This is a genomic window from Methylobacterium aerolatum (assembly GCF_022179085.1).
In the GTDB taxonomy this organism is placed as follows: domain Bacteria; phylum Pseudomonadota; class Alphaproteobacteria; order Rhizobiales; family Beijerinckiaceae; genus Methylobacterium; species Methylobacterium aerolatum.
The window spans coordinates 109553-154739 of record NZ_BPQE01000031.1 but is presented as its reverse complement, the minus strand read 5'-3'; the positions used below and the strand labels follow the sequence as shown (position 1 = coordinate 154739).

Below are 45187 nucleotides of genomic sequence, written 5' to 3'. Positions count from 1 at the left end.
AGTGACGAGGGGCGGATGTGAGTTGGCGATGACCGAACTCGCTCTCACGAACCGCGTGAACACCCTCGCCGTCATTGCGAGCACAGCGAAGCAATCCAGCAGCGCCACGATTTGAGAAGTTCCGCCGCCCTGGATTGCTTCGCTCCGGTCGCAATGACGGTGAGGGTAGCGGCAGGGCGGCAGCCTGACTCAGCTGTCCCAAGCGAGGGCCATGACGAAATCCCGCCACGGAAAACCGTGCGGGCGGGCCGATGTCGCGATGAAGCCGAACTGTGACGGGGTGGCTGAGGTGGGGCGTCTTGCGTGTTCGAAGTCGTGCCGTTGTCGGCCGCTTCCATGCCCCTGGGGCCACTGCCATCACGTTGTTCGTTGTAAGGCCGCTAGGTCCCGGGCCGAACGTGACCCGTTTCCGTCGAGGCGGCTACCTGCTGGGGTGGAGTCATCCCTGTCTCCTTGACTTCATCAAGTAGACTTCAGCGATCGACCGCACTATCGGAGGCTGGGCGGGCGATCTGTGCCTGCATTCGCGAAGCACAATTGGAGACTGCGCCCGCTTCCGTGGGTCGTCAATCGGAAAGTTTAGCCAAGCTCCGTTTTTTTAGCGCGCGCGGCGGCGGAAAGGCGCATCGCTTCAACGAATCAATGCCTTAGCGCATGGTCCACAAGTGGATAAAGATCGCCGGCGCAGCAATTGATTAGCCCTCGATCCTTTGGCTCGCCATCGCCCATGCGCCCTCGCCTGGATCGAGGCACGGGTTGCCCGGCCGGACACGTCGCGCGTCGGGGAAGGGTGGATCGCGGAAGCCGTCGGAGCGCCAGTGCAGACGCGCACTCACTTCGTTCACGGGTGTCTGCACTGGCGAATTGTATTTGCATCAATTTTTCCGGTCCCGGCTGACGCCTCCGACGAAATCGATGCACTAGCGCTGGCTCACCTCCGTCGCGGGGGCGCCGGCGATGCGATCACGGATGTTCATGAACCATGTGGGCGCCGGCGCCCGCCCGTCGCCGACCACGACGGTGGCGGTCATGCCCGCCACCAGGGGCACGTTCTCCGGGACCTGCTCGATCTGGATCCGCACGGGCACGCGCTGGGCCAGTCGGACCCAGGTATAGACCGGGTTCACGTCGGGCAGGCCCTGGGTGCTGGGGGCGGCGTTCGGCGTCGAGATGCCGAGGGTGATGCTGGAGACCCGTCCCTTCAGGTGCGGGCCGTAACCCATCAGGGCAACGTCGGCACTGTCGCCCACGTGGATGTTCTGCATCTTCGTTTCCTCGAAGTAGCCGTCGATCCAGTAGGAATCCGTGTCGACCACGCTGATGTTCGAGGTGCCGCTGCGGGCGTAGTCGCCCACCCGCATCAGCAGGTTGGTGACCCGCCCGTTCACCGTCGAACGGACCTCGGTGCGCGATAGGTTGATCTTCGCCTGCCGCAGCTGCGCCTGCGCGGAATCCAAGGCGGCCTCGGCGATCTTGGCGTTGCCCGCGTAGATCTGCTTCTCCTCCACCGAGGTCGAGACGGTGGACAGGGCCTCGCGCCGGGCCGCCTGGGTGCTTTTCACCGAGAGGTCGGCCTGCCGGTTCTTCACCTCGGCATCGGCGGAGGCGACGGCCACCTCGAAGTCGACCGGATCGATCACGTAGAGGATGTCGCCCTTTTTCACGTTCTGGTTGTCAGTGACCTTCACCTCGACGATCTGGCCGGAGACCTGGGGCGCGATGGTCGCGACCTGCACGCGCACACGGCCGTCCCGGGTCCAGGGGGCCTCGACGTAGAACTGCCAGACGAAGGCCGCCGCGGCGAAGGAGGCGAGGAGGATGAGCCCCGTCGCCACGAGTCGAACGACCTTCGCGGTCCGCCCCCGCGCCGTCGTCGGGGTGATGGTCGTCCGGGCAGGCTGGACCGGGGGCGGATCGTCCCGGCGCGGGCGGTCCGCCGGCGGGGCGGGCTCCGTCACGGCGGCCTTCTTGGGATCGTCCTCGTCGGCGGTGGTCTGGCTCATTGGGTCAGGGCGATCAGCAGGGCGAGGACACAGACGTAGATCCCGGCCTCGGCCAGGGGCGCGTTGGCGACGTAACGGCTGAGCCGCACCCGTGCGAACACGAGGCGCAGCACCATGAAGATCGCCAGGGCGATCAAGGCGTAGCCGACGAAGCTCGACACGAGCACCCCGCCGAAGTGCAGATCCTTGTGCATGGTCCTCTCGTTGGCGTGACGGTCGGGATGGCGCCGCGGTGAAAGCGAAGCCGGCCCGGCCGGGGACGGGTCAGAACGGTGCGACCTGCAGCCGTCTCAGGAAGGGGCGATGGTGGGCGATGGTGCGGGCGGTGCTGACGAGGTCGCTCACCGCCCGGGCCGCCAGGAGGCGCGTGCCGCGGGTCTCCCCGCTCCCGGCTGCCGCCGCCAGGATCCCCCGGGCCGCCGCCTCCATGGCCTTGTCGTCGCCCCGGGCGAGGGCGTCGCGGGCGGCCGGAACCGCCTCCCGCATCGCCGCGAGGCGCCACAGCATCCGGAGCTCCGCATGCGCCCGGGCGGCGGCGGCTTCAAGCCGCGCCAGGGCGAAGGCGTGGGTGAGATTCGCCCGCCGGACCGCCCCGCTGCCGGAACTGTAGCCCGCGAATTGGAACAGGCGGTCGGCGTTCAGGCTGGTCCGCGTGGTGGCGTCGCCGCCCTCGCCGACGAGGGCCGAGGCCAGCGCGCGCCTGGCGGAATCGAGGGCGAAGACCCGCTTCATCGCGGGCGAGACCGGCAGCACGATCCGCACCACGAGGCAGAGCATCACCGCCGCCACGATGACGAGGAAGCCGTTCAGCAGAAAGGTCTCCGCATCGTAGCTCTGAGGGTTGGAGGGCGAGAGGAGCACGGGGAAGAACACGATCAGGATGAAGCCGATCGTGAAGGTCTTCTGGTTGAGCGACAGGAGGCACCCGGCGAAGATCACGGGCGCAAGGGCGATGGCCAGCATCGGGAAGCCCTGCACGCCGTTGAGGGCCGTGAACCGCACGATCCCCGCCAGGGTCGCGGCGATGGTCATTCCGATCAGCACGCCGGTGGAGAACTTTTTCGGGTCGGGCGTGGTCGATGACAGGGCGGCCGTCGCGGCCACCTGGACCAGGGCGAAGGACGCCTGCGGCAGGCCCAGGGCGATGAAGGCGGCGGCGGTGACCGCGAAGCCGATGGCCACCCGCAGGGCGCCGCGCAGGGCCAAGGGGAAGTCCCGGTGCGTGGGCAGGGTCGTGTCGCGCAGGGGGGCGTGCCCGTCCGCCAGCGCCCGCAAACCGTCATGGGCGAAGGTGGCCGCGCAGGCGAAGTCGAGGGCGCGCTGAAGCACCACGATCTCGTCGAGGGGGCGGGAGGGGTCGCGCATCGCCTCGTCGACCAGGCGGCGCAGGCGCTCGTCGTCGGCGTCGAGGGCGGTGTCGTCGGGCGCGGCGGCGATCCGGCGGCAGGTCGCCAGGGCCTCCGTCACGGCGGGGGAGGGGGCCTCCAGATGCGCCGCCGCGGCGGCCACGGTGCGGATCGCGGCGGCCATCGCGTAGAGGGCGGCGATGCACGAACGGGCGCCCGCCGCGCGGAAAGGGCCGTCGTCGAGCTCGCCCGCGATGGCGTTGGCGTCGGCACGCATCGGCGCGATGGTCCGGATGAGGGCAGCGGTGCGCGTCGGGCCGAGGTCGCCGTCCCGGAGGGTGTCGAGGGCGTAGCCCCGCGTGGCGTCCCAGGCGGAGGTCATGGTGGGCAGGAGCGAGCGCCATGTGCTCGGGGAGGCCAGCGCGTCGTTGATGAAGGTGATCGCGACGATGCCGACCACGATGGCCGCCACGCGCCCCGTCGCGGCGGTGAAGGCGTCCTGCGGCATGTCGATCTGGGCCAGCGCGATGATCGCCACGGTGTAGCCCGAGAGCATCGCCCCGTAGGCCCGGGTGTCCTGCAGATATTGGGCGACGAAGACGCAGAGGCCGAGCCACACCGTGAACGCCGTGAGCAGCAGCACGCGGTCCTGCCCGAACAGGGCGACGAACACGATGGAGACGGCGGCTCCGACGAGCGTGCCGAGGAGACGGTAGAACGCCTTGGACAGGGCCTGCCCACGCTTCGGCTGGGCCAGGATCGCCACGCAGGTCGCCGCCGAGGAGGCGCTGTCGAGCTGCAGCCAGAAGCTGACGCCGAGGGCCAGGACCATCGCCAGCCAGATACGCAGGGCGAAGGCCCAGGCGTGGGGCTTCGGCACCCAGCCGTCGATCCGGTCCACGAGGCGATCGAGGCGTGAGGATGCCGCCGCCGGGGAGGCGGAGTCAGCCACGGCCGGGCGCCTCGGCCGGGCCGGAACGATGCGCGCCACCAAGGCAGCGCGTTGCATGGGGGCGCCGCGCACCAGCGAGGCACCGCGCGCTAGAAGGGCACCGCGCGTCCATCCTCTCTCCGTCGCAAGCTGAGCGGAAGCTCAGTCAGAACGCACGGCGGCGGCGGCAGTTCATTGCGGGGGAAGGGACCGGCTCAGGCCTTGTCGTTTCCCTTCAGGCGCTTGTTGCACTGGCTCCAGTATTGCGGCCACTTCGGCCCCTGGGCGGCCTTCTGCTCCTTCGTCAGGGCCTTCCATTCGGCCCCGCAGGTCTTCTGCCGCGCCCGGGCGGCACTTTGCCCCGCGGAGAGGGGCTTTGCCGGGGTCGCCGCGGCGGCGGAGGATGCCGGTGCGTCGTCCTTGGCGACGGCCGCCGTCCCGGCGGCGAGGGATAGGGCCAGAAGGGCAGCCCCGAGGGATTTGTGAAACATGGTCCAGTCGATCTCCGAACAGCGCGCGACCGCGCGCGTCGCCATCAGGTCATGAGACTGGAGTCCTGTCCACGGACAGGGAGCCGAGCTTCCGCCTCATCCACTCACGAAAACGTGACAGGCTCGGGAGGGGCGCCTTGAGCGTTTCGGGGAAATCGTCTTCACTGCGTCCGCGTTCACGGTCGACAAGCCGTCCCGCCGGCGACGGGTTCGAGGAGCAACGAGTGATGGCAGCGGTCACCGGGCGGCCGATCGACGTCTATACCTGGAGCACGCCGAACGGGTGGAAGATCCCGATCATGATGGAGGAGTGCGGGCTCCCCTACGCGATCCAGTCGGTCAACATCGGCAAGAACGAGCAGTTCGCCCCGGACTTCCTGAAGGTCTCGCCGAACAACAAGATCCCGGCCATCGTGGACCATGAGGGCCCCGGCGGTGCGCCGATCTCCGTGTTCGAATCCGGCGCCATCCTCCAGTATCTCGGCCGCAAGACCGGCCGGTTCTATCCGTCCGACGAGCGGGCTCGGGTGGCGGTGGACGAGTGGCTGTTCTGGCAGGTCGGCGGGTTCGGGCCGATGCTCGGCCAGACCCACCATTTCACGATCTACGCGCCCGAAAAGGTGCCCTACGCCATCGACCGCTTCACCACGGAGGCCAAGCGCCTCTACGGCGTCCTGGACCGACGCCTCGACGGGCGGGACTACCTCGCCGACGACTTCTCCATCGCCGATATCGCGGTGGTCACCTGGGCGAAGCTGCACTTCAAGCAGGGCGTCGAGATCGCCACGCTGCCGAATGTCAGCCGCTGGCTTGACCGCGTGCTGGCCCGGCCCGGCGTCCAGCGGGGCCTCGCCGCGATCTAGAGCCTGTGACGGCCCCGCCCCCGTCATCGCGAACGGAGGCGGCCGTCCCGGCCGCGTCGCAACGGCCGGGCGAAGGGGTGATGAGGGTCAGTTCTTGTTCGCGGCCTGCTGGTTCACGGCCGGGACACGGGTCCAGGTCTGCGAGCCGCAGAGGATCTTGAGCAGGCAGCCGGACACGCTGAGTTCCGCCTCGCTCTCGCGCTCCATGCTCACGTCGTAGGTCTTGCCTTCCTCGACGTTGTAGATCGTGCCGGAGAACTTGCCATCGTCGGGCCGCAGACCCTCGATGAGCTGGAGGCCGATGACCGGGCGAGCCCGCTTCTTCGGATCGGGGTTCTTCACGTCGGTACGCGGGGTGCCCGATTCCGTCGTGGGGACCTTCAGCCACACGACCTTGCCGCAGACGAGGTTCGCGTTCGTCCCGCACTTGTCGATCTGGATCTTGGCGCGGCCGTCGCCGGTGAGCCACGTGCCCGAGGGGTCCTTCGGGGTTTCGGCCTGGGCGGCGGCGAGGCCGCCGAGCAGGAAGGCGGGGCTGAGGGCGAGGCGCAGGATCGGCGTCATGGACAGCTCCGGATAGTGGGTGGCCCCGGCGGATTGGCCGGCGACCGATGCGGCGATGAGGCCCCCGCATTCAGGCGAATTTTCGGCCGTGTTGCGGCAACGCCACGGATCCCCGGATTCCTGCGGCGGCCGTCCCGGCCTCGTGGCGGGTTGAGGCGCAGGGACGGCAAGGCTATAAGCCCGCCGCCTATCGGGTTTCGCGCCGGCACCGATGCCGCGCGAGCCACCGCGGGCCGCGGAGCGATGCGGACATGGTTCGTGCGCCCGAGCTCACGACCGAGCCTTCTTCGACAGAAAGACCGACGGATCATGGCCACCGAGCGCACCTTCTCGATCCTCAAGCCCGATGCCACGCGCCGCAACGTCACCGGCGCGGTGAATGCCCTGATCGAGGGCGCCGGCCTGCGCATCGTGGGCCAGCGCCGCATCCGCATGACCAAGGCCCAGGCAGAAAAATTCTACGAGGTCCACAAGGAGCGCCCGTTCTACGGCGAGCTCGTGGAGTTCATGACCTCCGGCCCGGTGGTCGTGCAGGTGCTGGAGGGCGAGAACGCCGTCGCCAAGTACCGTGAGGTGATGGGCGCCACGAACCCGGCCCAGGCCGCCGAGGGCACCATCCGCAAGCAGTTCGCCGAGTCCGTCGGCGAGAACACCGTCCACGGCTCCGACAGCCAGGAGAACGCGAAGATCGAGATCGCGCAGTTCTTCCAGGACTCGGACATCGCCGCCTGAGGCGACGGTGGCCGGCGGGGCACAATGCCCCGCCGCCATGCCGGGGCGAGCGCCGCCCCGGCATGAAGACCGACAGGTGTGTCCGCCCCGTCCTTGACGCGGTGGACGCCTCGGGAGTCCAAGAGCGGGGTCAGTCCTTCGCGCTTCGGAACACCGCCACGATGTCGACCCGCCGCCTTTCCCTCTTGACCGCCGGCCTCCTCGCGCTCGGCGCCACCGCCGCCCTGGCGAGCGGTTCCTCGGCCCCCTTCGAGCAGTACCAGCCCGATCCCGCCCTGCGGACGGCGAGCAAGGCCAACCTCGAAGGCCGCGTGCGCCACGCCTGCGCCGTCGTCCAGGCCCGCATGACCAGCGCCCCCGAAGCGTCCCTGGAGCGCCCCTGCGGCTGCTACGCCAAGCAGACCCTGCGCACCCTCGACGAGTCCGAGATCGAGGCCTACCGCACCACCGGCTATTTCAACGACAGCGCCCGCGCCAAGGCCCTCTCGGCCCTCGACGCCTGCAAGCTGCAGCGCCCCGTCTGATCTCACCGCGCTCATCCCGGGGCCGCTCAGCGGAGCCCGGGACCCTGATACGCCGCCGGCGTCTGGATCTTGCGGCGTCGGCGGTTCCGGGTTCCGGGGTCGCCTTCGGCGCCCCGGAACGACAGCGATCCGCTTACAGGCTGAACAGAGCCCCATCGGCCGGCACCCGGTCGATGACGACCCGGTCGCCTTCGAGCCGCGCCTGCCCCCCCGCGATGAGCGCGAGCGCCGCCGGGTAGAGGCGGCGCTCCTGCACGATCACCCGGGCGGCGAGGCTGTCGGGATCGTCGCCCTCATGCACGGGCACGGCGGCCTGGGCGACGATGGGGCCTGCATCGAGTTCCGGCACCACGAAATGCACGGTGCAACCGTGCAGCCGCACGCCGGCCGCGAGCGCCTGAGCGTGGGTGTGGGTGCCCTTGAACAGCGGGAGCAGCGAGGGATGGATGTTGATCATCCGCCCCGCCCACCCCTCGACGAAACCGGGCGTCAGGATCCGCATGAATCCGGCGAGCACCACGAGATCGACCTGCGCCTCGCGCAACGCCGCATCGATGGCCGCGTCGAAGGTGGCGCGGTCGGGGAAGGCGCGGTGGTCGATGGCGCGGGTCGCCACGCCCATCGCGTCGGCGCGGGCCAGCCCCTCCGCCTGCGGATCGTTGGCAAGCACCAGAACGATTTCGGCCGGATAGGCCGGATCGCGGGCGGCCTCGGCCAGGGCGACCATGTTCGAGCCGCGCCCCGAGATCAGGACCGCGACGCGGACCTTGCCCGAGCCCGCCATCAGAGGGACAGGGTGCCCGTGAAGGTCACCGGCTCGGCGCCGCGGGCGGTGATGCGCCCGAGGCGGACCGGCGCCTCACCGGCCTCGGTGAGAGCGCGCGCGACGGCGTCCTCGGAGCCGGCGGCGGCGACGACGGCCATGCCGATCCCGCAATTGAAGGTCCGCAGCATCTCCGCCTGCGCCACGCCGCCCTCTCGGGCGAGCCAGCCGAAGACCGGCGGCGGCGTCAAGGCGTCGAGGTCCACCTCGATGCCGACGTCGTCGGGCAGGACGCGGGGCAGGTTGTCGGGGAAGCCGCCGCCGGTGATGTGGGCGAGCGCCTTGATCCCGTCCGTGGCGCGCAAGGCCGCCAGCAGGGGCTTCACGTAGATCCGGGTCGGCTCCAGAAGCGCCTCGCCGAGGCTGCGGGCGCCGTCGAAGGGCGCGGGCGCGTCCCAGGCGAGGCCGGTGCGGGCGACGATGCGCCGGACCAGGGAGAAGCCGTTGGAATGCACGCCCGAGGAGGGCAGGCCCAACACCACGTCGCCCGCGGCGATGCCGGGCTTCGGCAGCAGCGCCCCTCGCTCGGCGGCACCGACGGAGAAGCCGGCGAGGTCGTAATCCGACCCGTCGTAGAGGCCGGGCATCTCGGCGGTCTCGCCGCCGATCAGCGCGCAGCCCGCCTGACGACAGCCCTCGGCGATGCCGCGCACGATGTCGGCGCCGACGCCGGGCACAAGCTTGCCGGTGGCATAGTAGTCGAGGAAGAACAGCGGCTCGGCGCCCTGCACCACGAGGTCGTTCACGCACATCGCCACGAGGTCGATGCCGATCGTGTCGTGACGGCCCGTCTCGATGGCGATCTTGACCTTTGTGCCGACCCCGTCGTTGGCCGCGACCAGGATCGGATCCTTGAAGCCCGCCGCCTTCAGGTCGAACAGGCCGCCGAAGCCGCCGATCTCGGCATCGGCGCCCGGCCGCCGCGTCGAGCGCACCAGGGGCTTGATGGTCTCGACCATGGCATTGCCGGCATCGATATCGACGCCCGCCTGCGCATAGGTGAGGCCGGTGGGCCCTTTGTCGTCCGCCGTCATGCCAGCGTGTTCCCGCGTTGATTGCGGTTTCGCTCTAGCGGGTTGGGAAGGCGAGCGCGAGTCGGGACTGCCGTGCCGCCCCGCCTGCCGGTGCGCAGCGAGGATGGCGGGCGCGGAAGGCCCCCCGTCCCTTGACCTGCGACCGCCGACCCCCAACCCTGGTGGCCCATGCCCAACGACACCCCGCCGCGACAGCTCACCTTCGATCTGCCCTTCGATCCCCGCTACGGCCGGGAGGACTTCCTCGTGGGCGATGCCAACGAGGCGGCCTACGGCCTGATCGAGGCGTGGCCGCACTGGCCGGACCGCGTGCTGCTGCTCACCGGGCCTGCGGGGAGCGGCAAGAGCCATCTCGCGGCGATCTGGGCGGAGCGCGCCCACGCTTGGACCGTCCCCGCCTCGGGCGTCACGCACGAGCGGGTGCAGCACCTCGTCTCCAACGGGGCGCTGGTGATCGAGGATGTCGATCGGCCGGAGGGGCGGGACGAGGCGGCCCTGTTCCATCTCCTCAACCTCGTGCGGGAGCGCGGCTCGCCGGTGCTGTTCACGAGCGGGCGGCCCATCGATGCGCTGGGGCTCGCCACCCCCGATCTGCGCTCGCGCCTGCGCCTCGCGCCGGGCGTCGCCATTGACGCGCCGGACGACGCCCTGCTGCGGGCGGTGCTCGTGAAACTATTCGTGGACCGGCAACTCATCGTCGATCTGGGCGTCATCGAAGCGGTGGCCCTGCGCATCGACCGGTCCCTGGGCCGGGCACGGGACGTGGTGGCCGAGCTCGACCGGGATGCCCTCGGGCGGGGCCGCCGCATCAGCCGCCCCCTGGCGCTCGCGGTCCTGCGACGGATGGGCCTCGACGGCGAGGCGGGAGCCGACGACGAGGCAGGCTGAATGGCCCGCTGTCATCGAACTGTCGTGACGGCGGCGCCGGTGCGGTGGTAAGGGGCGCGGCTCGTCCGGCGACATGGGATGGAACTCGCACATGGAATCGACGCCAAAATCCCTCGACCGCAAGGATGACGGGGATGCGGCGACCGGCTCGGGTGCCTCGCCGACCCAGCCCAGCAGCGCCCGCAGGCCGGCCGCCGCGCCCAAGGCGGCCCGCGCCGCCGACACCAGGGCCGAGGGACCGAAGTCTGCGACCACCTCCGCCGGGGCGGGGGCGAAGGCCGCACCCAGAACCGTCGCCAAGGCCGTCGCGAAGGCCGCACCGAAATCCGCGGCGAAGCCCGCCGCCGATCCGGGCGACGAATGGCCCGCCGCCTCCGAGCCCGCCGCTCCGACCGCACCGGCCGCCGGGCCGGCCCACGACCCCGTCATTGAGGCGGGCCGCGCCCTGCGCCATGCGCCCGAGCGCTTCGTGAACCGCGAGCTGTCCTGGCTCCAGTTCAACCGGCGCGTGCTGGAAGAGGCGTCGAACACCAATCACCCGCTGCTGGAGCAGCTGCGCTTCCTCTCGATCTCGGCCAACAACCTCGACGAGTTCTTCATGGTCCGCGTCGCGGGCCTGCACGATCAGGTCCGGGCGGGGATCACCGTGCCCTCGCAGGACGGCCTGAGCCCGTCGGAGCAACTTGCCAGGATCGCCGCCGAGGTCGCGAGCCTCGCGGCGGACCAGCAGGCGCGCTGGCGCGAGTTACGCGCGGAACTGCACGCCAACGACATCGACCTCGTGGAGCCCGCCGACGTGTCGGGCGACGAGGCGACGTGGCTCGAAGACTACTTCCTCACCTACGTCTTTCCCGTCCTCACGCCGCTCGCCATCGATCCGGCCCACCCGTTCCCCTTCATCCCGAACCTCGGCACGACCCTCGCGCTGATGCTGGTGCGTCCCCGGGACGGGCGGGTGCTGCGGGCGCTCATCCGCATGCCCGGCCTCCTCGACCGGTTCGTGCGCCTGCCCGCCGGCGAGAGCGGGACCAAGGCCCGCTTCATCGCCATTGAGCAGGTGATCGTGATGTTCACGGCCCGCCTGTTCCCCGGCTACCTCGTGAAGGGCCAGGGTGCCTTCCGCGTGGTGCGCGATTCCGATCTCGAGATCGAGGAGGAGGCCGAGGACCTCGTCCTGCATTTCGAATCGGCCCTGAAGCAGCGACGCCGGGGCGTCGTGATCCGCATCGAGGTCGAGGCGGGCATGTCGGAGGAGCTACGCAACTTCGTCGTCGACGAGTTGGAGATCTCCTCCGACGCGGTGTTCCTCGTGGAAGGGATGCTCGCCCTCAACGAACTGTCGCAGATCGTCGGGATCGACCGGCCGGACCTGAAGTTCAAGCCCTACGCGCCGCGCTTCCCCGAGCGCATCCGCGAGAGCGGGGGCGACGTCTTCGCGGCGATCCGGCAGAAGGATTTCATCGTCCACCACCCCTACGAGTCCTTCGACTCGGTGGTGCAGTTCCTCGCGCAGGCCGCCCGGGATCCGAACGTCGTCGCCATCAAGCAGACGCTCTACCGCACCTCCTCGAACTCGCCGATCGTCGCCGCGCTGGCCGAGGCGGCGGAACTCGGTAAGTCGGTGACGGCCCTCGTGGAGTTGAAGGCCCGCTTCGACGAGGAGGCCAACATCCGCTGGGCGCGCAACCTGGAGAAGGCGGGCGCGCAGGTGGTGTTCGGCTTCGTGGAACTGAAGACCCACGCCAAGCTGTCGATGGTGGTGCGCCGGGAGGGCGACCGCCTCGTCACCTACTGCCACGTCGGCACCGGCAACTACCATCCGATCACCGCCCGCATCTACACGGACCTGTCGTTCTTCACGGCCGACCCGGCTGTGGCGCGCGACGTGAGCCGCATCTTCAACTTCATCACCGGCTATGCCGAGCCGGCCGAACTGGAGCGGATGGCGGTCTCGCCGCTAACGCTGAAGAACCGCCTCCTGGAGCACATCGAGGCGGAGGTCGCCCACGCCAAGGCCGGGCGGCCGGCCGCGATCTGGATCAAGTGCAACTCGCTGGTCGATGCGCAGATCATCGACGCGCTCTACGACGCGTCGCAGGCGGGGGTGCAGATCGATTGCGTGGTGCGCGGCATCTGCTGCCTGCGGCCGGGCATCCCCGGCCTGTCGGAGATGATCCGCGTGAAGTCGATCGTCGGGCGGTTCCTGGAGCACGGGCGCATCTACGCCTTCGGCAACGGCGTCGGGCTGCCCCATCCCAAGGCGATCGTCTATATCTCCTCCGCCGACCTCATGAGCCGGAACCTCGACAGGCGCGTCGAGGCCCTGCTGCCGATCACCAACCCCACGGTCCATCAACAGGTCCTTGACCAGATCATGCTGGCGAACCTCCTCGACAACCGGCAGAGTTGGCGCGTCCTGGCGTCCGGCGGATGCGAACGCATCCAGCCCGCCGACGGGGAGGAACCGTTCAACGCGCACAAGTACTTCATGACGAATCCCAGCCTGTCGGGCCGGGGCAAGTCGTCCAAGAAGTCGAGCCCCCGGGCGCTCAGCCGCCGCGCCCAGCGGGGATGACGGTGGAATGCCGCGCGGGCGCGATCCGGTGCGCATCCGGGCGGCTGGACCGCGAGGGGGAACCATCGTCCGCCATCGGTGATCGGTGGACGACGACCCCGATGCCGCCCCACGGCGCCGGCTCGATCGGGCGCCGCGACGGGCGGCCCCTTGACGCGAACGTGTAGGACCGAACGCTTGGCCAGCCCCAGCGCCCTCTCGCTCCCTGCCGACCGGGTGGTCCCGTCGGCCGATGCGCCGCATCCGCCGGTCGCCATCATCGATATCGGCTCGAATTCCGTGCGCCTCGTGGCCTATGACGGCCTCACCCGGGCGCCCACCCCCCTCTACAACGAGAAGGTGCTCTGCGGCCTCGGCCGGAACGTCTTCACCACGGGCCGCCTGAACGACGAGGCGGTGACCCGCGCCCTCATGGCCCTGCGCCGCTTTCGCATCCTGTGCGCGACCATGCGGGTGTCGCAGGTCTTCGTGCTGGCCACGGCCGCCGCCCGGGACGCGCAGAACGGGCCGGACTTCCTCCACGCCGCCGAGGAGGCCTGCGGGCAGGAGATCCAGCTCCTGTCGGGGCGGCGGGAGGCGGAACTCTCGGCGCTCGGCGTCGTGTCAGGGTTCTTCGCGCCGGACGGCGTGGTCGGCGACATGGGCGGCGGCTCCCTGGAGCTCGTGGACGTGCGGGGGGCCGTCGTCGGCCAGGGCGTGACCATGCCCCTCGGCGGGCTCACGCTCCAAGACCTCTCCGGCGGGTCGCTGAAGAAGGCCGCCAAGATCGTGCGCGAGCAGATGCGCAAGGCCGAGCCGCAACTGGAGACCCTGAAAGGCCGGACCTTCTACGCGGTCGGCGGCACATGGCGGGCCATCGCGCGGCTGCATCAGGCGGCCCGCGGCTATCCGGTCCACGTGATGCACGGATACACCGTCGATCCCACGGACGAGTTGAGCTTCCTGCAGATCGTGGAGCAGACCGACGCGGCCTTGCTGCAGGACGTGGAGATGGTGTCCGAGGCCCGGCGCCCGCTGCTCGCCTACGGCGCCTTGGTCCTGGAGGAGATCATCCGGGCCGGCCGCCCCCGCGCGGTGGCGATCTCGGCCTCGGGGGTGCGGGAGGGACTGCTGTTCGAGCAGCTCGACCGGGACAGCCGCCTCGCAGACCCGCTCCTCGCCTCGGCGGCGGAGTTCAACCGGCTGCGCGCCCGCGCGCCGGGCCATGGCACCGAGTTGATCGCCTGGACGGACCGCTTCATCGCGGACCTCGACGCCCCCGAGACCACGGACGAGCGCCGCCTGCGCCACGCCGCCTGCCTGCTGGCGGATGTCGGCTGGCGGGCGCATCCGGACTACCGGGGCGAGCAGTCGATCGCCGTGATCCAGAACGCCGCCTTCGTGGGCGTCGATCATCCGGGCCGGGCCTATCTCAGCCTCGCGGTGTCCCTGCGCCACAACGGCGTGGCGCCGGAGAAGGCCAACGCCGTCCTGCGAAGCCTTGCCGGGCCGAGGCTGTTCGAGCGCGCCCGCCTCCTCGGCGCGCTGCTGCGCGTCGCCTTCCCGATGTCGGCGGGCATGGACGGCGCCTTGCCCCGCGCGCCGATCTCCGTCGAGGACAACAAGGTGACCCTGCGCCTGCCGCCGGAATGGACCGAGTTGAACGGCGACCGCCTGCTCAATCGCGTCCGGGGCCTCGGCCGGGTGATCGGCCTGGACGGGCGGATCCTGGTGGGGTGAGGGCACTTTCTGCGCCCTTCCTCGAAGCCCTGCGGCGCGTGTGCCGTTCGGAACGGGAGAACCCCGATCCTCGCCCTCGGAGCGGCAAAGCCCGACCCTTATCCTGAGAGTCCGGCCGAAAGGGTTGTCGCGCCCTCCGTTTTTGCGAGTGGAGCGAAGACGAGGAGGGCTTCAAGGGCGGCCGGGACTTTCCCGGCCGGGCTCCGAGATGCGGTAAAGCCGCCCCGCTCGCACCTCAGGTGAAAGAAGCGGGCCGGATGGCACCGGCCGCAGACGCGTCCCGCTCGGCCCCCTATGCAGACCGACCTGCTATTCCCCGGCCGCCGGCTCGCGGAAATACGGCTCCACGGCGCCCTTCAGCTTCACCGTCATCGGGTTGCCGGCCCGGTCGAGGGTCTTGCCGGCCGAGAGCCGTACCCAGCCCTCGCTGACGCAATATTCCTCGACATTGGTCTTCTCGACGCCCTTGAACCGGACGCCGACGCCCCGTTCCAGGGCCTTCTCGTCGTAGAAGGGGCTGTTGGGGTTCGCCGCGAGGCGGTCGGGGGGCGTGTCGCTCATCGCCTCGGTCCAAGGTCGGTGGTGGCCGCCGCGCGGGATGCGGGCGCGGCCACGCCGTTACGGGATTCCCCGGGACGGCGCAACGCGGCCAGCAGGTCCGCGATCCTTCCGCCCTGGAGCAGGGGGACGAGGCGGCTCACCTCAGCGTGCGGCCGGTCCCACCATGCCGTGGCGAGGAGGGCCTCGACCTCCTCCGGGGCGAAGCGGTGCCGGACGACGCGGGCCGGATTGCCGGCCACGACGGCGTAGGCGGGCACGTCCTTGGTGACGACGGCCCGGGCCGCCACCACCGCACCGTGGCCGAGGGTTACCCCGGCGAGGATCATGCAGCCCGATCCCAGCCAGACGTCGTGCCCGATCACCACGTCCCCCCGCGAAGCGTGATAGTCCGCAGGGGCATCCGCGTCCGGGAAATGGCAGCGCATGGCGGCGAAGGGATAGGTCGAAGCCCAATCGAGCCGGTGATCGCCCCCGAGGAGGATCTCCACCTTGTCCGCGATGGAACAATAACGGCCGATCGTCAGCCTCCGGCCGCTTTCGGGGAAGCGGACCTTCGGCCTTCCGTAGGAATAGGCACCGATGGAGAAACCGTGCTTCCGCGCGAGAGCCGCGAGGTGGAGACGGGTCTCGTTGTGTGGGTTGCGCCCTCTGCGCAGGCGTTGCAACAGAGCCCTCAAGACGCATCTCCGTCCGGCCGACGGACAATGCGCTGAGCTGGACGAGCAGGAGCCCGATCGATGGCCGACAACATGTCCGATGATCTCAAGGCCGGGGCGCTCATCTATCATCGGCTGCCGCAGCCCGGAAAGCTCGAGATCCAGGCGACGAAGCCCCTCGGCAACCAGCGCGACCTCGCGCTCGCCTACTCGCCCGGCGTCGCCGCCGCCTGCATGGCGATCCACGACGACCCGCAGGAGGCCGCCAACCTCACCATCCGCCAGAACCTCGTGGCGGTGCTGTCCAACGGCACGGCCGTGCTCGGCCTCGGCGACATCGGCCCCCTGGCTTCGAAGCCGGTGATGGAAGGCAAGGCGGTCCTGTTCAAGAAGTTCGCCGGCATCGACGTGTTCGACATCGAAGTCGACCAGAAGGACGTGACCAAGCTCGTCGACGTGGTCTGCGCCCTCGAGCCGACCTTCGGCGGCATCAACCTGGAGGACATTAAGGCGCCGGAGTGCTTCGAGGTCGAGGAGCAGTGCCGGGCGCGGATGAACATCCCGGTCTTCCACGACGACCAGCACGGCACGGCGATCATCGTCGCGGCGGCGGTGCTGAACGGGCTGGAGCTCGCGGGCAAAAGCCTGGAGAGCGTGCGGATCGTGACCTCAGGCGCCGGCGCGGCGGCGCTCGCCTGCCTCAACCTCCTCGTGTCGCTGGGCGCCCGGGTCGAGAACATCACGGTCACGGACATCAAGGGCGTGGTCTACAAGGGCCGCCCGGAGCTGATGGACCGCTGGAAGGACGTCTACGCGCAGGAGACCGAGAAGCGGACCCTTGCCGAGGTGATCCCCGGAGCCGACGTGTTCATCGGCCTCTCCGCCGGTGGGGTGCTCAAGCCGGAATTCCTGCGCGAGATGGCGCCGAAGCCGCTCATCATGGCGCTCGCCAACCCCTACCCGGAGATCATGCCCGACCTCGCGGAGAAGGAGCGGCCGGACGCGATGATCTGCACCGGCCGGTCCGACTTCCCGAACCAGGTCAACAATGTCCTCTGCTTCCCCTACATCTTCCGCGGCGCGCTGGATGTCGGCGCCCACAAGATCAACGAGGAGATGAAGAAGGCCGCCGTGAAGGCTATCGCGGGCCTCGCCCACGAGACCACCTCGGACGTCGTCGCCCGCGCCTATGGCGGCGAGGCACGGCCCTTCGGCCCGAAATCCCTGATCCCGAGCCCCTTCGACCCCCGCCTGATCCTGCGCATCGCCCCCGCCGTGGCCCAGGCGGCGATGGATTCCGGGGTTGCCGGACGCCCGCTGGAGGACATCGCCGCCTATACCGAGAGCCTGGACCGGTTCGTCCACCGCTCCGGCCTCATCATGAAGCCGCTGTTCTCCAAGGCGAAGGAAAACCCGAAGCGGGTGATCTACGCCGAGGGCGAGGATGAGCGGACGCTGCGCGCGGTGCAGGCCATCCTCGAGGACAAGGTCGCCAAGCCGATCCTCGTCGGTCGCCCGCGGGTGGTCGAGACCCGGATGAAGCGCTTCGGCCTGTCCTTCCACCTCGGCCGGGACGTCGAACTGATCGACCCCGAGGACGATCCCCGCTACCGCTCCTACGTCCAGACCTATCTCGAGGTCGCGGGCCGCAAGGGCATCACCCCGGATGCCGCGCGTACCCTGGTGCGCACCAACAGCACCATCATCGGCGCCATCGCCGTGCGGCGGGGCGAGGCGGACGCCCTGATCTGCGGCCTCGAAGGCCGGTTCGAGACCCGCCTGCGGATCATCCGCGACGTGATCGGCCTTCAGCCGGGCATCAAGCAGCTCGCGGCGATGAGCCTGATCATCACCAACGAGGGTCCCTACTTCCTAACCGACACCCATGTCCGCCAGAACCCGACCGCCGAGGAGATCGCGGAGATCGCCCAGGCGAGCGCGAGCCACGTCGCCCGCTTCGGCATCACGCCCAAGATCGCGCTGCTCAGCCACTCGGATTTCGGGCAGTCGGACTCCGCCTCGGCCATGAAGATGCGCGAGGCCCTGGCGATCATCGAGGAGCGCGATCCGAGCCTTCAGGTCGATGGCGAGATGCAGGCCGATTCGGCCCTCAAGGAGATGGTCCGCGACCGGGTCCTGCCCGGCTCGCGCCTGAAAGGCGCGGCCAACCTGCTCGTGTTCCCGAACCTGGACGCGGCCAACATCGCCTTCCAGTTCGCGAAGGTGCTGGCCGACGCGCTGCCCGTCGGGCCCCTGCTGATCGGCCCGGCCAAGCCCGCCCACATCCTCACCCCCTCGGTGACGGCGCGCGGCATCGTCAACGTCACGGCGGCGGCGGTGGTCGAGGCGCAATCGGTCGACAGCACCCCGCATGAGGGCGGTGAGGCCGGGGCGGCCATGTCCTCGGAGTAGGACACAACCCCCTCCGCCGCCCTCGCGGGCGGCGGAGGGGGGCGATCCGGAAGTCTCGACGGCCGCTGACGTGCATCGATCCGGACGGAGGCGTCAGCCGAGACCGGAAAAATCGAAGCAAAAACAATTCACGAGTGCAGGCCCGCATGAACGAGGCGAGGGCTTCCCTGCACTAAGGACGCCGCGCCGCGTTCGCCTCGAAGTCCCGCACGGCACCGCGCACCAGGGCGACGAGCCGCTCCGGGGAGCATGGGCGATCGAGGACGAGGCTCGTGAGGATGTCGGTCCGGCGGCGGCGCTGCTTGGCCGTCCGGGCATGGTTCGACAGCCTGAGGAAGAACGGGCTGCCGGACCGGCGAAGGTAGAGGGTATCGCGGCGCTCGTTCCACGCCTCAGCCTCGAACCCCTCGGTGGCGAGGAGGCGCGCGGCGAGGGCGAAGGCCGCCGCCAAGGGTGGCGCGAGGCTCATCGGAGGCCCTCACGCCGGATCGCATCCCGCCCCCGCCACGCGGCCCAGGCCCCGGCCACCGATCCGCCGTAGCGCTCGAAGCCCGCGCGGCGGAAGGCGAGGGCGGCGAGGGCGGCCTTCGGCAGGTTGACGAGGAGCGTCGGCAGGCTCGGATCGGGAAGGCCGTATTTCCGGCTGACATGCGCCCGCGACCACGCGAGATGCCACCGGGAGCGGAAGACCCGCCCCCGCTCGGGCGCCGAAGACCGCCCGCGCCCGTGCAGGGCCACCGCCCCGTGGACATGGATGAGCGCCCGGCCGGTGTCGGCGATCCGGCGGCACAGGTCGTCGTCCTCGTAGAAGAGGAAGATCGCCTCGTCGAACCCGCCGAGGGCGAGGAAGAGGCCGCGCTCCACCATGAGGCAGGCGCCCGAGAGGAAGGGCGCGCAGGCGTCGCCCTCCGGCAGGTCGCGCCGTCCCGGCGGGTTTGTCAGGTAGGCCGCGAGGAGCGAGCGGGGCTGATAGAAGAACCGCCCGTCCGGCTCCACGATCCGGGGAGAGTAGAGCCCCGCATCCGGCCAGTCCCGGACCGCCCGCAGGAGGGCCGCGGCGGCGCCCGGCTGCAACGCGACGTCGGGGTTGACGATCAGGACGTGGCGGGCGCCCTCGGCGGCCCGGATGCCGATGTTGTTGGCCCTTCCGTAGCCCTCGTTGCGGACGTTGCGCACCACGCGCGCGCCCGCCGCCTCGGCCACCGCGACGGAGGCGTCGCGGCTCGCATTGTCCACGACGATGGCCGGCACGCCCTCGCGCGCCAGGGCCGCGAGGCAGGAGGGGAGGGCGTCGGCGCTGTCATGGGCGACGACGATGGCCGTGAGGTCGCTCATACCCTCTACCGTCCTCGCGCGCGCAGCGGAACGACCCGGGGATGCGCCCCGCCGGGAGTCGTCCCGCTGACCCCGGTCGCCTCACCGCGTTCGCGGTGACGGCGACGGCCTCAGGCCTTCTTCTCCGGCAGGTTAAGGCGGATGTGCAATTCGCGGAGCTGCTTGGCCGTCGCCTCGGAGGGCGCGCCCATCATCAGATCCTCGGCCCGCTGGTTCATCGGGAAGAGGACGACCTCGCGGATGTTCGGCTCGTTGCACAGGAGCATGACGATGCGGTCCACTCCCGGCGCGATGCCGCCGTGGGGCGGGGCGCCGAGGCGGAGCGCGTTGAGCATGCCGCCGAACTTCGCCTCCAGCACGTCCTTGCCGTAGCCGGCGATGGCGAAGGCCTTCTCCATCACGTCGGGGCGGTGGTTCCGGATCGCTCCCGAGGACAGCTCCACGCCGTTGCAGACGATGTCGTACTGGAACGCCTTGAGATCGAGGATACGCTTGGTCAGCGGGCCCGTCTCCCCATCGGCGGCCAACGCGGCCTCGTCGAAGGCCAGGAATTCGTCGCGCTCGATGTTGGGCATGGAGAAGGGGTTGTGGGAGAAGTCGACCTTCTTCTCCTCCTCGTTCCACTCGTACATCGGGAAGTCGGTGATCCAGCAGAAGGCGTACTGATCCTTGTCGGACAGGTTCAGCTCGTCGCCGATGCGGATGCGCGCCTTGCCTGCGAGCCCGGCGGCCTTCGCCTCGGTGCCGGCGGAGAAGAACACCGCGTCGCCCGCCTTCACCTTGGCCTTCTCGGCGATGGTCGCCTGGACGGCGGCGGGGATGAACTTGGCGATCGGCCCCTTGCCGGTGAGCTGGCCGCCCTCGTCCTCGAACACCACGTAGCCGAGGCCCGGCGCACCCTCGGAGCGCGCCCAGTCGTTGAGCTTGTCGAAGAAGGAGCGCGGCTGCCCGGCCGCGCCGGGCGCGGGGATGGCACGGACGACGCCGCCCGCCTTGATCGCGCCCTTGAACGCCTTGAACTCCACCTCGTCGCGGGCGAACTCTTCGGTCACGTCGGCGATGAGGAGGGGGTTGCGCAGGTCGGGCTTGTCGACGCCGTACTTCAGCATCGCGTCGGCGTAGGTGATGCGCGGGAACTCCTTGGTGACGCGCTTGCCCTCGGCGAACTCATCGAACACGCCGCGCAGCACCGGCTCCACCGCCTGGAACACGTCCTCCTGCGTGACGAAGCTCATCTCGATGTCGAGCTGGTAGAACTCGCCCGGCGAGCGGTCGGCCCGGGCGTCCTCGTCGCGGAAGCAGGGGGCGATCTGGAAGTAGCGGTCGAAGCCCGCGATCATCGTCAGCTGCTTGAACTGCTGCGGGGCCTGCGGCAGCGCGTAGAACTTGCCGGGATGGACCCGGGACGGAACGAGGTAGTCGCGCGCGCCTTCCGGGCTCGACGCCGTGAGGATGGGGGTCTGGAATTCGAAGAAGCCGCCCTCGCGCATCCGGCGGCGGAGCGAATCGATGATCGCGCCGCGCTTCATGATGTTGGCGTGCAGCTTCTCCCGGCGCAGGTCGAGGAAGCGGTACTTGAGGCGGGTCTCCTCAGGGTACTCGAGGTCGCCGAACACCGGCAGGGGCAGTTCACCGGCCGGGCCGAGCACTTCGATCTCGTCGATGTAGACCTCGACCGCGCCGGTCGGCAGCTCGGCGTTCTCCGTGCCCGCGGGCCTCGTGCGCACCCGCCCGTCGATGCGGACGACCCATTCCGACCGCACGGCCTCCGCCGCCGCGAAGGCCTTCGAGTCCGAATCCACCACGCACTGGGTCACGCCGTAATGGTCGCGCAGGTCCACGAACAGGACGCCGCCATGGTCGCGGACGCGGTGGCACCAGCCGGAGAGACGGACGGTCTGCCCGACTTCGGACGGGCGCAATGCCCCGCATGTGTGGGTACGGTAACGGTGCATGACGGCTTCTTTTCGGGGGGTAGGCGGGCACCATTCACGCGGGGTCTCCCAAGTCAAGGGCGACGTCGCCGACACCGGGCCCGGCCGCCGTGACCGGGGGAAGGGGCGCCCCGCCCAAGGGAGCCGCGTGGGATCCGGCAAATCGCGGTGAAGCATGGGGACCGTGCCCGCCGACCCTCCCCATCGCGCGAAGTCTTGCGTATAGGCGGGAGATGGACCTGATCACCACCACCGCCGACCTGCGCGACGTTTGCGACCGCCTGGCCCGGCAGCCGTTCGTCACCGTCGATACCGAATTCATGCGGGAGACGACTTACTATCCGAAGTTGTGCCTCATCCAGATGGCCTCGCCGGACGGCAGCGGCGTGCTGGTGGATCCCCTGTCGTCCGAGATCGACCTCCAGCCCTTCGTCGATCTCATGGGCGACGAGCGCGTGGTGAAGGTGTTCCATTCCGCGCGGCAGGACCTCGAGATCGTCTGGATGCTGGGCAAGACCCTGCCGCATCCCTTCTTCGACACCCAGGTGGCCGCGATGGTCTGCGGCTTCGGCGACTCGGTCTCCTACGAGCAACTGGTCAACGACCTCGCGAAGGCGAAGATCGACAAGTCCTCGCGCTTCACGGACTGGTCCCGCCGCCCCCTGTCGGAGGCGCAGCTCGCCTACGCCCTGTCGGACGTGACCCACCTCGTGAAGATCTACGAGGCGCTGGTGGGCGAGTTGCTCCGCACCGACCGCGGCGCGTGGCTTGACGAGGAGATGGCGGTCCTCACCTCACCGGAAACCTACCAGGCCGACCCGCGGCAGGCGTGGCGGCGGCTCGCCGGCCGGATGCGCAAACCGCGCGAGATCGCCGTGCTGATGGAGGTGGCGGCGTGGCGCGAGCGCGAGGCGCAGACGCGGAACGTCCCGCGCGGCCGCATCCTTAAGGACGAGGCCGTGATCGACGTGGCCTCGTCGGCCCCGCGCTCCATCGAGGCCCTGGGACGGTTGAGGAGCATCCCCTCGGGTTTCGAGCGGTCGCGCACGGGGGCGGACATCCTGGCGGCGGTGGAACGCGGGCTCGCCAGTGACGTCTCGGCCATCGCCATGCCCGAACGGAGCCGCCGGTCCGGCGGCAACGGCGCGCTGGTCGAGTTGCTGAAGGTGCTGCTCAAGGCGGTGTGCGAGAACGAGGGCGTCGCGCCCAAGATCATCGCCACGATCGACGACCTGGAGGCCGTGGCCGACGACGACACGGCCGACGTGCCCCTGCTCCAGGGCTGGCGCCGCGCCCTGTTCGGCGAGAAGGCGCTGGCCCTCAAGCACGGCCGTCTGGCCCTGTCCGCCACGGCCGGCCGGATCGTTGTCCACGAGATGTCTGCACCAACGGACCCGATCGAAACCTGAAACCGCGCCGCGCCGGGTGACAAGCGCCCGCGCCGGGGATAAGCGGCAATGACGTTGCCACTTTCTCCCGGCCGATCCGGAGCGCATGTCCGAGTTCGAGGACCACCCGCACACGATCACAGGTCGCGGCCTCGTCTCCGCCGAAGGGTGCGAAGCCGTGCGCGTGCGGTACCGGTTCGTCCTGGAACAGGGCCCGCAGGGGCGATTCGCCCATGGCACTCTCATCGGTCGCCACGCGGGACTCAGGCCGATCTGGATGGAGCCGGACGCGGTCCTCCGCCTAAAGACCGGACGAACGCTCCCGATTTCGCTGACCGACCTCGTCGACGACGTCGCAGAGTTCGAAACGGTCGGCCCGATTCCCCCTCTCTGAATTTTCCTGCCGGGCCACTAGCGCCGATTCTCGCCGAATGACCTCGCGCGGATGGGATTCGGCGCGCCGGAAGCGCGGGCGCAACCCTGGGGATTGCCGAATTCTCCCGTCCGGCACGGGCGAAAACTGCGGCGAGAGGGCGCAATTTATTGCCGAGCTTTCCCGGTTTCCCGGTTCGGCAGGCGCGGCCCCGGTGCCCGGCCTGTTGCAATGCAAAAGACGGGATCGGACGCGGATCAGGCCGTCCGTGCAACCAGTCCTTTCGCCAACCCCATGAAAAGTCAGCGCTCGTCGAGGTTGCGGTCGGCCCGTCGCGGAAGATGGCGAGAAGAAAGAACCAAGCTTTTTGGCGCGATGCACCATCGGCCGGTGCAAAGCAAAAGCCAGAAAATGCTTCAGTGATGACAAAGCGTAACCGCGCCGCGGCGGCTGTTGTGCCAAAAACTGCGTGTTGACGGCGCTCAAAAATCTCTTAAGGTCCGTCCCAGCTTCGGTTTCGAGGAGACCTCCTAAGGGGATGGGAGGTCTCTGGCCGGTGATCGAAAGATCTCCGTCACCCAAACTGCCCGCTATCGAGGCTCTATCCCTGTAGCGAAAGTGTCAGGTCGAAGATCAAAGGATATCGCTACTGGCGTGTCCGGTGACTTTTAATGACTTGTCGGAGGAATTCCATGAGAGCGGTACATCTCCTCGCCCTTGGCGCGGGCGTTGCAGCCGTCGCTGCACCGGCGCTCGCCAACGAGAGCGTCCTGAAGGGTATTGCCAACCCTGCCGAGCAGGTGCTGCAGACGGTCGACTACGCCAACACGCGCTTCTCGAAGCTCGACCAGATCAACAAGGACAACGTGAAGAACCTCCAGGTGGCCTGGACGTTCTCGACCGGCGTCCTGCGCGGCCACGAGGGCGCCCCGCTCGTCGTCGGCAACGTGATGTACGTGCACACGCCGTTCCCGAACATCGTGTACGCCCTCGACCTCGACCACGACGCCAAGATCCTGTGGAAGTACGAGCCCAAGCAGGACCCGTCCGTGATCCCGGTCATGTGCTGTGACACGGTCAACCGTGGTCTCGCCTACGCCGACGGCACGATCCTCCTGCACCAGGCCGACACCACCGTCGTCTCGCTCGACGCGAAGACCGGCAAGGTGAACTGGTCGGTCAAGAACGGCGACCCGGCCAAGGGTGCGACCAACACCGCGACCGTTCTCCCGGTCAAGGACAAGGTCATCGTCGGCATCTCCGGCGGCGAGTTCGGCGTGCAGTGCCACGTCACCGCCTACGACCTGAAGACCGGCAAGCTCGTGTGGCGCGGCTACTCGGAAGGCCCGGACGACCAGATGCTGGTCGACCCGGAGAAGACCACCGAGCTCGGCAAGCCCGTCGGCAAGGACTCCTCGCTGAAGACCTGGGAAGGCGATCAGTGGAAGACCGGCGGCGGCTGCACCTGGGGCTGGTACTCGTACGACCCCAAGCTGAACCTCGTGTACTACGGCTCGGGCAACCCCTCGACCTGGAACCCGAAGCAGCGCCCGGGCGACAACAAGTACTCCATGACCATCTGGGCGCGTAACGCCGACACCGGCGTGGCCAAGTGGGTCTACCAGATGACGCCCCACGACGAGTGGGACTTCGACGGCATCAACGAGATGATCCTCACGGATCAGAAGATCGACGGCAAGGAGCAGCCGCTCCTGACCCACTTCGACCGTAACGGCTTCGGCTACACGCTGAACCGTGAGACCGGCGCCCTCCTGGTCGCCGAGAAGTTCGACCCGGTGGTGAACTGGGCGACCAAGGTCGACATGGACAAGGGCTCCAAGACCTACGGCCGTCCGCTCGTCGTCGCCAAGTACTCGACCGAGCAGAACGGTGAGGACGTGAACTCCAAGGGCATCTGCCCGGCGGCCCTCGGCACCAAGGACCAGCAGCCTGCTGCCTTCTCGCCGAAGACCAACCTGTTCTACGTTCCCACCAACCACGTCTGCATGGACTACGAGCCGTTCCGGGTGACCTACACCCCGGGCCAGCCCTACGTCGGTGCGACCCTCTCGATGTACCCGGCCCCGAACTCGCACGGCGGCATGGGTAACTTCATCGCCTGGGACGGCGTGAACGGGAAGATCAAGTGGTCGAACCCGGAGCAGTTCTCGGTGTGGTCGGGTGCTCTCGCCACCGCCGGTGACGTGGTGTTCTACGGAACGCTGGAAGGCTACATCAAGGCTGTCGACGACAAGACCGGCAAGGAGCTCTGGAAGTTCAAGACTCCGTCGGGCATCATCGGCAACGTGATGACCTACCAGAACAAGGGTAAGCAGTACGTGGGCGTCCTCTCGGGCGTCGGCGGCTGGGCTGGCATCGGCCTCGCGGCCGGCCTGACCGACCCGAACGCCGGCCTCGGCGCGGTGGGTGGCTACGCGGCTCTGTCGCAGTACACCAACCTCGGCGGTCAGCTGACGGTCTTCGCCCTGCCGAACTAATCGGCCGCAGTCTGGAAGACATAAGGGGTGTCGGCGCGGGCTTCCGCGCCGGCACCTTTATGATATGAACGCTTTCAAGGGGTCTCTGCCCGAAGGGAGACGGAAAGACCCTAATCAAGGGAGACGAGCACGTTGCTTCACCTCAGCGCCATCATCACGCGGCCTGTTCTGGCCGCCCTCGCCCTAGCGACCGTGTCCGCGGTCGCCGTACATGCTGAGGATGCCAAGTCCGATCCCGCTCTCGCCAATTCCATCAACAAGGACGACAAGACCGCCGAGAGCGAGCCGGACCTCCTGAAGAAGAACGCCGCCGTCAAGGTCGAGGACGGCAAGTATCTGGATTCCGAAGGTCATCCGACCTTCCACATCACGGACAACGGCAAGAAGCTCGACTGGTACAGCTACTCCGGCTACCGCCGTTATCACGCCGAGTGCCACGTCTGCCACGGCCCGGACGGCATGGGCTCCACCTACGCGCCGGCCCTGAAGGATTCGCTGAAGCACCTCTCCTACGAGGAGTTCGTCGGCATCCTTGCGGGCGGCAAGCAGGATGTCAGCGCCTCCGAGCAGAAGGTCATGCCGGCCTTCGGTGATAACAAGAACGTCATGTGCTACTCGGACGACCTCTACGTCTACCTGAAGGCCCGCGCCTCCGGCGCCATCGGCCGCATTCGCCCGAGCGAAAAGGAAGACAAGCCCGAGACGGCGAAGAAGGCCGAGAAGGAGTGCATGGGCAGCTAATGGCCCACGCCTTCACGCAAGCGCACAAGTTCGCGGTCCTCTGCGCCCTGTCGATGACGGTGGCGCAGGGGGCTGCCGCGCAGCATTTGCCGGATACCGTCACGACAGACGTCCTGCGCGTCTGCGGCGATCCCGGCAACATGCCGTTCTCCGAGCGCAAGGAGGACGGCTTCGAAAACAAGATCGCGGCGATCATCGCCGACGAACTCAAGGTCAAGGTCCGCTATTACTGGCTGACGCAGGGTCCCGGCTTCGTGCGGAACACCCTCGGCACCGGCCTGTGCGACCTCGTGATCGGGCAAGCCTTCGGCAGCGACCTCGTCCAGACCACCAACCCGTATTACCGGTCCACCTACACCATCGTGACCCGTGCCGGCGAACTGGACGGTATCGCCGCCCTCGACGATCCCCGCCTCAAGGGCAAGAAGGTCGGCGTCATCGCCGGAACGCCGCCGGTCAACCGGATGGGGGAGGTCGGCCTTGTCTCCTCGATGAAGGCCTACGCGCCCTACGCCCTCGATCCGTCGCGGAAATATCAGACCGTGTCGGCGGAGGTGATCGCCGATCTGGCGTCGAAGGACATCGACGCGGCCGTGCTCTGGGGGCCGGCGGCGGGCTGGCTCGCCAAGCAGAGCGGCACGCCCATGGTCGTCACGCCCCTGCTCAAAGAGCCGGAGCGCCCGCCCATGGCGTATCGCATCGCGATGGGCGTGCGGCTCGGCGAGAACGACTGGAAGCGCTCGCTCAACAACGTCCTGCGCAAGCGCCGCGCCGACATCGAGAAGGTCTTGCGCGACTTCGACGTCCCGCTGCTCGATGAGGACGACAACAAGTTGGCGACGCCGGGCGAGCAATAGCCAGCCCGGCCTCGGTTTACCTCTTCTCGACCGCTTTCGTCATCGCGAGCGACAGCAAGGCAATCCAGGGCGGTGGGCCCTTCCAGACTGGATCGCCTCGCTCCGCCCGCAATGACGGAGATACGTGGGACGCGCGGTTCAGCGCCCCTGCCACCGAGGCGGGCGCTTGGCGAGGAAGGCTTCCATGCCCTCGCGGAAATCCTCGCTCATGTAGCATTGCAGGATGAGGTCGTCCCCCGGATGGGACTCGCCCTCCACGGCGGGATCCTCCGAGAGGCGGCGCAGGCCTTCCTTCGTGGCCTGCATCGTCAGCGGCGCATGGCCCGCCAGCAGGGTGGCCAGGGCATCGACCCGGGCCGTGAGCGCGGCGAGATCCTCGACGACCTCGCCGACGAGCCCGATGGCGAGGGCCTCCTCCGCCCCGAGGAGGCGGGCGGTGAAGATCATGTCCTTCACCCGCGCGGGTCCCACGAGGTTGGAGAGCCGCTTGAGGTTGCCGAGGCTGAGGCAGTTGCCCAGGGTCCGGGCGATGGGAAATCCGAAGCGCGCATCCTGGGTGGCGATGCGCAGGTCGCAGGCCGCCGCGATGGCCGCGCCGCCGCCGGTGCAGGCTCCGGCGATGGCCGCAACGGTCGGCACCCGCACGCGCTCCAGCGTGCCGAGCACCTTGTCCATGAACCGCTCGTAGCCCAGCGCGTCCTCCGGCGTCTGGAAGCTGCGGAACTGCGCGATGTCGGTGCCCGCCGCGAAGGCCTTTTCGCCCGCCCCGGTGATGACGAGCACCTTGACCGAGGGGTCCGCGGCGATGGCCTCGCAACTGGCGATAAGGCCCTGGTACATTGCGAAGGTGAGCGCGTTGCGGGCCTGCGGGCGGTTCAGGACGATGCGGGCGATGCCGCCCTCGTCCGTGCTGAACAGCAACTCGTCGGCCGCGGCAGCGGTCGGGGTCTGAGCGTCCATCGGGGCCTCCGCCAGAGCATCCTCAGCCGGGCCGGAGACCGGGTCGGCCGAGACGATGCGACAATCACACAAGGCTGGCGCGTCGCCCGCGATCCGAAGATCGAGGACGGCACGCGGGGTCGCGATCAGGGATCAGGCGAGGGTCTCGCGCACGATGCCCCGGGCGATCAGGTCGTCGATCGCGGCGGCATCGTATCCGGCCTCGGCGAGAATCGCACGGGAATGCTCTCCGAGGAGCGGCGCCGCGCCGTGAACCCGTCCCGGGGTCGCCGAGAACTTCACGGGCAAGCCCAGCGTCTTCATCCGGCCCACGCGGGTGTGCTCGACCTCCACCACCATCTCCCGCGCCAGAGTCTGCGGATCGGCGTGCATGGCGGCGACGTCGAGGACGGGGCCGGCCGGCACGCCCTCGGCCTCCAGGCGCGCCAGCCACTCCGACGAGCCGCGTGTGGTGAAGGCGGGGGCGAGGGTCGCGGCCAGCTCCTCGCGGTGGCTCATGCGGTCGCGGTTGGTGGCGAAGCGCGGATCCTCCGCGAGGTGCTCCATTCCGAGCGCCGTCAGCAGTTTGGTCCAGTTCTTCTGGTTCGCCGCGCCGATGGTGATCCAGCCGTCGGCGGTGGCGAACGCCTCGTAGGGGGCGTTGAGAGGGTGGGCCGAGCCCATCGGGCCGGGGGCGACGCCGGTCGCCATGGCGATGGCCGATTGCCAGTAGGTGTGGGTGATCCCCGCCTCGAACAGCGAGGTGTCCACCACCTGTCCCTCGCCGGTCTTCAGGCGGCGGGTGTAGGCGGCGAGCACGCCCATGGCGGCTAGGATACCGGCGGTGATGTCGGTCACCGGGGGGCCGCACTTCATCGGCGGGCGGCCGGGTCCTTCCCCTGTCACCGACATCAGCCCGCTCATGCCCTGGGCGACCAGATCGAACCCCGCCCGGTCGGCATAGGGGCCGGAGCGGCCGAAGCCCGAGAGCGAGCAATAGACGAGGTGGGGAAAATCCTGGCGCAGGGTCTCGTAGCCGAGGCCGAGGCGCTCCATCGTCCCGCCCCGGTAGTTCTCGATCAGGGCGTCCGCACCGGACAGGAGCCGTCGCAGCACCGCGATGCCGTCGGGTGCCTTCAGGTCGAGGCTGAGCCCGCGCTTGCCGCGATTCATCATCATGTAGGCGGCGCTCTCGCCCTCCAGGGCGGGCGGGACGGTGCGGCGGGTGTCGTCCCCCTCCAGCTTTTCGACCTTGATGACCTCCGCGCCCATGTCCGCCAGCATCAGCCCGCAGACCGGGCCGGCCATGATGTGCGCGAGCTCGATGACCCGCATCCCCTGAAGAGGGCCGTCGTGCCCCGCGCCGTCGCCTGCCATCCGCTCACTCCCCCGCCGGAACGCCGGCGACGCCCCGGGCCGCCGTCTCCGGGGGATCGACGAATTCGCGCTCCGGGTGCATCGTGAAGGCCAGTGCGGCGCCGAGCAAGCACAGGCCGATGGAGCCGATGAAGGGGAGCGTCCAGCTGCCCGTCTTGTCGACGATGAAACCGAAGACGATCGGCGAGACGATCGCCGCCAGCGCCGAGCCGGTATTCATCAGGCCGCTCGCAGTGCCGGCGTATTTCGGGGCGATGTCCATGGGCACCGACCAGATCGGGCCGATCACCAACTCGGCGAAGAAGAAGCCGGAGGACAGGAGCAGGGCCACCAGGGTCAGGTCCTTGGTGAAGAAGACGCCCGTCAGGCTCGCCGCCGCGCCGAGGAACCCGATGACGATCACCGTGAGCCGGGCGAGCTTCACGTTGCCGGTGCGGTGGCCGATGGCGTCGCTCAGGAGACCGCCCACCGTGTCGCCGACCACGCCGGCGAAGAAGACCCCGGAGGCGAAGAGCGCGGAGTTCTTCAGGTCGAGCCCGTAGCTCTCCTTGAAGAAGGTCGGCAGCCAGCCGAGGAACAGCCACAGGGTCCAGCCGTAGCAGAAATAGGTGATCGAGACCGGCAGCATCCGGCGGGTGAGGGCGCCCCACGGCACGGTCTGCTTGGCGCCGACCTTGCGCGGCGGGGGCAGGGTGTCGAGTTCGGCCTGCGTGATGCGGGCGTGCTCCGAAGGGTCGTCGCGGAAGTAGGCGTACCACACGATCACCCAGACGAAGCTCACGCCGCCGAGCACATAGAAGCTCACCCGCCAGCCGAAATGGTAGATCAGGAAGGCCACGATGGGCGGCGCGACCGCGTTGCCGAAGCGGGCGAAGGCGTGGGTGATGCCCTGGGCGAAACCGCGCTTGCCCGGCGCCGTCCAGTTCTGCATCGCGCGCGTGGCCGTCGGGAAGGTGGCGCCCTCGCCGAAGCCGAGGAGTACGCGGGCCAGGAACAGGCTCACGAGACCGCCGACGAAGCCGGTCAACACCGTCGCGGCCGCCCAGATGAGGCCGCAGACCATGAGCGTCCGCCTGGCGCCGAACCGGTCGCCGACCGAGCCGCCGATCACCTGGAAGATCGCGTAGGGATAGGCGAAGGCCGAGAGCATCAGCCCGAACTCGGTCTTGGACATCCCGAGGTCGGCCATCATCACCGTGCCGGCCGTCGCCAGGTTCACCCTGTCGAGGTAGGTGATGAAATACATCAGGCAGAGCAGGCCGAGCACGCCGTTCGTGGCGCTCACGCGCTTCATCATCGCCCGTCCCTCCCGAGCGACCCAGGCCCCGGAGCGCCTGCGCCGTGGCGACTCCGTCCGTGCGGGCCGCCGTTTCTAATACGTTATTCAAACGGGTCGCGGCGGCGTTGGCAACCGCCATTCTCGGTCCATGCCTCGGCATCGTCGCGGGCCGAGACGAGGTGAGGGCACGTCCCGCCCCGAAGGTCACCGCGAACGATGCGAAGACGTGTCCAGGGATGCGGGGGTCTTGCCGGGTCGGTCGGCCCCCTCGGCGTCGGTGCGAGCGCGGGCCGAAGCAACCACGGTCGGGATTTTGCGAATGTCCCGCACGGTCCTCGATCGGGGTCCAGGCCGCGCGCCGATCGCGAACGTGGTTGGGAGCGCCAGACATGCGAATGGGGGCCACGGGGCCCCCATCCGGTCGATCACGTCTGAAAAGCCCTCACACCGTGGCGGGATGCAGCTTGCCCGTCTCGACCTCGGCCGGAGCGGTAAGGGCCTTGCCGCGCGGGCCGACCCAGCTGCCGACCCAGTTCCGCTGCCACAGGAAGAGGCAGCCGAGCACGATGGCGGCGAAAGCCGCGTAGATCACGAAGCCGGTGGCGAAGTGACCGGTGTATTGCTTCGAGAGGCCCATCACGTTCGGCAGGATCGCGCCGCCGAGCGCGCCGACCTCGCCGATCATCGAGCCGGCCACCGCCGTGTTGGTGGGCCAGCGCAGGGGCACCAGCTGGAACAGCGCGCCGTTGCCCGCGCCGAGCGCCGCGAAGCAGAACATGAACAGGATCGTCGTGGCCGCGAGGGACGGCGTCGCCGTCAGGCCGAGGAAGGCCGCCACTGCCGCCAGCAGCACCACCGACAGCACCGCCACGCCGCCGAGCTTGTCGGCGAAGTAACCGCCGACGATGCGGATGCCGGAGCCCATCAGCGCTGCCAGCATGGTCAGGCGCCCGGCCTCGACCTTGGTCACCGCGAACTGCTCGTAGAAGAAGGTCGGCAGGAAGTTCGAGAGGCCGATGAAGCCGCCGAAGGTGATCACGTAGATCAGCGAGAAGGCCCAGCCGTCCTTCGTGAACAAGCAGGAGACATGCTGCTTGAAGGTCTGGTCGTGGCAATCCGGCGGCTCCTTCGCCAGCAGGATCATCACCGCGATGGGGAGCAGCATCACGACGCCCGCGAAACCGTACACGGCCTGCCAGCCGTAGATCTGCGCCAGCGGCGGAGCGAACAGCACGGCGAGCACGGTGCCGGAATTGCCCGCCCCGGCGATGCCCATGGCGAGGCCCTTGTGCTCCGGCGGGAACCAGCCAGAGCCGAGGGAGAGGGCCACGCCGAAGGAGGCGCCCGCGATGCCGAGCAGCACGCCCATGGCGAGCACGTCGTTGTAGGAGGACACGAAGAAGAAGCCGTAGGCCATGGCCAGGACGATGATGCCCATCTCGGTCAGCGCGGCGTTCTTGCGGCCGATATACTGGGCGAGCACGCCGAGCGGGAAGCGCATGATGGCGCCCGCGAGGATCGGCAGCGAGATCATGAAGCCGGTCTGCGCCGGGGTGAGCTTGTAGGTCTCGGTGATGAACGGGCCCATGGCGCCGTTGAGCACCCAGATCGCGAAGCAGAAATCGAAGTAAAGAAAGGCAGCGAACAATGTCGGGGGGTGACCCGACTTCATCACGGTCTTGAAGCTGGCCATGGTCGAGGTGCTCGTCAGAGTTTGCAGGCCGTCACGCGGCCGCACATGCCGGGGGGTCCGGACTCACACCGTCCGCTGCGCGGGGCGCCGTTGCCCCGCATGCCGCTCTCGGAGGGCGGCAGACGAGGCCTAGCGAAAGCCGTGCCAGCCTTGTCTCGACGCCGGATCGAGGAGACGCGCGGCGAGGCGCCCTGCGAAGTTTCCGCCCCGTCTTCGCGCATGCAGACACGCAATCGAGGAAGGCAGATCCTGTCAGGGCGTGGCGCATCCCCGGATTGCTTCGCGTGGATCGCAATGCCGACGGAGGCCCCTGATCGCGACATGCCCTCCGTGCGGGCAGGCTTTGCCGCAGGAACGGGCGCTGCCCCTCAACTTGCGGCAGTGACGCCACAGGTGGCGACGAAAGCCCTGCGAACGGCGCGGGGGAGGGGACCTGTGGCCCGGATCGCGCTTGGCGAGGGACGGGGGATTTCGTAAGCCACGGGGAAGCTTGGCATGATCGCCGACCCCGCGCAGTCCTCGCACGCCGGCCGCGATCCCCCTCCGCTTGTCCAGGAAAGTCCGACGATGTCCGCCCCGATCCGCATCCTCCTGCTCGCCGGCTTCGCCGTCTGCACGGCGGCCGCCCCCGCCCTGGCCCAGGGCCGCTCCGCCCTCGTCGATCCCCGCGCGGATGCCGACGCCGACCGGCTCTACCAGGATCAGAACGGCGCCTTCTACATCCGCCGGGGCGACCGCTACATTCCCTATACCGGCCGCATGGAGTTCGGCCGCGCCGTGTTCGACCGGCAGCCCGCCGTCTCCGCGCCGGCGGCCCAGCCGGTCCCCGCGCCGGTGACGCAAGCCCCGCCGGCCCGGCAGGCCGCCCTGGTGCAGCCCGAGGCCTCGGGCGATCCCGCCCTGTCGCCCATCGAGGCCGCCAAGGCGAAGGCCGTGCTGCGGGTGCCCGACAACGGCCCGATCGACTACGCCAAGGCTTATGGCCCGATCGAGGACGACGTCTTCCCGGTCCGCGCCTTCGACTACAAGCGCATGAACCCGGCCTATCTCCGCCAGGAGATCGCCTATAACGGCCCCTACGAGCCGGGCACGATCATCGTGGACCCGCGCGCCCACCAGCTCACCCTGGTGCAGGAGGGCGGCCGCGCCCGCCGCTACGGCGTCGGCGTGGGCAAGCAGGGCTTTTCGTGGTCCGGCACCGCGACCGTGAACTCCAAGCAGGCGTGGCCGGATTGGTACCCGCCGAAGGAAATGATCGCCCGCAGCCCGAAGCTCGCCGGCGAAGTCGACAAGCTTCAGAGCGGCCTGGGTGTCTCCGGCGGCCTGCGCAACCCGCTCGGCGCCCGCGCCATGTACCTGTGGCAGGGCAACAAGGACACGCTGTTCCGTATCCACGGCACGCTGGAGCCCTTCTCCATCGGCAAGAGCGTGTCCTCGGGCTGCATCCGCATGATCAATCAGGACGCCATCGACCTGTTCAGCCGGGTGAATGTCGGCGCCAAGGTCGTGGTGCTGAACTAGGCAAGAGCCGTCATCGCGAGCAACGCGAAGCAATCCAGGCACGGGCGACGTCCCAACAGGACGCGCTCGTCTGGGACCAAGAGGGCTTCACGGGTGTCTGGGCGGGTGAACGGGACGCAGTGATCCTTTCGGCTACTTCGCCAGTTCCGCCACCAGCGCGTTGAGCACCGGCGCGCCCGCCGCTGTGGCGGCGATGCGGCCGTCCTCGCGACGGGCGAGCAAGCCGTCCTCCATCAGCGTGGCGATCCGTCCGGCATCGAGGGGACGGCCCTTGAGTGCGGCGTAGCGGGCGGGATCGATCCCCTCCGTCAGGCGGAGGCCCATCACCAGAAACTCGTCGGCCTGCGATCCGGGATCGATGGTCTCGGTCTCGGCGATGCCGTGGCCCCGCGCCTCGACCTGGCCGAGCCACGCTTCCGGCCCTCGCTCCGTGACGGTTCCGAGGCGGCCCTCCGCCGTCACCAGCCGTCCATGCGCGCCCGGCCCGATGCCGGCATACTCGCCGTAACGCCAGTACAGCAGGTTGTGGCGGGCCTCCGCCCCCGGCCTCGCGTGGTTCGAGATCTCGTAGGCCGGAAGCCCGGCCGCATCGCAGACCTCCTGCGTGACGTCGTAGAGGGCGCGGCCGGTTTCCTCGTCGGGCGTGGCAAGCTTGCCGGCGGCCGCGAGACCGAAGAAGGGCGTGCCCGGCTCGATGGTGAGTTGGTAGAGCGAGAGGTGCTCGGCAGCGCGGTCGATCGCCTCGCGCAACTCGCCCCGCCACGCGGCGGGGCTCTGGCCGGGCCGGGCGTAGATCAGATCGAAGGAGGTTCGGGCGAAGGTGGATTGGGCGATGCGGATGGCGGTGAAGGCCTCCTCCGCGTTGTGCAAGCGGCCGAGGGTCTTCAGCGAGGCGTCGTCCAGCGCCTGCACGCCGAGGGAGACGCGGTTCACCCCGGCATCCCGGTAGCCCCGGAAGCGTCCCGCCTCGACGCTCGACGGGTTGGCCTCCAGCGTCACCTCCGCGCCGGGCACGACGTTCCAGTGGCGGGCGACGGCATCGAGCAGCCCCGCCACCGTCTCCGGCCGCATCAGCGAGGGCGTGCCGCCGCCGAGGAAGATGCTCGTGACCTCACGGCCCGGCACGCGGGCGGCCACGTGCGCAATCTCCGCCCGGAAGGCGGCGAGGAAGCGCGCCTCGTCCACGCCGGCGTGGCGGACATGGCTGTTGAAGTCGCAATACGGGCACTTCGCCGCGCAGAACGGCCAGTGGAGGTACACGCCGAAACCCGCATCGCGGGTGGGGTGGTCGGGAACAGGGGGCGTCATCACGGGGGTTTAGCAGACCGGCTTCGCCGTCACACCGTCAGGCTGGCTCCGGTGCATCGATCCAGTCGGCGGCGTCAGCCGAGACTGGATCGATGCAATACCAATGAGCGAGTGCAGACACGCATGAACGACGTGAGTGCGTCACTGCACGAGGCATTCCCGTGCCAGGAGGACGAAGGCCCGGGCACGGTGGGAGAGGCCGGTCCCCTTCTGCCAATCGACGCCGTGCTTCTCCTGCGCGGTCATCTCGCCAAAGGTCCGGGTGTGACCCTCCGGCTGGAACAGCGGGTCGTAGCCGAAGCCCGCGTCGCCGCGCGGCTCCACCACCTCGCCGAAGACCCGGCCCTCGAACAGCTCGGTATGACCGTCGGGCCAAGCGAGCATCAGGGCCGAGACGAAATGCGCACGGCGGTTCTCTGCCCCGCGCTCGGCGAGTTCGGAAAAGATCCGGGCCATCGCGCCGGAGAAATCCTTGTCCGGCCCGGCCCAGCGGGCGGAGAAGATGCCCGGGGCCCCGTCCAGGGCATCGACGCAGAGGCCGGAATCGTCGGCGAAGGCCGGCAGACCAGTGGCCTGCGCGGCGGCGTGGGCCTTGATCGCCGCGTTCTCGGAGAACATCGTGCCGGTCTCGTCGGGCTCCGGCAGGCCGAGTTCGCCGGCCGACACCGCCTCGATGCCGAAGGGCGCGAGGAGATCGCGCATCTCGGCGAGCTTGCCGGCATTGTGGGTGGCGATGACCACCTTGCCCGTCAGACGGCGCCTCACGCGATGGCCTCCTTCTGCAGGGCGACGAGGCGCTCGATCCCGCCGCGGGCGAGGCCGAGGAGTTCGAGGAGCTGCGCCTCGGAGAAGGGTTCCATCTCGGCGGTGCCCTGCACCTCGACGATGCCGCCCTTGCCGGTGAGGACGAAGTTGGCATCCGTGTCGGCGGCCGAATCCTCCTCGTATTCGAGGTCGAGGACGGGCACGCCCTTGTAGATGCCGCAGGACACGGCGGCGACGTGGTCGCGCAGGGGATCGACGGAGATCATCGAGCGGGCGTGCATCCAGGCGAAGCACTCGTGCAGGGCCACCCAGGCGCCGGTGATGGCCGCCGTCCGGGTGCCGCCATCGGCCTGGATCACGTCGCAATCCACCGTGATCTGCTTCTCGCCGATGGCGGACAGGTTGGTTACGGCCCTCAGGCTGCGGCCGATGAGGCGCTGAATCTCCTGCGTGCGGCCGGAGGGCTTGCCGGAGGAGACCTCGCGCCGGGTGCGCGAATGGGTCGCCCGGGGCAGCATGGAGTACTCGGCCGTGACCCAGCCCTTGCCGGAGCCGCGCAGCCACGGCGGTCCGCGCTCCTCCAGGGAGGCCGTGCACAGCACCTTGGTGTTGCCGAAGCTCACGAGGCACGAGCCCTCGGCGTAGCGCGCCACGGCGCGCTCAAGGGTCACGGGCCGCAGGGCGTCGGCGGCGCGGTTCGAAGGCCGCATGAGGGCCCCTTTCGGTTCGAGATGTGTGGGCGGGGCTCTTAGGCCGCACCGTTCCGGGGAGCAAGCGGCGGATTGATCCCGAGGCCGAGGCCGGACATGATTGCCGCAAGGATCGCAACCCGTGTCAGATTTGAGTTCCGTCATCCCCCAAGGTCCATCGATGCAGGCTCTGGCCGCCCTCAACGAGCGCGCCCGGGAGATCTTCCGCCAGATCGTAGAGAGCTACCTCACGACGGGTGAGCCCGTGGGCTCGCGCAACCTCGCGCGCATCCTGCCCATGGGCCTGTCCCCGGCCTCGATCCGCAACGTGATGGCCGACCTCGAACATTCCGGCCTGATCTATGCGCCCCACACCTCGGCCGGGCGGCTGCCCACCGAGCAGGGCCTGCGCTTCTTCGTGGACGCGATGCTCGAACTGGGCGACGTCGGCCAGGACGAGAAGACGCGGATTGAGGCGCAGATGCGCTCTGTCGCCTCCCGCCACACCTTCGAATCGGCCCTGACCGAGGCGTCCTCCCTGCTCTCGGGGGTGTCGCGCGGCGCCGGCGTGGTGCTGACCACCAAGGCGAATGCCAGCCTGAAGCACGTCGAATTCGTGCGGCTCGACCCCGAGCGCGCCCTGGTGATCCTCGTCTCCGACGACGGCAGCGTCGAAAACCGCCTGCTCGACCTGCCCCCCGGCCTGCCCGCCGGGGCGCTTCAGGAGGCCACCAACTACCTCAATGCCCGGCTCTCCGGCCGAACCCTCGGGGCGCTCCGGGCCGAGATCGAGGCGGGCCGTCTCGCCAAGGCCCGGGAACTCGACGAATTGACCGAGCGGCTGGTCGATGCCGGGCTCGCCACGCCGGTCGGCCCGTCGGAGGCGCGCCAGCTCATCGTGCGCGGCCAAGCCAACCTCCTCGACGACCTCCGCGCGGCCGAGGATCTCGAACGGATCCGCCTGCTCTTCAACGACCTCGAGACCCAGAAGGACGTGATCGACCTCCTCGCCCGGGCGGAGAAGGGGGAGGGGGTGCGGATCTTCATCGGCTCCGAGAACAAGCTCTTCTCCCTGTCCGGGTCGTCGCTGATCGCCGCGCCGTTCCGCGACGGCTCTCAGAAGATCGTCGGCGTGGTCGGCGTCATCGGGCCGACCCGGCTGAACTATGCGCGGATCGTGCCCATGGTGGACTACACGGCCAGGGTCGTCTCCAGCCTGCTCGACGGCAGCCGGTAGGACGTTCGCAGCATCCCCTGGCGCCTCGCTGACGCCCGCTAGGCCGGGCACGGAGGGGCCTTCCGTCACCGGCGGCGTGACAGGATCGGGCGCATAGCCCGGACGTCGTGCCATGGACGCTTGCAGCCCGGTCCTCACCCTGTAACGTCGCCGTGACAAACGGACGCCGGCAGCGTCCGGGATTAAGGGACATCGGAGACGCCATGGCTGTGCACGAAGCTGGGTCGATCGCCATCGACTCGAACCCGCACGATGCGGCGGATCGGCGGCGGCGGATCATGGCCATCGTCGGCTCGTCCTCCGGCAACTTGGTCGAGTGGTACGATTTCTACTGCTACGCCTTCTTCGCCCTCTACTTCGCCCCGGCCTTCTTCCCGAAGGGCGATGCCACGAGCCAGCTGCTTCAGACCGCGGGCATCTTCGCGGTCGGGTTCTTCATGCGGCCGGTGGGCGGCTGGCTGTTCGGGCGCATCGGCGACCAAGTGGGCCGCCGCGCCTCCATGGTGATCTCCGTCCTGATGATGTGCTTCGGCTCGCTGCTGATCGGCATCCTGCCGACCTACGCCACCGTGGGCACCCTGGCGCCGGTCCTGCTGCTCCTGGCGCGGATGCTCCAGGGCCTCTCCGTCGGCGGCGAGTACGGCACCTCCGCCACCTACATGAGCGAGGTCGCGATCAAGGGCCGCCGCGGCTTCTTCGCCTCGTTCCAGTACGTCACACTCATCGGCGGGCAGTTGCTTGCCTCGCTGGTGCTGGTCCTGCTGCAATCCGTCCTCACCGCCGAGCAGTTGACCGCCTTCGGCTGGCGCATCCCGTTCTTCATCGGCGCCGGGCTGGCGGTGGTGGCGCTGTACCTGCGGCGCTCATTGGCGGAGACCAAGGAGGGGGGCGACAAGGAGAATGCCGGCACCTTCGGCGCCCTGTTCAAGCATTGGCGGGCGTTCTGTGTCGTCCTCGCCTACACGGCCGGCGGATCCCTCAGCTTCTACACCTTCACGACCTACATGCAGAAGTATCTCGTCAACACCGCCGGGATGCCGAAGACCTCGGCGTCGCAGGTGATGACCTGGGTGCTGCTCGTCTACATGCTGATCCAGCCGATCTTCGGCGCCCTCTCGGACAAGATCGGCCGCAAGGCGAACATGATCCTCTACAGCGGGCTCGGCATGCTCATGGTGGTGCCGATCATGTCCTTCCTCGGCACGAACAAGGATCCCTACCTCGCCTTCGCGATGATCACCCTCGGGCTCGCCGTGATCTCGTTCTACACGGGGATCAGCGGCATCGTGAAGGCGGAGTTGTTTCCCACCAACGTGCGGGCGCTGGGCGTCGGCCTATCCTACGCGCTGGCCAACGCCACCTTCGGCGGCACCGCCGAGTTCGTCGCCCTCTGGTTCAAGGACACGGGCATGGAGGGCACGTTCTTCTGGTACGTGACGGTCATGCTCGGCATCGCCTTCGTCGCCTCGCTGATCATGCCGAACCCGAAGGTCCACGGCTATCTCGACGGCGCGGGCACCGTGGAAGAGGCCCTGGGCAAGAAGCCGGGCTACGCCCACGCGTAGGTGTCTGGCCGAACGATCGGCGGTTCTCCCACCTCACCCCCTCATCCTGAGGCGCGGTGGGGAGAACCGCCCCCTTCTCGCCCAGGCTCTCAGAGTCTGGCCGGAGAGGGCACGACAGAGCGTATCTCTCACCGTCATTGCGAGCGAAGCGAAGCAAGCCAGGGCAGCGGGACGCTTCCAGAGGTGGCGGATCCCTGGATTGCTTCGCTGCGCTCGCAATGACCACCTGTGACCGAAAGACCGTCGTGCCCTTTCGGGCCAGGCTCTGAGGAGGATCGAGGGGAGCCAGCGGCTTACAAGTGAGGCTCCAAAGACAATCGCCCCGGCCTCCTCACGGGGACCGGGGCGAAACGAGGAACATGGCATCCGCCCGTTTTAGCGAGCGGCACGAAGCCATGACGATGGAGAATCAGTCCTCGTCGATCTGGCGGCCGATGATGGCGATGGCGCGCTCGTAGACCGAAGCGGCGTTCCAGCCCTGGAGGGCGACGAAGTTCGGCTCGCCCGGCTGGTAGCCGGCGCCGCGCTGCCAGCCATGCGCCTTCAGGAAGTTGGCGGTGGAGGACAGGGCGGCGCCGGTCTCGTTGAGGTCGCCGCCAGTGCCGTATTTCAGCACGTTGCGCGGCAGGAACTGGGTGTGGCCGATCTCGCCATGCGCCGCGCCGCGGGTGCTGGTGGTCAGGATGCCCCGGTCGACCAGGGTGAGGGCGGCGTAGAGCTGATCGGTGAAATACTCCGAGCGGCGGCAATCGTAGGCCAGGGTCGCCACCGCCGAGAGGGTGTTGACGTTGCCCTTCACCGCGCCGAACCCGGTCTCCATGCCCCAGATCGCCAAGAGCGGGCCCGGCGGCACGCCGTAGCGCTGCTCGATGGAGGAGAACAGCGCCGCCTGGGAGCGCTTGAGCGCCCGCCCGCGCTTGACGATCGTCGGGCCGCCGCGCTTGGCCATGAACTGTTCGAGGGACAGCTTGAAGCTGCGCTGGCCCCGGTCCGCCGAGATGGTGGCGGTGGAGTAGGTGGTGCCGGCGAGGGCATCGAGGGCGTTCGCGCTGACCTTGCCCCGGTTCTCGGCGATGAACTCGCGCTTCCAGGTCTCGAAGCCGCCCGCCGAGTTGCCGCACTGGGCGGCCTGGGCTTGGCCCGATCCCGCCAGGGCCGCCGTCAGGGCGGCGGCGGCGAATGTGAAGTGTCGCTTGGATGCGGCCACGGAAAACTCCCAGACGTTCTGTCGCTCCGGCCTCACGGCCGGCAATGTTGTCGCTGGTCTAAAGCATATCGCGAAGCTTGGCGCACGCCGTCATTGCCCGGGCGGGGCCGGAAAGTCCCCGGGTCCGCGAGTTGTGATCGTGGCGTGGTTTCCGTTTCACTCCCACCCCGGCTTGCGCCGCGATCATCGTCCAGGCGAAGGACCGGACCGGCGAACGGACGCGGGTCCGGCGCGTTGCAGCCTCGCGGCGACGGACGCGGCGGGTGGGGAGCGGCCAGGAACGATGACGGAAGCGATGCGCGCGGACGGACCTGAGATTGCGACGGTGCCGGCCCCGGAGGCCGACCTCCTCTCCCCCTCCGTCCCGGCCTTCAAGATCGTGAGCTGGAACCTCCTGCGGCGGGTCGGCGCGGCGATCGAGGACGTCATCGCGCTGATCGAGCAGGAGAAGCCCGATCTGCTGCTGATGCAGGAGGCCACGAGGGCCATCGGTTTCCTCAAGGAGCGGGTCGGCGGCCATTACGCCTGGGCCCCCCTGCCGGGGCGTATCCACGGGCTCGCCATGTGGAGCCCGACGCCGTGGCCGTCGCCGCCCCGCACTCTGCCGATCCCCTCCGGCGCCCTGGTGCACCGAGTCTGCCAAGTGCTCGATCTCGGCGCGTTCGGCGTCGCGAACGTCCACCTGTCACACGGCCAGATGCTGAACCGGCGCCAGCTCCGGCGGATCGTCGCCGGGCTTCCACCCCGGGCAGCCGTGCTTGGCGACTACAACATCGTCGGCCCCGCCATGGTGCCGGGCTTCCGCGATATCGGGCCGCGCCGTCCGACCCACGCCATGGTGGAGGTCCTGCCGCTGCGCCTCGACCGCTGCATCGCCCGCGGGCTGGTCTGCCGGGACAGCGCGGTGCTGCCGCGCGGTCCCTCGGATCACCGGCCGATCGTCGTGCACCTCGCCGTCGCCCCCGAGGCGCCGCAGCGGCCGCTCAGAGGTATGGCAGCAGCAGCCGAACGCCTGCGTCGCGCAGGCGCACGGGCAGGTAGCGCGCGGCGAGATCCGTCGCGGTGAGGCGGCGCTCCATCTTCCGGCGGATCAGCGCGTCGATCTCAGCCGCGACGTCGGCGTCGATGACCTCGACGTTCAGCTCGAAATTTAGGCGGAAGCTGCGCATGTCCCAGTTGGCGCTGCCGACGAAGCACCAGATGTCGTCGATCACCATCGCCTTGGTGTGATCGAAGGGCGGGGTGTCGAGGTAGATCTGCACGCCGGCGCGGATCAGGGGATCGAGGTGGGCGCGCATGGCCCAGTCGATGAAGCGGTGGTCGCCCTTGGCCGGGATCACCACTTCGACGGACACGCCCCGCGTCGCGGCCTGGGTGAGGGCGCCGGTGACGAGTTCGTCCGGCAGGAAGTAGGGCGTGGCGATCCGCACCGAGCGGCGGGCACAGTTGAGCGCCTGGATCACCACCTGCTCGATCTTCTGCACGTCGGCATCGGGGCCGGACGTCACCGCGCGGGCGACGGTCGCGCCCACCGGCTCGGGATTGGTGAACCATGGCGGGCCGTCGAGATTCTCGCCGTTGGCGAAGAACCAGTCGGCGGCGAAGGTGGTCGCGAGTTGATCGACCACCGGCCCCTCGAAGCGGAAATGCGTGTCGCGGATCGGGTGGGGCGGATTCGAGGCGACGCGGTTGGCGCTGGCGATGTTCAGGCCGCCGGTGAAGCCGACCTGTCCGTCGATGATCAAGAGCTTCTTGTGGTTGCGCAGGTTGAGGAAGGGCATCCGCCAGGGGAGGGCGGAGTGCATGAACAGGGCGGCCGGGACGCCCGCCGCCGTCAGCCGGCGGTAGGCCGGGGTGCGGAAGTAGCCGCCGCCGATGCCGTCGATGATCACCCGGACCTCGACGCCCCGCCGCTTGGCCTCCGCCAGCGTGTCGCAGAATTCGTGGCCCGCCTCGTCGTCGCGGAAGATGTAGCTCGACAGGGCGACGCTGAGCCTCGCCCCGCGGATCGCGGCGAGCATGTCGGGATAGGCCTCGTCGCCGTTGCGGTAGAGGCGGACGCGGTTGCCGACCAGGGCGGGCGTCGCGGTGATCCGGCGGATCGCCCGGTCGAGGGGCCACAGGGTCTCGGGCACCACCGCGTCGTCGTCATCCGCGGGCGGTGTCGCCTCGGAGGGGCGGCCCCGCATCTTGCGGGCGCGCCGGTAGACCCGGTTGATGCCGAGCAGCAGGTAGAGCGCCGAGCCGAGGATGGGCGACAGCCACGCGAGGCCGATCCAGCCCACGGCGACGCTCACCCGGCGCTTGCGCAGCAGGGCGTGCACCGTGACCGCGACGGCCAGGACGAAGCCGACCAGCGCCTCGGCGTCGGCCCTGAACAGGGCCGTGGAGGTCACCCAGCGAGAAAAGATCTGTTCCAATGCCGTCCCGGACGACTCGAGCCACCTGCGCCCATATAGCTCAGCCGGCGGCGGAGTGTTCCGTTCCCGGTCCGCGAACGGGATCGCGCGGGCCGCCCGTCAATGCCGTCCGGTGACCCGATCGGCCGCGTCGCAGCGGAAATCGCTGCCGTCGAGGGCTTGGTAGACGATCCGCCCGCCCGCGTGCCGGCACCTCGCCTTGGCGGCCTCCAGGGGCCGGTGGAAGGACCAGATCGTGAAGAGCGGCCCCACGGTGGCGAGGCAGATGCTGCCGATGAGGATGGCGGCGGCCCAGGTCGGCCCGTCCCGCTCCGGCCGCGAGGGGCGCGGCGGGCGCGGGGGAGGCATCGCCCCGTAGAAGGCGATGCCGAGGCCGATGAGGTCGGTGGTGGCTGTCATCGCCTGTCCCGCGTCGGCTTGAGCCCTCCCCGGCGAAGGTAACTGACCCACGCGCGAACGATACCGGGCACGGGCGCGGCGGATCAGCCCTCCCAGACCGGATCCCGCTTCGCGATGAAGGCGTCGATTCCCTCCTTCGCGTCGGCCATCATCATGTTCCGGGTCATCACCTCGGCCGCGTAGGCATAGGCGTCGTCGAGGCCCATCTCGATCTGGCGGCCGAACGCCTCCTTGCCGATGGCGACCACCTTGCGAGCCTTGCCCGCGATGCGCCGGGCCATGGCCGTCACGGCCTCATCCAGGGTTCCGGCGGGCACCACGCGGTTCACGAGGCCGATCCGCAGGGCCTCCCCGGCGGAGATCGGCTCGCCGACCAGCAGCATCTCCATCGCAGCCTTGCGCCCCACGGCACGGGACAGGGCCACCATCGGCGTGGAGCAGAACAGGCCGATCTGGACGCCCGGCGTCGCGAACCGCGCGTCCTCGGCGCAGAGGGCGAGGTCGCAGGTGGCGACGAGTTGGCACCCCGCGGCGGTCGCGATGCCGTGGACCTGCGCGATGACCGGCTGCGGCAGCCTCGCGATGCTCGTCATCAGCCGAACGCAGGTCTGGAACACCCGGTCCGTGGCCTCGCGGCTCGGCTCCGCCCGCATCTCCTTCAGGTCGTGGCCCGCGCAGAAGGCGGGTCCGGCGCCCTTCAGCACCACGACCCGCACGGAGGCGTCCGCGCGGATCGCGTCCAGGGCGTCCTGCAGGGCCTCCATCAGGCCGAGCGACAGGGCGTTGCGGGCGCCCGGCCGGTTCAGGGTGAGGGTGCAGATGCCGTCCTCGTCCTGCCTGAGGAGGACCGGCTCCCCGGTGGCCGGGGCGATCGACGGAGCTGCTGACATGGACGTTCCCTTCCGGTCCCACCCTTCGGCGGGTTCGAGGGGAAGTCTAGCCGGTTTTCCCGCATCCGTGGACCGTGCCGTCCGGCGGCCGGGCGGCGCGGAGCCCGGGTCTTCAGTCGGCGAGTTCGGCCAGGGCGTGGTCGAGGCGGGCGAAGTCGGCGCCCTCGCCGTTCCACCAGACCGGGGGCAGGCGCTCGATTAACCCGAGGGCGCGGGCGTAGTCGTCGGCAAGCGCCGCATCGACGATCGCCACCGTGGCGCCCTTGAGGGCCGCGGCGAGGGTGTCCGCGTCCAGGCCGGGGGCGAGGTCGCGTGTCCGCGCGCCGACCCAGGCGAGACCCTGCCGGAGGGCGGCGGATTCCAGCGGGTTCGCCACCATCAGGACGGCGGTGTCGCCGAGGCCGATGCCTTCGGCCCGCGCCCATTTCATGCAGAGGCCCGGCGCGATGGCCGAGGGCGCAGGCGCGACCTCCCGGCGGTCCTGAGATGGGACCGGAGCCGGGAATTCGGCCGCGTTGCGGTCGGCGGCGATGGAGTGGGCGCGGATCATTCGGGGAAACCGCCAGTTTCGGATAGGCTTAGCCATTCCGGGTTCGCGCGATCGGGTTAACACTTTCTCTTTGCGAGCCGGAGACTTGCGAAGACCGGCG

40 protein-coding genes are annotated in these 45187 nt (G+C 69.3%); 16 read left to right on the top strand and 24 right to left on the bottom strand.

Going from position 1 to position 45187, the window contains the following annotated elements:
- Positions 1-920 precede the first annotated feature (920 nt).
- From MFF06_RS19695 to MFF06_RS19680, 4 genes are all read right to left on the bottom strand, one after another.
- Complete coding sequence (locus tag MFF06_RS19695; protein WP_238207150.1) at positions 921-2003, bottom strand: efflux RND transporter periplasmic adaptor subunit; 1083 nt, start codon at positions 2001-2003, stop codon at positions 921-923.
- Positions 2000-2197, bottom strand: coding sequence for a DUF1656 domain-containing protein (locus MFF06_RS19690; RefSeq protein WP_238207148.1), 198 nt, complete (start codon positions 2195-2197; stop codon positions 2000-2002). Before MFF06_RS19690 ends, MFF06_RS19695 begins: the two co-directional genes overlap by 4 nt.
- 70 nt (positions 2198-2267) lie before the next feature.
- The gene (locus MFF06_RS19685; protein WP_238207146.1) at positions 2268-4301 is read right to left on the bottom strand and encodes an FUSC family protein; all 2034 of its coding nucleotides are present in this window, start codon (positions 4299-4301) and stop codon (positions 2268-2270) included.
- Between the two features lie 194 nt (positions 4302-4495).
- On the bottom strand, positions 4496-4771 hold the full coding sequence (locus MFF06_RS19680) for a hypothetical protein (RefSeq protein WP_238207174.1): 276 nt from the start codon (positions 4769-4771) through the stop codon (positions 4496-4498).
- A 227-nt stretch (positions 4772-4998) separates the two neighbouring features.
- On the opposite strand from MFF06_RS19680, the gene MFF06_RS19675 reads away from it, so the two are divergent.
- A complete protein-coding gene (locus MFF06_RS19675; RefSeq protein ID WP_238207144.1) occupies positions 4999-5634 on the top strand; it encodes a glutathione binding-like protein in 636 nt (211 codons plus the stop codon).
- An 87-nt stretch (positions 5635-5721) separates the two neighbouring features.
- Here MFF06_RS19675 and MFF06_RS19670 read toward each other — a convergent pair whose 3' ends face one another.
- Positions 5722-6186: a DUF2147 domain-containing protein gene (locus MFF06_RS19670; RefSeq protein WP_238207172.1), complete on the bottom strand. Its 465-nt coding sequence runs from the start codon at positions 6184-6186 to the stop codon at positions 5722-5724.
- A gap of 321 nt (positions 6187-6507) precedes the next feature.
- Between MFF06_RS19670 and ndk the strand changes: the two genes are divergently transcribed.
- Complete coding sequence (gene ndk, locus MFF06_RS19665) at positions 6508-6930, top strand: nucleoside-diphosphate kinase (RefSeq protein WP_238207142.1); 423 nt, start codon at positions 6508-6510, stop codon at positions 6928-6930.
- A gap of 161 nt (positions 6931-7091) precedes the next feature.
- Positions 7092-7454, top strand: a complete 363-nt coding sequence (locus tag MFF06_RS19660) for a hypothetical protein (protein ID WP_238207140.1) — start codon at positions 7092-7094, stop codon at positions 7452-7454.
- A 133-nt stretch (positions 7455-7587) separates the two neighbouring features.
- On the opposite strand, the gene purN is transcribed toward MFF06_RS19660, so the two are convergent.
- Together purN and purM are read right to left on the bottom strand one after the other, a co-directional pair.
- On the bottom strand, positions 7588-8238 hold the full coding sequence (purN, locus tag MFF06_RS19655) for a phosphoribosylglycinamide formyltransferase (protein WP_238207138.1): 651 nt from the start codon (positions 8236-8238) through the stop codon (positions 7588-7590).
- Positions 8238-9311, bottom strand: coding sequence for a phosphoribosylformylglycinamidine cyclo-ligase (gene purM / locus MFF06_RS19650; RefSeq protein WP_238207136.1), 1074 nt, complete (start codon positions 9309-9311; stop codon positions 8238-8240). The genes purN and purM overlap by 1 nt, the downstream gene beginning before the upstream one ends.
- A 168-nt stretch (positions 9312-9479) precedes the next feature.
- On the opposite strand from purM, the gene MFF06_RS19645 reads away from it, so the two are divergent.
- From MFF06_RS19645 to ppx, 3 genes are all read left to right on the top strand, one after another.
- Positions 9480-10199 (top strand): P-loop NTPase family protein, encoded by a 720-nt coding sequence (locus MFF06_RS19645; RefSeq protein ID WP_238207134.1) that lies wholly within the window; start codon positions 9480-9482, stop codon positions 10197-10199.
- Between the two features lie 91 nt (positions 10200-10290).
- The gene (locus MFF06_RS19640) at positions 10291-12774 is read left to right on the top strand and encodes an RNA degradosome polyphosphate kinase (RefSeq protein ID WP_238207132.1); all 2484 of its coding nucleotides are present in this window, start codon (positions 10291-10293) and stop codon (positions 12772-12774) included.
- Positions 12775-12951: 177 nt separating this feature from the next.
- Positions 12952-14493 carry an exopolyphosphatase gene (ppx, locus tag MFF06_RS19635; protein ID WP_370876603.1) on the top strand — a complete coding sequence of 514 codons (1542 nt, stop codon included), beginning with the start codon at positions 12952-12954 and terminating at the stop codon, positions 14491-14493.
- A gap of 309 nt (positions 14494-14802) precedes the next feature.
- Here ppx and MFF06_RS19630 read toward each other — a convergent pair whose 3' ends face one another.
- Positions 14803-15054 carry a DUF3297 family protein gene (locus MFF06_RS19630; RefSeq protein ID WP_238207131.1) on the bottom strand — a complete coding sequence of 84 codons (252 nt, stop codon included), beginning with the start codon at positions 15052-15054 and terminating at the stop codon, positions 14803-14805.
- Entirely contained in the window at positions 15051-15719 is a 669-nt protein-coding gene (locus MFF06_RS19625) for a CatB-related O-acetyltransferase (protein ID WP_238207169.1), read from the bottom strand. Before MFF06_RS19625 ends, MFF06_RS19630 begins: the two co-directional genes overlap by 4 nt.
- Before the next feature lie 72 nt (positions 15720-15791).
- Between MFF06_RS19625 and MFF06_RS19620 the strand changes: the two genes are divergently transcribed.
- Positions 15792-18122 (top strand): NADP-dependent malic enzyme, encoded by a 2331-nt coding sequence (locus MFF06_RS19620; protein ID WP_283207294.1) that lies wholly within the window; start codon positions 15792-15794, stop codon positions 18120-18122.
- Positions 18123-18294: 172 nt separating this feature from the next.
- Here the strand turns inward: MFF06_RS19620 and MFF06_RS19615 are convergent, their stop codons facing one another.
- The 3 genes from MFF06_RS19615 to aspS form a co-directional block, all read right to left on the bottom strand.
- Complete coding sequence (locus MFF06_RS19615) at positions 18295-18591, bottom strand: hypothetical protein (RefSeq protein ID WP_238207129.1); 297 nt, start codon at positions 18589-18591, stop codon at positions 18295-18297.
- Positions 18588-19457: a glycosyltransferase family 2 protein gene (locus MFF06_RS19610; protein ID WP_238207127.1), complete on the bottom strand. Its 870-nt coding sequence runs from the start codon at positions 19455-19457 to the stop codon at positions 18588-18590. The genes MFF06_RS19615 and MFF06_RS19610 overlap by 4 nt, the downstream gene beginning before the upstream one ends.
- Positions 19458-19567: 110 nt before the next feature.
- On the bottom strand, positions 19568-21412 hold the full coding sequence (gene aspS, locus MFF06_RS19605) for an aspartate--tRNA ligase (protein ID WP_238207125.1): 1845 nt from the start codon (positions 21410-21412) through the stop codon (positions 19568-19570).
- 212 nt (positions 21413-21624) lie between these two features.
- Here aspS and rnd point away from each other — a divergent pair, with 212 nt between their 5' ends.
- From rnd to xoxJ, 5 genes are all read left to right on the top strand, one after another.
- Positions 21625-22800: a ribonuclease D gene (gene rnd, locus MFF06_RS19600; protein ID WP_238207123.1), complete on the top strand. Its 1176-nt coding sequence runs from the start codon at positions 21625-21627 to the stop codon at positions 22798-22800.
- An 85-nt stretch (positions 22801-22885) separates the two neighbouring features.
- Positions 22886-23173 (top strand): hypothetical protein, encoded by a 288-nt coding sequence (locus MFF06_RS19595; RefSeq protein WP_238207121.1) that lies wholly within the window; start codon positions 22886-22888, stop codon positions 23171-23173.
- A gap of 671 nt (positions 23174-23844) precedes the next feature.
- Positions 23845-25650 carry a lanthanide-dependent methanol dehydrogenase XoxF1 gene (gene xoxF1 / locus MFF06_RS19590; RefSeq protein ID WP_238207118.1) on the top strand — a complete coding sequence of 602 codons (1806 nt, stop codon included), beginning with the start codon at positions 23845-23847 and terminating at the stop codon, positions 25648-25650.
- Between the two features lie 132 nt (positions 25651-25782).
- Positions 25783-26391, top strand: a complete 609-nt coding sequence (locus MFF06_RS19585) for a c-type cytochrome, methanol metabolism-related (RefSeq protein ID WP_238207116.1) — start codon at positions 25783-25785, stop codon at positions 26389-26391.
- Positions 26392-26444: 53 nt separating this feature from the next.
- On the top strand, positions 26445-27248 hold the full coding sequence (xoxJ, locus tag MFF06_RS19580; RefSeq protein ID WP_370876618.1) for a rare earth element methanol dehydrogenase accessory protein XoxJ: 804 nt from the start codon (positions 26445-26447) through the stop codon (positions 27246-27248).
- Between the two features lie 138 nt (positions 27249-27386).
- Here the strand turns inward: xoxJ and MFF06_RS19575 are convergent, their stop codons facing one another.
- From MFF06_RS19575 to MFF06_RS19560, 4 genes are all read right to left on the bottom strand, one after another.
- Positions 27387-28208 (bottom strand): enoyl-CoA hydratase/isomerase family protein, encoded by an 822-nt coding sequence (locus tag MFF06_RS19575; RefSeq protein WP_238207112.1) that lies wholly within the window; start codon positions 28206-28208, stop codon positions 27387-27389.
- A 132-nt stretch (positions 28209-28340) separates the two neighbouring features.
- On the bottom strand, positions 28341-29564 hold the full coding sequence (locus MFF06_RS19570; RefSeq protein WP_238207110.1) for a CaiB/BaiF CoA transferase family protein: 1224 nt from the start codon (positions 29562-29564) through the stop codon (positions 28341-28343).
- A 4-nt stretch (positions 29565-29568) separates the two neighbouring features.
- The gene (locus MFF06_RS19565) at positions 29569-30861 is read right to left on the bottom strand and encodes an MFS transporter (RefSeq protein ID WP_238207108.1); all 1293 of its coding nucleotides are present in this window, start codon (positions 30859-30861) and stop codon (positions 29569-29571) included.
- Between the two features lie 424 nt (positions 30862-31285).
- Positions 31286-32536: an MFS transporter gene (locus MFF06_RS19560; RefSeq protein WP_238207106.1), complete on the bottom strand. Its 1251-nt coding sequence runs from the start codon at positions 32534-32536 to the stop codon at positions 31286-31288.
- 567 nt (positions 32537-33103) lie between these two features.
- Between MFF06_RS19560 and MFF06_RS19555 the strand changes: the two genes are divergently transcribed.
- Positions 33104-34057, top strand: a complete 954-nt coding sequence (locus tag MFF06_RS19555) for a L,D-transpeptidase (RefSeq protein WP_238207104.1) — start codon at positions 33104-33106, stop codon at positions 34055-34057.
- A gap of 132 nt (positions 34058-34189) precedes the next feature.
- Here MFF06_RS19555 and hemW read toward each other — a convergent pair whose 3' ends face one another.
- The 3 genes from hemW to rph form a co-directional block, all read right to left on the bottom strand.
- Entirely contained in the window at positions 34190-35365 is a 1176-nt protein-coding gene (gene hemW, locus MFF06_RS19550; RefSeq protein ID WP_238207102.1) for a radical SAM family heme chaperone HemW, read from the bottom strand.
- Positions 35366-35506: 141 nt separating this feature from the next.
- Positions 35507-36130 carry an RdgB/HAM1 family non-canonical purine NTP pyrophosphatase gene (gene rdgB, locus MFF06_RS19545; protein ID WP_238207100.1) on the bottom strand — a complete coding sequence of 208 codons (624 nt, stop codon included), beginning with the start codon at positions 36128-36130 and terminating at the stop codon, positions 35507-35509.
- A complete protein-coding gene (gene rph / locus MFF06_RS19540; RefSeq protein WP_238207098.1) occupies positions 36127-36840 on the bottom strand; it encodes a ribonuclease PH in 714 nt (237 codons plus the stop codon). Before rph ends, rdgB begins: the two co-directional genes overlap by 4 nt.
- 160 nt (positions 36841-37000) lie before the next feature.
- On the opposite strand from rph, the gene hrcA reads away from it, so the two are divergent.
- Both hrcA and MFF06_RS19530 read left to right on the top strand, forming a co-directional pair.
- Entirely contained in the window at positions 37001-38056 is a 1056-nt protein-coding gene (gene hrcA / locus MFF06_RS19535) for a heat-inducible transcriptional repressor HrcA (RefSeq protein WP_238207096.1), read from the top strand.
- A 203-nt stretch (positions 38057-38259) separates the two neighbouring features.
- The gene (locus MFF06_RS19530; protein WP_238207094.1) at positions 38260-39621 is read left to right on the top strand and encodes an MFS family transporter; all 1362 of its coding nucleotides are present in this window, start codon (positions 38260-38262) and stop codon (positions 39619-39621) included.
- A 409-nt stretch (positions 39622-40030) separates the two neighbouring features.
- Here MFF06_RS19530 and MFF06_RS19525 read toward each other — a convergent pair whose 3' ends face one another.
- A complete protein-coding gene (locus MFF06_RS19525; protein ID WP_370876617.1) occupies positions 40031-40786 on the bottom strand; it encodes a lytic murein transglycosylase in 756 nt (251 codons plus the stop codon).
- A gap of 325 nt (positions 40787-41111) precedes the next feature.
- Between MFF06_RS19525 and MFF06_RS19520 the strand changes: the two genes are divergently transcribed.
- Positions 41112-41894: an endonuclease/exonuclease/phosphatase family protein gene (locus MFF06_RS19520; protein WP_238207093.1), complete on the top strand. Its 783-nt coding sequence runs from the start codon at positions 41112-41114 to the stop codon at positions 41892-41894.
- Here the strand turns inward: MFF06_RS19520 and MFF06_RS19515 are convergent.
- The 4 genes from MFF06_RS19515 to MFF06_RS19500 form a co-directional block, all read right to left on the bottom strand.
- Complete coding sequence (locus tag MFF06_RS19515; RefSeq protein WP_238207091.1) at positions 41812-43248, bottom strand: phospholipase D-like domain-containing protein; 1437 nt, start codon at positions 43246-43248, stop codon at positions 41812-41814. The two genes, MFF06_RS19520 and MFF06_RS19515, sit on opposite strands and share 83 nt — an antisense overlap.
- 99 nt (positions 43249-43347) lie before the next feature.
- Positions 43348-43647: a hypothetical protein gene (locus MFF06_RS19510; RefSeq protein ID WP_238207089.1), complete on the bottom strand. Its 300-nt coding sequence runs from the start codon at positions 43645-43647 to the stop codon at positions 43348-43350.
- Positions 43648-43730: 83 nt separating this feature from the next.
- Entirely contained in the window at positions 43731-44537 is an 807-nt protein-coding gene (locus MFF06_RS19505; protein WP_238207087.1) for an enoyl-CoA hydratase, read from the bottom strand.
- Positions 44538-44649: 112 nt separating this feature from the next.
- Entirely contained in the window at positions 44650-45087 is a 438-nt protein-coding gene (locus MFF06_RS19500) for an AMP-dependent synthetase (RefSeq protein WP_238207085.1), read from the bottom strand.
- Positions 45088-45187: the final 100 nt, after the last annotated feature.

What these genes read in the sequence shown, in the direction of transcription:
- MFF06_RS19695 (WP_238207150.1), bottom strand. Translation starts at nt 2,003, where the DNA reads ATGAGCCAGACCACCGCCGACGAGGACGATCCCAAGAAGGCCGCCGTG.
- MFF06_RS19690 (WP_238207148.1), bottom strand. Translation starts at nt 2,197, where the DNA reads ATGCACAAGGATCTGCACTTCGGCGGGGTGCTCGTGTCGAGCTTCGTC.
- MFF06_RS19680 (WP_238207174.1), bottom strand. Translation starts at nt 4,771, where the DNA reads ATGTTTCACAAATCCCTCGGGGCTGCCCTTCTGGCCCTATCCCTCGCC.
- MFF06_RS19675 (WP_238207144.1), top strand. Translation starts at nt 4,999, where the DNA reads ATGGCAGCGGTCACCGGGCGGCCGATCGACGTCTATACCTGGAGCACG.
- ndk (WP_238207142.1), top strand. Translation starts at nt 6,508, where the DNA reads ATGGCCACCGAGCGCACCTTCTCGATCCTCAAGCCCGATGCCACGCGC.
- MFF06_RS19660 (WP_238207140.1), top strand. Translation starts at nt 7,092, where the DNA reads ATGTCGACCCGCCGCCTTTCCCTCTTGACCGCCGGCCTCCTCGCGCTC.
- purN (WP_238207138.1), bottom strand. Translation starts at nt 8,238, where the DNA reads ATGGCGGGCTCGGGCAAGGTCCGCGTCGCGGTCCTGATCTCGGGGCGC.
- purM (WP_238207136.1), bottom strand. Translation starts at nt 9,311, where the DNA reads ATGACGGCGGACGACAAAGGGCCCACCGGCCTCACCTATGCGCAGGCG.
- MFF06_RS19645 (WP_238207134.1), top strand. Translation starts at nt 9,480, where the DNA reads ATGCCCAACGACACCCCGCCGCGACAGCTCACCTTCGATCTGCCCTTC.
- MFF06_RS19640 (WP_238207132.1), top strand. Translation starts at nt 10,291, where the DNA reads ATGGAATCGACGCCAAAATCCCTCGACCGCAAGGATGACGGGGATGCG.
- MFF06_RS19630 (WP_238207131.1), bottom strand. Translation starts at nt 15,054, where the DNA reads ATGAGCGACACGCCCCCCGACCGCCTCGCGGCGAACCCCAACAGCCCC.
- MFF06_RS19620 (WP_283207294.1), top strand. Translation starts at nt 15,792, where the DNA reads ATGGCCGACAACATGTCCGATGATCTCAAGGCCGGGGCGCTCATCTAT.
- MFF06_RS19615 (WP_238207129.1), bottom strand. Translation starts at nt 18,591, where the DNA reads ATGAGCCTCGCGCCACCCTTGGCGGCGGCCTTCGCCCTCGCCGCGCGC.
- MFF06_RS19610 (WP_238207127.1), bottom strand. Translation starts at nt 19,457, where the DNA reads ATGAGCGACCTCACGGCCATCGTCGTCGCCCATGACAGCGCCGACGCC.
- aspS (WP_238207125.1), bottom strand. Translation starts at nt 21,412, where the DNA reads ATGCACCGTTACCGTACCCACACATGCGGGGCATTGCGCCCGTCCGAA.
- rnd (WP_238207123.1), top strand. Translation starts at nt 21,625, where the DNA reads ATGGACCTGATCACCACCACCGCCGACCTGCGCGACGTTTGCGACCGC.
- MFF06_RS19595 (WP_238207121.1), top strand. Translation starts at nt 22,886, where the DNA reads ATGTCCGAGTTCGAGGACCACCCGCACACGATCACAGGTCGCGGCCTC.
- xoxF1 (WP_238207118.1), top strand. Translation starts at nt 23,845, where the DNA reads ATGAGAGCGGTACATCTCCTCGCCCTTGGCGCGGGCGTTGCAGCCGTC.
- xoxJ (WP_370876618.1), top strand. Translation starts at nt 26,445, where the DNA reads ATGACGGTGGCGCAGGGGGCTGCCGCGCAGCATTTGCCGGATACCGTC.
- MFF06_RS19575 (WP_238207112.1), bottom strand. Translation starts at nt 28,208, where the DNA reads ATGGACGCTCAGACCCCGACCGCTGCCGCGGCCGACGAGTTGCTGTTC.
- MFF06_RS19570 (WP_238207110.1), bottom strand. Translation starts at nt 29,564, where the DNA reads ATGGCAGGCGACGGCGCGGGGCACGACGGCCCTCTTCAGGGGATGCGG.
- MFF06_RS19565 (WP_238207108.1), bottom strand. Translation starts at nt 30,861, where the DNA reads ATGATGAAGCGCGTGAGCGCCACGAACGGCGTGCTCGGCCTGCTCTGC.
- MFF06_RS19560 (WP_238207106.1), bottom strand. Translation starts at nt 32,536, where the DNA reads ATGGCCAGCTTCAAGACCGTGATGAAGTCGGGTCACCCCCCGACATTG.
- MFF06_RS19555 (WP_238207104.1), top strand. Translation starts at nt 33,104, where the DNA reads ATGTCCGCCCCGATCCGCATCCTCCTGCTCGCCGGCTTCGCCGTCTGC.
- hemW (WP_238207102.1), bottom strand. Translation starts at nt 35,365, where the DNA reads ATGACGCCCCCTGTTCCCGACCACCCCACCCGCGATGCGGGTTTCGGC.
- rph (WP_238207098.1), bottom strand. Translation starts at nt 36,840, where the DNA reads ATGCGGCCTTCGAACCGCGCCGCCGACGCCCTGCGGCCCGTGACCCTT.
- hrcA (WP_238207096.1), top strand. Translation starts at nt 37,001, where the DNA reads ATGCAGGCTCTGGCCGCCCTCAACGAGCGCGCCCGGGAGATCTTCCGC.
- MFF06_RS19530 (WP_238207094.1), top strand. Translation starts at nt 38,260, where the DNA reads ATGGCTGTGCACGAAGCTGGGTCGATCGCCATCGACTCGAACCCGCAC.
- MFF06_RS19520 (WP_238207093.1), top strand. Translation starts at nt 41,112, where the DNA reads ATGACGGAAGCGATGCGCGCGGACGGACCTGAGATTGCGACGGTGCCG.
- MFF06_RS19510 (WP_238207089.1), bottom strand. Translation starts at nt 43,647, where the DNA reads ATGACAGCCACCACCGACCTCATCGGCCTCGGCATCGCCTTCTACGGG.
- MFF06_RS19505 (WP_238207087.1), bottom strand. Translation starts at nt 44,537, where the DNA reads ATGTCAGCAGCTCCGTCGATCGCCCCGGCCACCGGGGAGCCGGTCCTC.
- MFF06_RS19500 (WP_238207085.1), bottom strand. Translation starts at nt 45,087, where the DNA reads ATGATCCGCGCCCACTCCATCGCCGCCGACCGCAACGCGGCCGAATTC.